The organism is Micromonospora sp. PRAS1 (genome assembly GCF_059553435.1).
Map to the genome: position 1 here is coordinate 1 of NZ_JCANNB010000006.1, position 56863 is coordinate 56863.

The 56863-nt window shown below is 71.4% G+C and carries 49 protein-coding genes, 2 tRNA genes and 1 other RNA gene (1 of these 52 cut by a window edge); 26 read left to right on the forward strand and 26 right to left on the reverse strand.

Annotation, left to right across the window (positions count from 1 at the left end; all coding sequences use genetic code 11):
* Positions 1 to 453: 453 nt before the first annotated feature.
* From AC507J_RS07675 to AC507J_RS07685, 3 genes are all read right to left on the reverse strand, one after another.
* A complete protein-coding gene (locus tag AC507J_RS07675) occupies positions 454 to 2268 on the reverse strand; it encodes a VanW family protein (protein ID WP_496288376.1) in 1815 nt (604 codons plus the stop codon).
* A 179-nt stretch (positions 2269 to 2447) separates the two neighbouring features.
* Positions 2448 to 3689, reverse strand: coding sequence for a polysaccharide biosynthesis protein (locus AC507J_RS07680; protein WP_496288377.1), 1242 nt, complete (start codon positions 3687 to 3689; stop codon positions 2448 to 2450).
* 14 nt (positions 3690 to 3703) lie between these two features.
* Complete coding sequence (locus AC507J_RS07685) at positions 3704 to 5593, reverse strand: hypothetical protein (protein ID WP_496288378.1); 1890 nt, start codon at positions 5591 to 5593, stop codon at positions 3704 to 3706.
* 148 nt (positions 5594 to 5741) lie between these two features.
* Here AC507J_RS07685 and AC507J_RS07690 point away from each other — a divergent pair, with 148 nt between their 5' ends.
* Both AC507J_RS07690 and AC507J_RS07695 read left to right on the forward strand, forming a co-directional pair.
* A complete protein-coding gene (locus AC507J_RS07690) occupies positions 5742 to 7460 on the forward strand; it encodes an MmpA family trehalose lipid delivery protein (RefSeq protein ID WP_496288379.1) in 1719 nt (572 codons plus the stop codon).
* Positions 7457 to 7618, forward strand: a complete 162-nt coding sequence (locus AC507J_RS07695) for a hypothetical protein (protein WP_341718041.1) — start codon at positions 7457 to 7459, stop codon at positions 7616 to 7618. The genes AC507J_RS07690 and AC507J_RS07695 overlap by 4 nt, the downstream gene beginning before the upstream one ends.
* 84 nt (positions 7619 to 7702) lie before the next feature.
* Here AC507J_RS07695 and AC507J_RS07700 read toward each other — a convergent pair whose 3' ends face one another.
* A complete protein-coding gene (locus AC507J_RS07700; protein ID WP_496288380.1) occupies positions 7703 to 8863 on the reverse strand; it encodes a glycosyltransferase family 4 protein in 1161 nt (386 codons plus the stop codon).
* A gap of 260 nt (positions 8864 to 9123) precedes the next feature.
* Between AC507J_RS07700 and AC507J_RS07705 the strand changes: the two genes are divergently transcribed.
* The 4 genes from AC507J_RS07705 to pgfA are packed head-to-tail and all read left to right on the forward strand — an operon-like array spanning position 9124 to position 17122.
* The gene (locus AC507J_RS07705) at positions 9124 to 10791 is read left to right on the forward strand and encodes a substrate-binding and VWA domain-containing protein (RefSeq protein WP_496288381.1); all 1668 of its coding nucleotides are present in this window, start codon (positions 9124 to 9126) and stop codon (positions 10789 to 10791) included.
* Positions 10788 to 15050 (forward strand): alpha-(1->3)-arabinofuranosyltransferase domain-containing protein, encoded by a 4263-nt coding sequence (locus AC507J_RS07710; RefSeq protein ID WP_496288382.1) that lies wholly within the window; start codon positions 10788 to 10790, stop codon positions 15048 to 15050. Before AC507J_RS07705 ends, AC507J_RS07710 begins: the two co-directional genes overlap by 4 nt.
* Entirely contained in the window at positions 15047 to 15877 is an 831-nt protein-coding gene (locus AC507J_RS07715) for a class I SAM-dependent methyltransferase (RefSeq protein ID WP_496288383.1), read from the forward strand. Before AC507J_RS07710 ends, AC507J_RS07715 begins: the two co-directional genes overlap by 4 nt.
* A 60-nt stretch (positions 15878 to 15937) precedes the next feature.
* Positions 15938 to 17122: a cell envelope lipid trafficking protein PgfA gene (pgfA, locus tag AC507J_RS07720; RefSeq protein ID WP_496288384.1), complete on the forward strand. Its 1185-nt coding sequence runs from the start codon at positions 15938 to 15940 to the stop codon at positions 17120 to 17122.
* A 77-nt stretch (positions 17123 to 17199) separates the two neighbouring features.
* Here pgfA and AC507J_RS07725 read toward each other — a convergent pair whose 3' ends face one another.
* Genes AC507J_RS07725 through AC507J_RS07735 form a run of 3 tightly spaced genes read right to left on the reverse strand, consistent with a single transcriptional unit; the run spans position 17200 to position 20302 of the window.
* Positions 17200 to 17934 carry a class I SAM-dependent methyltransferase gene (locus AC507J_RS07725; RefSeq protein WP_496288385.1) on the reverse strand — a complete coding sequence of 245 codons (735 nt, stop codon included), beginning with the start codon at positions 17932 to 17934 and terminating at the stop codon, positions 17200 to 17202.
* A 46-nt stretch (positions 17935 to 17980) separates the two neighbouring features.
* On the reverse strand, positions 17981 to 19651 hold the full coding sequence (locus tag AC507J_RS07730; protein ID WP_496288386.1) for a DUF885 domain-containing protein: 1671 nt from the start codon (positions 19649 to 19651) through the stop codon (positions 17981 to 17983).
* 51 nt (positions 19652 to 19702) lie between these two features.
* Positions 19703 to 20302, reverse strand: a complete 600-nt coding sequence (locus AC507J_RS07735) for a Uma2 family endonuclease (protein ID WP_496288387.1) — start codon at positions 20300 to 20302, stop codon at positions 19703 to 19705.
* A gap of 86 nt (positions 20303 to 20388) precedes the next feature.
* On the opposite strand from AC507J_RS07735, the gene AC507J_RS07740 reads away from it, so the two are divergent.
* Complete coding sequence (locus AC507J_RS07740; protein ID WP_496288539.1) at positions 20389 to 21390, forward strand: DMT family transporter; 1002 nt, start codon at positions 20389 to 20391, stop codon at positions 21388 to 21390.
* A 42-nt stretch (positions 21391 to 21432) separates the two neighbouring features.
* Here the strand turns inward: AC507J_RS07740 and AC507J_RS07745 are convergent, their stop codons facing one another.
* From AC507J_RS07745 to AC507J_RS07755, 3 genes are all read right to left on the reverse strand, one after another.
* Positions 21433 to 22497 (reverse strand): PHP domain-containing protein, encoded by a 1065-nt coding sequence (locus AC507J_RS07745; RefSeq protein WP_496288388.1) that lies wholly within the window; start codon positions 22495 to 22497, stop codon positions 21433 to 21435.
* Between the two features lie 100 nt (positions 22498 to 22597).
* A complete protein-coding gene (locus AC507J_RS07750) occupies positions 22598 to 25519 on the reverse strand; it encodes a glycosyl hydrolase (RefSeq protein WP_496288389.1) in 2922 nt (973 codons plus the stop codon).
* A gap of 215 nt (positions 25520 to 25734) precedes the next feature.
* Positions 25735 to 26493, reverse strand: a complete 759-nt coding sequence (locus AC507J_RS07755; protein WP_496288390.1) for a M23 family metallopeptidase — start codon at positions 26491 to 26493, stop codon at positions 25735 to 25737.
* 65 nt (positions 26494 to 26558) lie between these two features.
* Here AC507J_RS07755 and AC507J_RS07760 point away from each other — a divergent pair, with 65 nt between their 5' ends.
* From AC507J_RS07760 to AC507J_RS07775, 4 genes are all read left to right on the forward strand, one after another.
* Positions 26559 to 26900 (forward strand): hypothetical protein, encoded by a 342-nt coding sequence (locus tag AC507J_RS07760; protein ID WP_496288391.1) that lies wholly within the window; start codon positions 26559 to 26561, stop codon positions 26898 to 26900.
* Between the two features lie 86 nt (positions 26901 to 26986).
* A complete protein-coding gene (locus AC507J_RS07765) occupies positions 26987 to 27154 on the forward strand; it encodes a hypothetical protein (RefSeq protein WP_171023025.1) in 168 nt (55 codons plus the stop codon).
* 129 nt (positions 27155 to 27283) lie between these two features.
* Positions 27284 to 27817: a tRNA adenosine deaminase-associated protein gene (locus AC507J_RS07770; protein WP_496288392.1), complete on the forward strand. Its 534-nt coding sequence runs from the start codon at positions 27284 to 27286 to the stop codon at positions 27815 to 27817.
* 169 nt (positions 27818 to 27986) lie between these two features.
* Positions 27987 to 28436: a nucleoside deaminase gene (locus tag AC507J_RS07775; protein WP_496288540.1), complete on the forward strand. Its 450-nt coding sequence runs from the start codon at positions 27987 to 27989 to the stop codon at positions 28434 to 28436.
* A gap of 253 nt (positions 28437 to 28689) precedes the next feature.
* Here AC507J_RS07775 and AC507J_RS07780 read toward each other — a convergent pair whose 3' ends face one another.
* The 4 genes from AC507J_RS07780 to deoD all read right to left on the reverse strand — a co-directional run bounded on the left by AC507J_RS07780 (position 28690) and on the right by deoD (position 32248).
* Complete coding sequence (locus tag AC507J_RS07780; RefSeq protein WP_496288393.1) at positions 28690 to 30267, reverse strand: helix-turn-helix domain-containing protein; 1578 nt, start codon at positions 30265 to 30267, stop codon at positions 28690 to 28692.
* Positions 30268 to 30327: 60 nt separating this feature from the next.
* On the reverse strand, positions 30328 to 30780 hold the full coding sequence (locus AC507J_RS07785; protein WP_496288394.1) for an acyl-CoA thioesterase: 453 nt from the start codon (positions 30778 to 30780) through the stop codon (positions 30328 to 30330).
* The gene (locus AC507J_RS07790) at positions 30777 to 31415 is read right to left on the reverse strand and encodes a TetR/AcrR family transcriptional regulator (RefSeq protein WP_496288395.1); all 639 of its coding nucleotides are present in this window, start codon (positions 31413 to 31415) and stop codon (positions 30777 to 30779) included. Before AC507J_RS07790 ends, AC507J_RS07785 begins: the two co-directional genes overlap by 4 nt.
* Positions 31416 to 31540: 125 nt before the next feature.
* A complete protein-coding gene (gene deoD / locus AC507J_RS07795) occupies positions 31541 to 32248 on the reverse strand; it encodes a purine-nucleoside phosphorylase (protein WP_496288396.1) in 708 nt (235 codons plus the stop codon).
* A 75-nt stretch (positions 32249 to 32323) separates the two neighbouring features.
* On the opposite strand from deoD, the gene AC507J_RS07800 reads away from it, so the two are divergent.
* Positions 32324 to 32410: transfer RNA gene (locus AC507J_RS07800), tRNA-Ser, on the forward strand.
* A 153-nt stretch (positions 32411 to 32563) separates the two neighbouring features.
* Entirely contained in the window at positions 32564 to 33925 is a 1362-nt protein-coding gene (locus AC507J_RS07805) for an alpha/beta hydrolase family protein (protein WP_496288397.1), read from the forward strand.
* Positions 33926 to 33929: 4 nt separating this feature from the next.
* Here the strand turns inward: AC507J_RS07805 and AC507J_RS07810 are convergent, their stop codons facing one another.
* Genes AC507J_RS07810 through AC507J_RS07825 form a run of 4 tightly spaced genes read right to left on the reverse strand, consistent with a single transcriptional unit; the run spans position 33930 to position 36065 of the window.
* Positions 33930 to 34460, reverse strand: coding sequence for a thioredoxin domain-containing protein (locus tag AC507J_RS07810; protein ID WP_496288398.1), 531 nt, complete (start codon positions 34458 to 34460; stop codon positions 33930 to 33932).
* Positions 34461 to 34499: 39 nt separating this feature from the next.
* Positions 34500 to 35057 (reverse strand): hypothetical protein, encoded by a 558-nt coding sequence (locus AC507J_RS07815; protein ID WP_496288399.1) that lies wholly within the window; start codon positions 35055 to 35057, stop codon positions 34500 to 34502.
* Between the two features lie 43 nt (positions 35058 to 35100).
* Positions 35101 to 35301 carry a DUF397 domain-containing protein gene (locus AC507J_RS07820; protein WP_496288541.1) on the reverse strand — a complete coding sequence of 67 codons (201 nt, stop codon included), beginning with the start codon at positions 35299 to 35301 and terminating at the stop codon, positions 35101 to 35103.
* Positions 35298 to 36065, reverse strand: a complete 768-nt coding sequence (locus AC507J_RS07825; RefSeq protein WP_496288400.1) for a Scr1 family TA system antitoxin-like transcriptional regulator — start codon at positions 36063 to 36065, stop codon at positions 35298 to 35300. Before AC507J_RS07825 ends, AC507J_RS07820 begins: the two co-directional genes overlap by 4 nt.
* Positions 36066 to 36316: 251 nt before the next feature.
* Here AC507J_RS07825 and AC507J_RS07830 point away from each other — a divergent pair, with 251 nt between their 5' ends.
* Entirely contained in the window at positions 36317 to 36589 is a 273-nt protein-coding gene (locus AC507J_RS07830; RefSeq protein ID WP_496288401.1) for a flavin reductase, read from the forward strand.
* A 126-nt stretch (positions 36590 to 36715) separates the two neighbouring features.
* Here AC507J_RS07830 and AC507J_RS07835 read toward each other — a convergent pair whose 3' ends face one another.
* A complete protein-coding gene (locus tag AC507J_RS07835) occupies positions 36716 to 37801 on the reverse strand; it encodes a hypothetical protein (RefSeq protein ID WP_496288402.1) in 1086 nt (361 codons plus the stop codon).
* A complete protein-coding gene (locus AC507J_RS07840; RefSeq protein WP_496288403.1) occupies positions 37798 to 38205 on the reverse strand; it encodes a PadR family transcriptional regulator in 408 nt (135 codons plus the stop codon). Before AC507J_RS07840 ends, AC507J_RS07835 begins: the two co-directional genes overlap by 4 nt.
* Before the next feature lie 197 nt (positions 38206 to 38402).
* Between AC507J_RS07840 and AC507J_RS07845 the strand changes: the two genes are divergently transcribed.
* Together AC507J_RS07845 and AC507J_RS07850 are read left to right on the forward strand one after the other, a co-directional pair.
* Positions 38403 to 38648, forward strand: a complete 246-nt coding sequence (locus AC507J_RS07845; protein ID WP_341718017.1) for a FitA-like ribbon-helix-helix domain-containing protein — start codon at positions 38403 to 38405, stop codon at positions 38646 to 38648.
* Entirely contained in the window at positions 38645 to 39070 is a 426-nt protein-coding gene (locus AC507J_RS07850; RefSeq protein ID WP_341718016.1) for a type II toxin-antitoxin system VapC family toxin, read from the forward strand. Before AC507J_RS07845 ends, AC507J_RS07850 begins: the two co-directional genes overlap by 4 nt.
* Before the next feature lie 96 nt (positions 39071 to 39166).
* On the opposite strand, the gene AC507J_RS07855 is transcribed toward AC507J_RS07850, so the two are convergent.
* A tRNA-Ser gene (locus AC507J_RS07855) sits at positions 39167 to 39251 on the reverse strand.
* Positions 39252 to 39332: 81 nt separating this feature from the next.
* Here AC507J_RS07855 and ffs point away from each other — a divergent pair.
* The 9 genes from ffs (at position 39333) to AC507J_RS07900 (ending at position 50284) form a co-directional block, all read left to right on the forward strand.
* Positions 39333 to 39422: signal recognition particle sRNA small type (ffs, locus tag AC507J_RS07860), an RNA gene on the forward strand.
* Between the two features lie 355 nt (positions 39423 to 39777).
* The gene (locus AC507J_RS07865; RefSeq protein ID WP_496288404.1) at positions 39778 to 42747 is read left to right on the forward strand and encodes a DNA polymerase III subunit gamma and tau; all 2970 of its coding nucleotides are present in this window, start codon (positions 39778 to 39780) and stop codon (positions 42745 to 42747) included.
* Between the two features lie 255 nt (positions 42748 to 43002).
* On the forward strand, positions 43003 to 43311 hold the full coding sequence (locus AC507J_RS07870) for a YbaB/EbfC family nucleoid-associated protein (RefSeq protein WP_496288542.1): 309 nt from the start codon (positions 43003 to 43005) through the stop codon (positions 43309 to 43311).
* Positions 43312 to 43319: 8 nt separating this feature from the next.
* Complete coding sequence (gene recR, locus AC507J_RS07875) at positions 43320 to 43913, forward strand: recombination mediator RecR (RefSeq protein WP_496288405.1); 594 nt, start codon at positions 43320 to 43322, stop codon at positions 43911 to 43913.
* A gap of 376 nt (positions 43914 to 44289) precedes the next feature.
* Positions 44290 to 45954, forward strand: a complete 1665-nt coding sequence (locus AC507J_RS07880) for an ABC transporter substrate-binding protein (RefSeq protein WP_496288406.1) — start codon at positions 44290 to 44292, stop codon at positions 45952 to 45954.
* Positions 45955 to 46031: 77 nt separating this feature from the next.
* Positions 46032 to 47036: an ABC transporter permease gene (locus AC507J_RS07885; protein WP_496288407.1), complete on the forward strand. Its 1005-nt coding sequence runs from the start codon at positions 46032 to 46034 to the stop codon at positions 47034 to 47036.
* Positions 47033 to 48001, forward strand: a complete 969-nt coding sequence (locus tag AC507J_RS07890) for an ABC transporter permease (RefSeq protein WP_496288408.1) — start codon at positions 47033 to 47035, stop codon at positions 47999 to 48001. The genes AC507J_RS07885 and AC507J_RS07890 overlap by 4 nt, the downstream gene beginning before the upstream one ends.
* A gap of 67 nt (positions 48002 to 48068) precedes the next feature.
* Positions 48069 to 49184 (forward strand): ABC transporter ATP-binding protein, encoded by a 1116-nt coding sequence (locus AC507J_RS07895; protein ID WP_496288409.1) that lies wholly within the window; start codon positions 48069 to 48071, stop codon positions 49182 to 49184.
* Positions 49181 to 50284, forward strand: coding sequence for an ABC transporter ATP-binding protein (locus AC507J_RS07900; RefSeq protein ID WP_496288410.1), 1104 nt, complete (start codon positions 49181 to 49183; stop codon positions 50282 to 50284). The genes AC507J_RS07895 and AC507J_RS07900 overlap by 4 nt, the downstream gene beginning before the upstream one ends.
* Before the next feature lie 107 nt (positions 50285 to 50391).
* On the opposite strand, the gene AC507J_RS07905 is transcribed toward AC507J_RS07900, so the two are convergent.
* Together AC507J_RS07905 and AC507J_RS07910 are read right to left on the reverse strand one after the other, a co-directional pair.
* Positions 50392 to 50865, reverse strand: coding sequence for a hypothetical protein (locus AC507J_RS07905; protein WP_496288411.1), 474 nt, complete (start codon positions 50863 to 50865; stop codon positions 50392 to 50394).
* Entirely contained in the window at positions 50847 to 51509 is a 663-nt protein-coding gene (locus tag AC507J_RS07910) for an HNH endonuclease family protein (RefSeq protein WP_496288412.1), read from the reverse strand. The genes AC507J_RS07905 and AC507J_RS07910 overlap by 19 nt, the downstream gene beginning before the upstream one ends.
* 108 nt (positions 51510 to 51617) lie before the next feature.
* On the opposite strand from AC507J_RS07910, the gene AC507J_RS07915 reads away from it, so the two are divergent.
* Positions 51618 to 53063 carry an MFS transporter gene (locus AC507J_RS07915; protein WP_496288413.1) on the forward strand — a complete coding sequence of 482 codons (1446 nt, stop codon included), beginning with the start codon at positions 51618 to 51620 and terminating at the stop codon, positions 53061 to 53063.
* A gap of 441 nt (positions 53064 to 53504) precedes the next feature.
* Here AC507J_RS07915 and leuA read toward each other — a convergent pair whose 3' ends face one another.
* From leuA to AC507J_RS07930, 3 genes are all read right to left on the reverse strand, one after another.
* Positions 53505 to 55268: a 2-isopropylmalate synthase gene (gene leuA, locus AC507J_RS07920; protein WP_496288414.1), complete on the reverse strand. Its 1764-nt coding sequence runs from the start codon at positions 55266 to 55268 to the stop codon at positions 53505 to 53507.
* Between the two features lie 240 nt (positions 55269 to 55508).
* On the reverse strand, positions 55509 to 56057 hold the full coding sequence (locus AC507J_RS07925; RefSeq protein WP_496288415.1) for a nitroreductase family protein: 549 nt from the start codon (positions 56055 to 56057) through the stop codon (positions 55509 to 55511).
* 84 nt (positions 56058 to 56141) lie between these two features.
* A protein-coding gene (locus AC507J_RS07930) for a hypothetical protein (RefSeq protein WP_496288416.1) crosses the window boundary here: on the reverse strand, positions 56142 to 56863 show its 3' portion. Its footprint extends 247 nt past the window's final position; only the last 722 of its 969 coding nucleotides appear in the window; its start codon lies off the right edge, out of view; its stop codon occupies positions 56142 to 56144.

The window sequence follows — 56863 nt, forward strand, 5'->3', positions numbered from 1 at the left end:
CGGGGTGGCCCTGAATCGCGTTGTGGCCCCTTTCGACAAGCAGCCCCTTCCGGTCACGGCGACCGTCCCGAGCTGGCGTCACGGCGACCGTCCCCGAGCTGGCCTAGGCTCGCTCCGGTTGCCCGGTTGCCCGGTTGCCCGGTTGCCCGGTTGCCCGGTTGCCCGGTTGCCCGGTTGCCCGGTTGCCCGGTGGCCCGGTTGCCCGGTGGCCCGGTGGCCCGGTGGCCCGGCGCTCCTGGTGGTCGTGGCCCGTGGCCGCGATCCTGGGTGGACGCATGTTTCGATGCCCTCCCCCGATGATCTGCGCGAGCGGCGCCTTTGCGACGCCGGCCGGGCATAGGCGTCGAGGCTCGGCGAAAGTAGCTCGGCGAAAGTAGCTCGGCGGGAGCGGCTCGACAAGGAACGGCCCCGCCGGCAGGGCCGGCGGGGCCGTGTAGACCTCCGTAAAGCGCGTCAGGAAGGCTGCTTGGCGCAGATGAAGCGCGGCTCCGCGTCGTAGGTCCAGGTGAACTTCTCCCGCTTGACGACCTTGCCGTCCTTCTTGATGACCCGGAAGGCGTCCTGGGTGAAGCCCTGGCTGCCGTTGGCGGGAATGCAGCTGGGACCCGGGTCGAGGTAGACCGTCTTGGGCGAGGTGATGTTCCGCCGAGGGCTGTACTCGGTCTTGACGCTGTCCCAGATCTTCGTGCCCCAGATGGAGACGGTGATCGAGTTGCCGGTGTACGAGGTGTCGATCAGGACGCCGTACTCGGTGTTGTTGCGGAACTTGAAGTCGAGGTTGGGCCAGAAGATCGTCGACTCGATAACCGCCGGGTACCGGCTGAAGTAGTACGAGTGTGGCTTGTGCTCGACGTCCTCCAGGCCGGCGTAGTAGATCGCGTTGAAGAGGGTGGTGGTGAACTGGGACGTCCCGCCGCCGACCCCGGGCACCAGCTTGCCGTCCATGATGACCGGGGCGTCACGGTAGCCCTGCGCGTAGCCGCGTTCGCCGGTGTGCCCGTTGAGCGAGAACGTCTCGCCGGGCAGCACCACCGTGCCGTCCACGTCCTTGGCGATGGTCACGATGTTCTGGCTGCGCGGCGACCCGAGACCACCTGTGAAGTTCGTGGTGAACGAGGCGACCTTCTCCTTGATGCCCAGGCCGCCGATCTTCTCCGTGGTGAGCTTCGGCTGGACCGGCTTCAGCTCGGCGGAGACCGTCCGGTCCGTGCTGCGGGGCAGGACCGCCAGCAGGTCGTCACCGAGCTTGCTGGTGTCCACCTGCTGCCCCTCGCGCCCGTCGGTCACCTTCGGCTTGCCACCGGAGATGGCCATCTTGGCGTCCTTCGGCGCCACCTCGACGGCGTCGAGGCGGTCCTCCAGGGCGGCGCGCAGGCGCTTCATGTCCACGCTGGGGGTGAGCTTGCCGGCCTTGTCGGCCTTGAAGCGGAGGCCCTTGGCGATCGCCTGCGGCGGGATGTCCACCGAGCCCCGGTCGGTGGTCAGCTTGACCGGTGCCGCCACGGCCGGCTCAGCCAGCTCGGCGACCATCCGGTCGACCTCCTCGGCCGAGGTGGCCGGGTGGTTCTCCACAAGCGGCACGGTCACCGGCTGTCCGCTCAGCCAGCCCTCCTTGACCACCTGCGCCGAGTGCTCGGCGTCGACGTCGAGGCTCGGCTTGGGATAGCGCACCTTCGGCTTGGTGCCGGAGAAGGTGATGGCCGGCATCGTCATCTTCTTGCCCTGCTTGCCGACGAGCTTCTCCAACTCGGCGGCCAGCTTCGGCACGTCGACCGAGACCACCGGCTCGACCTCGCGGGAGCCGACCAGGCGGTCCACCGCGTGGGCGTCGGCCGCCACGGCGGCGGCCACGGTCGCGTCCACGTCGACGGTGAGCCCGACGTCGGCCGGATTGATCTCGGCGGTCTGCTCTCCGACGCGTACCTGGATGGGGGCGGAAAGCTCGGCCGCGCGGCGGTCGAGCTGCGCGCGCAGCTCGACCGCCGCGTCCGTCTTGCTGCGTCCACCCAGTTCGGTGCCGAGCACGGTGGTGCCGCGCGGAACATCACCGGCGTACGCCCAGACGACCACCGCGCCGACCGAGGCGAGTACGGCGGTGGCCGCCCCGGTGGCGAGCAGGATCCGGAACCGGCTGGACCGCTTGGGGCCGCCCTGTGGGGCCTCCGGTGCTGGTCGGACCGGTTCCTCGACGGGCCAGCTGACCGCCGCCACCTGCACGGTGGGCCGGTCGTCGTCAGCGGGCGGACGTTTTTCGCCGTACAGCGTCACAGCTACCTCTTTGGGAAATGCCGCGGGTTGAGCCGGGACCCCTACCCCGGAAGACAACTACGGTAGCCAACGCAGCGCCCGGCGGGGAGCCCGAGTGTGTGCAGATCGGGTCGCACCCGTCCGTTCGACGCGACCCGACGCCGGACGACCACGTTCGGTAGCGGCGATGGATCGGCCGGTCAGCGCCGGGACGGCCGGAAGACGAGCCAGGCCATCACCACCGTGGTCGCCGCAGCCGTGGCCAGCGCGCAGGACAGCACCCCCGTGACGGTGCGTGGCGCGATAAGCGCGGTGGCGCCGGCCAGCCCGGCCGCAGCCAGCCAGAGCGGGGCGGCCGGCCACCGGGCGGCGGTCGCCACCCGGTCGTTGACCAGCATGAAGAGCACCGCGTAGAGGGCGCCGGTGGCGGCGAAGAGCGGGGCCGAGCCGGCCAGGTGCAGGTAGTCGGTGCCGCCGGCGAGCCGGAACGCCAGCTCACCGCCGACGGTTGCCGCAGCCACCAGGACCGCCCCGCAGGCCAGGATCAGTGCCAGCGCCACCAACCGGGCCCGGTGGTCGTTGCGGGCCAGCCGGGGCAGCACCAGCAGCGTGACCACCTGAGGCGCCCACAGCGCACCCTTGGTGAGCACCGAGCCCACCGCGTAGGCACCCGAGCCGGCGGCCGGGAGCAGCTGACGGGCGAGGATCAGGTCGGCGTACGAGATGGTGAGCATCGCCAGCGTCGCGCCGCACGCGGTCATCACCTGCCGGGCGGTCAGCCGGGGCGTCGCCCCGCCGCCCGGCGCGGTGGCTGCGACCGGTCCGGCGGCTGCCACCGGGGTGCGGGTGCCGGCGGGCGGGGCGGCGAGGCGGGCCAGGACGGGGAGCGCGAGCAGGCCGGTGAGGGTGGCCAGCAGCAGGCAGAGCACCGGTCCCTGACCGAGCAGGAGGCCGATGACCAGGCCGCCGTAGCGGCCGGCGGCCAGCACGGTCATCGCCGCGGCGAGCCGCAGGAAGCGTTGGTCGCCCTGGACCTCCCCGAGCCAGCGGCCGGAGAGCACGGTGGCGAAGGTGGTGGCCGCGAGCAGCAGCGTCAGCGCGATCGGCAGCCGCAGCGCCACCGTCAGCACCGGTGCGGCGGCGAGCGTGACCGCTGCGGTGAGCGTCGCGGTGCGCAACCCCAGCCGGGCCGTCCCACCGCCGCCCCAGCGAGCCCGGTGCGCGGCGACCGCGATCTGGAGGCCGAAGCCGGGTACCGCGGCGATCGCGCCGAGCGCGAGCACCGTGGCCAGCGCGCCGAGGTCGGCGGCGCTGAGCCGGCGCGCGCCCAGCACCGGTACGACGTACGCGAGGGCGTTGGTGACCAGGGTGGCGACCGTGACGGCGGCACCGGCCCGGCCGAGTCGCGTCGTCGCCGTGTCCCGGCCCGTCGTCTGCGTCATGCCGCTCCGCGCTCCTATTCCCACTCGGGTGCCGGGTCGCCGATCGCGATCTCGCTGATGCACAGCGAGATGTCGTCGCCGGCAGCCGTCAACTCCACAGTCGGCCCGCCGCCGATGATGCGCAGGAAGCGTTGGTTCAAACCCTTCCGGACCGGGAACTCGGCGGTCCCCGTGCCGAACCGCAACGTCGCGGTGCCCTCCGCCGCGCTGCGGTAACCGATCCGTACCACCCAGTGCCATTCGTCGCGCGGCTGGTTGAGCGTCATCCGCACGGTCTGGCCGGCGGAAACCAGGTGACCGCAGCCTTCCGCCGGCCCCGGCAGGGTGGTGCTGCCGACGACCGTGGCCAGCCGGATCCGGCCGAGCCCGTCCAGCACCGACACGTTGTCGGCCCCGTCGACGTAGGTGGGCCGGGTGTCGAAGGCGCGGAAGAACCGGGACTGCTGGTTGTACGGCCAGGACAGGGCCGGTACGACCGCCTCGGGGACCGGGCCGTCGAAGAAGACCGTGTCCGGCGGGGCACTGGCCAGCTCGATCCGGACGGTGTCGAGGTACGACCGGCCGGCCTTCCCGGCCCAGCTGTCGCTGAACTTGACGGTGCTCCAGGCGGTGCTGAGGCAGCCGGCCACCAACACCACGGCGAGCAGCGCGGGCAGGGTCTCCCGGTACCGCGGCGGCACGGCCGGAACCGGCGGATCGGCAGGCTCCGCAGTCTTCTCCTCCGCCGGAGCTGCCCCGGGAGGAGGCGCAGCACCCGACCCGGTCGCCCCGACCACCGCGAGACCGAGGCAGATCGCGGCAACCACGACGACGTCGCTTACATACCGGGGGACGCCGCCGGCAACCTCGCTGAAGGCCGAACCGAGACGGGTAGCGGTCAACAGCCCCACCGCGATGACCAGGTATCCGCCGAGGAGCAGCCAGGCCCGAACGGCATCGCGCCGGTGGCGTACGGTCGCCGCGACCAGGACGGCGACGATCGCCGCGCTTACCCAGATGCCTACCTGCGGGGGCGCGGTGACGGGTGCACCGTCGCCGGCCCGTAGCCACTGCCACGGCCCACCCACCAGGCCCGGCAGCAGCGTGGAGCCGAGCAACTGGGCGAGGAAGGAGAAGACCTCGCCGGCCGACTGTGGCCGGCGCAGCGACGACCCGACGGTTGCCAGGTGGGCCGCGACGGTACCCACCGTCAGCAGGGCCAGCAGCAGCCACGACGGCCACCAGCGGCGAACGGTGGTGGCGATGCTGCGCAGCGGCCCCCCGTCGGCATAGCGGGCGGCGGTGAAGAGGAACACCAGAGCCGCCGCCAGGACCGCCCGGTCGACGAAGAGCACGCCGAGCAGAACGGAGAGGGCGAGACCCACCAGATGCCGCCGTCGTCCGGTCTGCACGTAATCGACCTGAGCGGTCACCGCGAGCACCATGGCGATAAGCATCGGCAGCACGGTGACGCCGACGGCCCACCACGAGGTCGCTTCCAGGGTCAACGGAGTGAACAGCAGGATGCCGAGAGGCAGCAGCAGGAGCCACGAGCCCCGCAGCAGACGCCGCAGCAGACGGAGGAACGCCATCCCGAGGATCGCCTGGCCGGCGGCCATGAGCAGGACGTACGGCCAGTGGACCGGCCCGAACTGCGCGGTGACCAGCCAGGTGAGCAGTCGCCCGGCCGGCATGAGGTGATCGTGGTACGGGGTGAGGAGGTGGGTGATGGTCAGCTTCGACTCCGCCGCCTGGCTGATCAGTACGTAGTCGTCGGCGGCCAGGGAACCGCGCAGGGCCACCTGCATACGCCACACCACACTTACGGCGATCATCGCCAGCGCGGCCAGCCGCATCTGGTCCTGGCCGAGCCGGGCGCCGATCCGACCAGGTGTCGCAGTCTCCGCCGCGCCCGTCGATGCCATGGCGGGAAGAGTGCCACACCCGGCAGGCGGCTCCCCATCAGGCCAATGGATGGTTCGGCGGCGTTGACGCGGCTCGGCGAGGGTCGCGTACAGTGGCCGCCACCAGTGCGGTCGGTGGCCGCGCGCCCGGCGGTGGTGAGGTCGACGGATGCGGGAACGGGTGGTGCCGCACGCGGTGGCCGCAGCCGTGGCGGCGATCGTCCTGGCGCCGCTCGCCGCGCCCGGGTACGTGCTCCGTTACGACATGGTCTTCGTGCCACGGCAGGCCCTGAGCTGGGAGGTAATCGCTCCGGCGACGGCGCTGCCCCGGGCCGTACCGCAGGATGCGGTGGTGGCCCTGGCCAGCCAGTTGGTGCCCGGTTGGCTGCTGCAACGGCTGGTCCTGGTGGCGATCCTCTACCTTGCCGCGCTTGGCGCCGCCCGGCTGGTGCCGACCGATCGGCTGACCGTGCGCCTGGTGGCCGCACTCGGGTACGCCTGGACCCCGTACCTGGCCGAGCGGCTGCTGATCGGGCAGTGGGGGTTGCTGCTCGGGTACGCCGTGCTGCCCTGGCTGGTGCGGGCGGCGCTCGGGGTCCGGGCGGGCGAGCGGGGTGCCCTGCGGTGGCTGCTGCTGGCGGCGGCCGGCGCGGCGATAACGCCGACCGGTGGACTGCTGGCCCTGGTGGTGGTGGCGGTGCTGCTGGTCGGCCGGTACCCGGGCGCGGTGCGCTCGGCGTCGACTGCGGTGGCGGCGACGGTACTGCTCAACGCGCCCTGGTTGGTGGCTGGCTTCAGTGGTGGCGGCGACGGCCGGTCCGATCCGGCCGGGGTGGCGGCCTTCGCCGCTCGCGCCGAGAACTGGGCCGGTCCCCTGGTGGCCCTCGCCGGCACCGGTGGCATCTGGAACGGGCAGGCCACCCCGGCGTCCCGGAGCGGCTGGCTGGTGCCGTTGGCGACGCTGCTGGTGCTGATGGTCGCGGCCGCTGGCGTGACCCTGTTGCGGCGACGCTGGCCCGGTCCGGTGTTCGGTCGGTTCGCGCTGCTGGCGGGCGGATCGTGGCTGGCGGCGGCGCTCGGCGTACTGCCCGGCGGGGCGGCCCTGCTCGGCTGGCTGGTGGCCGAGGTGCCCGGTGCCGGGCTGCTGCGCGACGGCCAGAAGCTGCTGGTGCCGTACGCCCTGGCGCTGGCGCTCACCGTGGCGCTGGGGGCGGAGCGGCTCGCCGGGTTGCTGACGGACCGCTTCGACGCGACGACCGGACGGGTGCTGCTGGTCGGTGCGGCACTGTTGCCGGTGGCGGTCCTGCCCGACCTGGCGTTCGGCGGGGCGGGACGACTGCGCCCGGTGGCCTGGCCGGCCGACTGGGCGACGGTGGCCCGGCTGGTCGAGCAGCGCCCCGGTGAGGTGGTCTCGCTGCCGTTTCAGGAGTACCAGAGCTACGCGTGGAACGGTGGTCAGGTGGTGATCGACCCGGCACCCCGCTACCTTGGCGTGCCGGTGCTGATCGACGACACGTTGCGGGTGGACGACACCGCCGTGGCCGGTGAGGACCCGCGCGCGGCCCAGCTGCGCGCGCTGCTGGCCGCCGGTGCGCCCGTGGCGGCGGCCGGTCCCAGGTGGGTGCTGGTGCAACGTGCGGCCGGTCCGGTGCCGGAGCCGGCGACGCTGGCCGGCTTGCGACTGGCCCACTCCGGCAGCGAGCTAGCCCTGTACGAGAATCCGGAGTGGATCCCGCCGCCCCGGCCGGTTCGTCCCGGGCCGGTCGGGCTGGCCCACCTGTTGGCCGGAACGGCGGTCCTGGTGATCGGGTTTTCAGGCGCTGCGCGGCGGTGCTACCGCGTGGTAGCGTCCCGGCACGCGAGTCCCGCGGAAGGAGAAGGTGGATGAGGAACCTGCCCGCGTTCGTCGCCGTCGGGGTACTCGGGGTCGTGCTCGGCATGCTCGGCAGCGTCGGTCTGGCGAACGTGCTCAGCCCGTCCGCCAAGGAGGCTGCCACTTCCAACGTGAGTGAGCAGACCGAGACCCCGTTGTACGGCACGCGCTGACCTCGATGGCGAAAGGGGCGTCCGCGATTCGCGGACGCCCTGTCGCCGTGCCTGGAAGCCCGCCGGTCTTTGGCCCGTAACGGGTCAGCCGGTGCGGGCGGTGGCGCGGGTGACCAACTGCGCGAAGCGTGCGCCGGTGGCGGCCCAGGTGAAGCGGGCCGCGTGGGCCAGCGCGGCCTCGCCCATGTTCTTGCGCCCTACGTCGTCGGCGAGCAGGTCCCGGACGGCGGTGGTGAATTCCCGCTCGTCGTCGACGAGCACACCGGTCTCGGTGTCGACCATCGCCTCGGCGACCCCGCCGGCATAGCGGAAGGCCAGGGTGGGAGTGCTGCGCGCGGCAGCCTCCACGATGGTCAGCCCCCAGCCCTCCTTCAGCGAGGGGGTGAGCGCGAGCCAGGACGAGCAGAGCAGTGCGTGCTTCTCCTCCTCGGTGACGAAGCCGGCGAACCGCACCCGGTCGGTGATCCCGAGCGTGCCGGCCAGTTCGCGTAGCGGCTCTTCCCACCAGCCCTGTCCGGCCACCACCAGTTCCAGTTCCGGCAGCTCGTCGGCGAGTTCGGCGACCGTACGAAGGGCGATCTCCACCCGCTTGTGCGGCACCAGGCGACCGAGAACCAGCAGTGACGGGTGGGGGGTGCGGGGCAGCGCCGGGCCGGTCACCGGGGGCGTGCCGTTGGGCACCACGTCGATCCGTTCCGCGGCCACGCCCAGCGTGGTCAGCTCGGCCCGGCTCGCCTCCGAGACGGTGACGTACCGGCAGCGGCGGTAGAGCCGGACCGCCAGCCACGATTCGATCCACCAGCCGATGCGGCACAGCCACGGCCCGAACACCACCGGCCACTGCTCGCGGTGCACGTGGTGCACAAGCGCGATGACCGGGCGGCCGGCGTAGAGCGGGGCGAAGAACGGCACCCCGTTGCAGACGTCCACGACCAGGTCCGGCCGGCCGAGTCCGCGTCGGCTCAGCGGGCCGAACCCGAAGCGGCCGGCGAGGCAGATAAGGGCCGCGCGCAGGTAGACCGTCATCCGCGAGCCGCGGCGCAGCACGCGTACGCCGGATTCGGTGACGCTGCTCGGGCCGGCGTTGCCGTGCGCGGCACAGAACAGAGTCACCTGATGACCGATGGTGACCAGTTCGGCGGCGATCCGTTCGATGTAGACCTCCGAGCCGCCACCTTCGGGATTGAGCGTGTCGCGCCAGTTCAGGAACAGGACATGGCGAGAGGGGGTGCCGCAGTTGTCCACGCTGCTCCTACTGGTGAGTAAGTGAGCACGATCGCGCCACCCTAGGGCCGCTCGGCCCGGGTGCGCAATGGGTAGATGCGGCAGTGGCAACCCGCCGGTAACAAGACTGTTGGGGGTTTGCCGGCAGGCGGAAACCTTGGCAGGGTGTGCAGGCGCAACCGCGTGCGTTGGCCGGTGCCCGGTGCCCCGAACCCGCCGCGAGCCGCTGTGTGACCTGCGGTGGAAGGCGTCCGCAGGGGTGACGAGGAGGTGAGGCGGCGGTGGAGGCCGACCGTCCCGCGCCGTCGCGCGCCCTGTCCCACCGTTCCCCGGTGGTGCTGCTCAGCGCCGCGTTGGTGCTGCTGCTGGCCGGCTGGGGCGCGGTCGCGTACGTCCGCGCGGATCGGGGCACCCCGACCTGCGTCGAGCAGGTCCGGCTGCGGGTGGTGGCCGCTCCGGTGATCGCCCCGGCGCTCGATCGCATCGCCCGCGGAAACGTCGGCGGTCAACCCTGCGTGTCGGTGGCCGTGGAGTCCCGGCAGTCGGCGGTCGTGGCTCGTGACCTCGCCGAGGGCGGCGAGGTCGGGGACGCCTGGGTACCGGAGTCGACGTTCTGGCTGCGGCGGGCCCGGGCCGCCGGCGCCTTCGAGGTTCCCGAACGGGGTACGTCGGTGGCGAGCACGCCGGTGGTACTGGCGGTGACCGAGCGGGTCGCCCGCCGGTCCGGCTGGCCGGCGCAGCCCCTGGCATGGAAGTCGCTTGTCGGCACCGGGACGCGCGCGGCCCAGGTCGGAATCCCCGACCCGGCGGCCGACCCGGCCGGGGTGGCCGCCCTGCTCGGGGTCCGAATGCTGGCCGACGACGACCGGGCCTCGCCCGCGACCGTGGCGGCGACGCTGCGGCGCCTCGCCGAGCGGACGTTCAGCCCGGCGGAAGGCAGCGACCTGCTGACCCCGGGCCGCGCACTGCCCGGCCGCGTCGACGTGGTCGCCGCCAGCGAACAGGCGGTGCTCGAACACAACGCACTCGCCAGCTCCGGCAAGCTGGTGGCGGCGTACCCGGAGGTGGCCGTCCCCTCGCTCGACCTGCCGTACGTGGTGCTGCCCGGCGCGCAGGGCCGGACCCGGGACGCCGCCGCGAACTTCCTCGCCACCCTGCTCACCGGCGCGGCGCGGGAGACGTTCAGCGGTTACGGCTTCCGGACCGCGGCGGGCTTCCCACCGGCCGTTCCGGCCGACCGGCGGCTACGGGCGGAGGAACGTCGACCGGTCCCGCTGCCGGCCGAGGAGACGGTCACCGATCTGCTGACCGCCTGGAGCGGTGTGCAGCGCAGCGCCCGGATCCTCACCCTGCTGGACGTCTCCGGCTCGATGGCCGCGCAGGTGCCGGGCGGCGGTACCCGGCTCGACGCCACCGTCCAGGCCGCCCAGGAGGGCGCGGCGTTGCTGCTGGACAACAGCGAACTCGGGGTCTGGATCTTCGCCACCAGGCTCGAAGGGGACCGGGACCACCGCGAGATCCTGCCGGTACGCCCGCTGGGCAGCCAGCGCAAGAAGCTCGCCGAGGAACTGGCCGGCGTACGGGTCAAGCCCGGGGGCGGGACGGGGCTGTACGACAGCACGCTTGCCGCGTACCGCGACGCGCGGCGCAACTGGACGCCGGGGCGGATCAACCTGGTGCTGGTGATGACGGACGGGCGTAACGAGGACGACGACAGCATCAGCCGCGCCGAGTTCCTCGCCGAACTCCGCCGGTTGCAGGAGCCCCGCCGGCCGCTGCCGATCATCTTCATCGGCCTCGGCGCCGACGTCGACCCCGACGAACTCGACGCGGTCACGAAGGTCACCGGCGGGCGGGTCTTCGTGACCGCGCAGCCCAGGGGCATGCGGCGCATCTTCTTCGCGGCCCTGGCCGACCTGAGCTGCCAACCGCCGGAGTGCCGTCGGTGAGCCGGGTGCTGGGGCGGCTGCGCCGCTCGCCCGGTACCGTGCTGTCGCTGCTGCTGCTCACCGCGATCGCCTTCGGTCAGCGACCCGGTGAGATTACCTTCGACACCAAGCTCGACCTGGCCGTCAACCCGGTGCGGTTCCTGGCCCGGGCGTTGCACCTGTGGAATCCGGAGGCCACCTCCGGGGAGTTGCAGAACCAGGCGTACGGCTACCTCTTCCCGATGGGGCCGTTCTTCGCCCTCGGCCAGTGGCTGGCCGTACCGCCGTGGATCACCCAGCGGCTGTGGACGGCGCTGCTGCTCGCCGCCGCGTTCTACGGGCTGCTGCGGCTGGCTCGGGCGCTGAACATCGGCACCGAACCGACCCGGTACGCGGCGGCGATCGGTTACGCGTTGGCGCCCCGGGTGGTCACCGAGGTCGGCGTGCTGTCCGCGGAGACGATCTCCGCCGCGATGCTGCCCTGGGTGCTGTTGCCGCTGGTGACCGTACGCCGGATCGGCTCTCCGCGCCGGGCCGCCGCGCTCTCCGCGCTGGCCGTGCTGGGCATGGGCGGGATCAACGCGGCGATCGTGCTGCTCGCCCTCCTGCTGCCCGGCGTCTGGCTGCTCACCCGGCGCTGGGACGCGCAGCACCGGCGGCTGGTCGCCTGGTGGTGTGTCTGCGTGCTCGGGGTCTGCCTGTGGTGGATCGTGCCGCTGCTGCTGCTCGGCCAGTACAGCCTCCCCTTCCTCGACTTCATCGAGTCGTCCACCACCACGACGGCGGTGGCCTCGCTGTTCCAGGCGGTACGCGGCACCAACCAGTGGGTGGCGTACATCGTGCAGGGCGACCCCTGGTGGCCGGCCGGCTGGCTGCTGATCGACCACCCCGTGCTGATGGTGCTCACCGCGCTGGTGGCGCTGATCGGCCTAGCCGGGCTGGCCGGCAACCTGCTGCCCGAGCGACGGTTCCTGGTGACCGGCTTCCTCACCGGGCTGACCCTGCTGACCATCGGCTACGTCGGTGCGGTGGACAGCCCGTTGTCCGAGGTGGTCCGCGACCTGCTGGACGGCCCGCTGGCGCCGTTCCGCAACGTGCACAAGCTCGACCCGGTGCTGCGGCTGCCGCTGATGCTCGGCTTCGCGCACGGCGTCGACGCGGTCGCCACCCGGATGCACCACGCGCTGGCCCGGCGTCGGCCGGCGATCCGGCTGCGTCCGCTGGTCTTCGTGCCGGTGCTGCTGCTCGTTCTGGGTGCCGCCGCGCCGGCCTGGCTCGGGCAGCTGCGCGCCGGGCCGGGCTGGTCCGACCTGCCACCGCACTGGCGGGCCGCGGCGACCTGGCTCGCCGACCGCGACGCGTCGGCCCGTACGCTTATGGTGCCCGGCTCCGGTTTCGGTCAGTACGTCTGGGGGCGCACGCTCGACGAACCGTTGCAGCCGCTGGCCGGCGCACCGTGGGCGGTCCGCAACCAGATTCCGCTCGGTTCGAACGGCAACACCCGGATGATGGACACCGTCGAGCAGGTGCTGGCCGGGGGTCAGGGCTCTGCCGGCCTGGCCGATCTGCTCGCCCGATCCGGCTTCCGGCACCTGCTGCTCCGCAACGACCTCGACCGCAACCAGATCGACGCACCGCCGGTGGCGGTGCTGCGGCGGGCGTTGGCCGATTCGCCGGGCATCGTCCGGGTGGCCACCTTCGGCACCACCGACGCGTTGTCCCGGACGCTCGGCAGCCCGGTCGACGGCGGTTCCGGCGTCCTGCCGGCCATCGAGATCTACGAGGTGCAACGCCCGGTGCCGGTGGCGTCCGCGGTGCTCAGCGCCGACGTGCCCACCGTCAGCGGCGGGCCGGAGTCGCTGCTGCCGCTGCTGGAGCAGGGAATTGTGGAGCGGGATCGACCGGTGGTGCTCGCCGGTGACCGGGCCGGCTCCCCGGAGCTGGCCGGCGACTCGTGGATCGTCACCGACGGCCTGCGCCGCCAGGAGCGGGACATCGGCCGGGCCCGGGACAACCTCTCCCAGACGTTGACCGCCAACGAGGCGGGGCGGCAGGGCCGGGTCGCCCTCGACCTGCTGCCGTTCGCCGGTGACCAGCACCAGACCACCGCGGTCTACCAGGGCGTACGCGATGTGACCGCGTCTTCGGCGGCGAGCTTCGTGGACCATCTCGGCCCGGCGGACCCGTCGCACCTGCCGTTCGCGGCCGTCGACGGGGACCAGGCCACCGCCTGGCACTCGGCTCCGCTGAGCGGGCCGGTCGGGCAGTGGCTCCAGGTCGACCTGGACACTCCGCGCCGGGTGGAGAGCGTGGACATTGCCTTCGTCAGCGATCTGGCGGTGGGCTGGCCGGTGACCCGGTTCCGGATCACCACCGATCGGGGCTCGGTCGAGCACGAGGTCGCCCAGACGCTCGGCGGTCACTCGTACTACACCCTGCCCGGGCCGACCAGCCGGATCCGGGTGACCGTGCTGGCGGTGGCCGACGGCCAGCTCAACGGGGGTGTCGGCATCCGGGAGCTGACCATCCCGGAGACCGAGCCGCGGCGTGCGCTGCGCGCCCCGACCGACCTGCCGCGAGAGCTGTCCGAAGCGGTCAGTTGGGTGTTCAGCCGGGGGCCGACCGACCGACCGGCGTGCTATCCGGCCTCGGTCTCCGGCGCCGACCCGGACAGAGGCGCCGGTGCCGACCCCGACACCGGCGTTGACGACCTGACGATTCGCTGCGACCGGTTCCTGGCCCAGGTCGGTGAGGAGCCGCTGGGCCTGGACCGGCTGTTCCACAATCCGGCCGCCGGCACGTACCGGATGGAGCTTCGCGCGGTCGCCCGGCCCGGCGGCGAGCCGAAGCTCTCCGGCCCGGCCGTGACGGCGACCGCCTCGTCACACCTGGCCGGGGATCCGGCGGTGGCCGGGTACGCGGCGGTCGACGGCGACCCGGACACGGCGTGGCTGGCCGGTACCGGCGACCTGCGGCCCACCCTGGGGCTGAGCTGGTCGGGCCGGCAACGCATCGACCGGGTACGCCTGCGGGGGGCGGAGTTGCCGGTGGGCTCCCTGCCGGAGCGGGTCGAGATCCGTACGCCGGGTCGCGCGGTGACCGTGCCGGTGGGCACCGATGGAACTGTCACGTTTCCGCCGGTGCGTACCGACCGGATCGAGATCGTCGTGTTGGCGACCCAGCACCGGCTGGCCGACCTGCGGGTCAACGGCTGGCCCGCCACCGCAGGCATCGCCGAGGTGGAGATTCCCGGGCTGGCGGAGCAGCCGAACCCGATCGACGCCGAGACCCGGGTGGTCGAACGGTGCGGTGACGGGCCGGTGGTCGAACTGGCCGGGTTCCGCTACGACACCTCGGTCGACGCCACGCTGGGCGACGTGCTGGCGGGGCGGCCGGTGCCGCTGCGCGTCTGCGGCGAGGACGGCTCGGTGCTGGAACTGCCGGCCGGCGGCCACCGGTTGGCGACCACCCCTTCGGCGGGTTTCCTGGTGCGGGACGCGGTCCTGCGGCCGGCCGACGACGACGCTTCCGCCGCGCCCCGGCACCGGGAGGTCACGGTGTTGGACTGGGCGCCGACCGAGCGGACGGTCCGGGTCGCCGGTGGTGAGCAGGCGTTGCTTGTGGTGCCGGAGAACGCGAACGCTGGCTGGGCGGCCACCCTGGACGGCGTACCGCTTACCGCCTCCCGGGTGGACGGCTGGCAGCAGGCGTGGGTGCTGCCGGCCGGTGCTGGCGGCGAGGTCCGGCTGGTTTTCGAGCCGGACGGGCCGTACCGGGCCGGGCTGGCGGCTGGCGCGTTGACGGCGGTGGGGGTGCTGGTGCTGGCCGCCTGGCCGGCCCGTCGCCGGGTGCCGGTGGACGCGGGCGGGGCGGGCGCGATCCCGGCCGAGGCGTCGGCGTGGGGCATCGGCGCCCTGTTGGTGGTCTTGCTCGCCGCGTTGGGTGGCGTCCTGCCGGTGGCGATCGTGCTGGCCGCGATGCTGCTGCGGCAGTTGGCCGTGCGGGCGCTTCCGGTGGTGGTGCTGGGTGGGCTGACGGTGGCCACGGCGGTCGCGGTGACCGGACGCCTGCGGGGCCACGGGCAGGAGTGGGCGTACGTCTCCTGGACACAGGCGGCCATGTTGATCGCGATCGGTGCGGTCGTCGCCGCGGTGGTGCCCGTCCCCGGTGTGCCGCCCGACCCGGCCATCCCGGATGATGTGACGCCGGGCACACCCGGCGAGACGGCGGAGGTGGCCGAAGAGCGGGCTGAGGGCGACGACGGGACGGTGGCGCGGTGACAGCAGTGGAGGACCGTACGCGGCGGGCGGCACGACGTCGTTTCGCCACGCTGCGCCGCTCGGTCGACCTGTTCCGGGCCTTCCTGGTCGAACAGACCGACCCGGATCACTTCTACGGACTGCTGGCGACCGACTCGGTCCGCCAGGTCTCCGGCTACACCGACCTGGCCGGCCGTACGGTGCTCGACGTCGGTGGCGGGCCGGGCTACTTCGCGACGGCCTTCCGGGCGGCCGGTGCCCGCTACGTCGGGCTCGACCCGGACGTCGGTGACTTCTCCGCCGCCGGTGAGTCGGTGGCGGGCATGCTGCGCGGCAGCGGCACGGCACTGCCGGTGCGGACGGCCAGTGTGGACGTGACGTTCTCGTCAAACGTGGTGGAGCATGTCGCCGAGCCGCCCCGGATGCTCGACGAGATGGTCCGGGTGACCCAGCCGGGCGGGCTGCTCTTCGTGTCGTACACCCCGTGGTTGTCGCCGTGGGGTGGGCACGAGACCGCGCCCTGGCACTACCTCGGCGGCAACCGGGCCCGCCGCCGCTTCGAGCGGCGGAACGGACGACCGCCCAAGAACCGTTTCGGCGAGACGCTCTTCCCGGTCTCGATCGCCGCCACGTTGCGCTGGGCGCGGGGCAACGGCGACGTCGAGCTGGTGGACATGCTGCCGCGCTACCACCCCTGGTGGGCGCGGTGGGTGATCCGGGTGCCCGGGGTCCGGGAGGTGGCGTCCTGGAACTTCGTGCTGGTACTGCGTCGCATCGGTGAGGGACAGCCCGGCGCGGCGGAGAAATCAGAGCTGACCGGGGGGTCGCGTGGCTATGTGACTAAGTAGTAACCTCGCGGCCATCTCACTGATTGATACCGACGAAAATTAGCTCCTCAGGGAGGAAACATGAAGCACCGCGCCGTGGGTGCCGTGCTGTTCGGCGGTGGCGTCCTGCTCCTGGCGTTGGCCGCCGGGCTGGTGTTCGTCGTCAAACCGGCCATGACCAAGCTGCCCTACGACCTCAAGCCGTCGACCTCGATCGCTGAGGCCAGGGGGGCGACGTTCCTCCAGATCGCCGATACCGGCGTCGGGATCCACCAGGCCGACCTGAGGTCGACCATCCAGGTCACGCCGGAACGCACCAAGACCGCGGCGCTCAGCGGTGACCTCGCCGGCGAGGCGGTGGTCTGGCAGGTCGGCCAGACCGTCGAGCGTACGGACACCAAGGCGCTGGTCAACGCGTACAGCGCGGAGTTGGCGCTGAACCGGGTCTCCGGGGCGGCGGTCGACTGGAACGAGCAGTACCTGGACGAGACCGGCGGCAACCGGGAGAAGGTTCCCTTCGCGGGCCAGGTCTACAAGTTCCCGTTCAGCTCCGCACAGGGCAACTACGAGGTCTTCGACCGGGATCTGCGGCAGACCCGGCCGGCCGAGTTCAAGGGTGCCGAGGACGTCAACGGCCTTGAGACGTACCGGTACGAGCAGGTCATCACCGACGAGAAGCTGCCGCTGCCGGCCGACTCGGTCAGCCTGCTGCTCGGTGTGTTCGCCCCGGGTGCGACCTCGGGCGACGTCGTCTACAGCAACACCCGTACGGTCTGGGTCGACCCGGTCACCGGTGCCTACATCAACGTGCGGGAGCAGCAGAAGAAGGTGCTGGTGCCGAACGCGGGCGCCCCGGTGACGCTGCTCGACGCGGACTTCGCCTACACCGAGGAGACGGTGGCGTCCTCGGCGGACCGGGCCAAGGAGAGCCGGTCCCAGCTCACCCTCCTCGGTGTGTACGCGCCGATCGGGATCGCCGTGCTCGGCCTGGTGCTGATCGTCGTGGCGTTGCTGGTCTCCCGCAGCCGCACCGCAACGCCGGCCGCAGCTACGCCGGCCGCAGCTACGCCGGCCGCAGCTACGCCGGCCGCAGCGAAGCCGGCCGCCGATCCGGCGGTGACCCGGGTCGACCAGCCGGCGGTGCGCAACGACGAGCGGCAGGGCGGGCCGTTGTCCGACGAGATTCCGCCCGCCTCGACCAACTGGAAGTCGGAGTCGACGGCGCCGAGCCCACGGCACGCGCGGGACGAGGCGGAGAAGCAGTGACCGGCTGAGCGGTGACGACGAAGGCCGGGGGGCGCGCCCCCGGCCTTCGTCGTTCGTCTGTCAGGTGCAAGCAGCAGCTAGCGGCGGCGCAGGGCGTACCGGCTGCATCGCCAGTCCGGCGTGTACGGCAGGTCCGCCTGCCGGTCGACGATCTCCCCGCCGTGCGTGGCGACCAGTCGCGCCATGTCGGCGTGCGGTACCGGGGTCATCCGCATCGCCGCCGGGTAGCCGAGGATCCGGCGTTGGGCCCAGCTGATCAGCCGGAACGGCGCGAACCGCCAGATCAGGCCCTTGACGGTGGGGGCCACCTCGGTGGGCAGGCCCACCACGGCCACCCCACCCGGACGGAGGACGCGCAGGAACTCGGCCAGGTAGCGGTCGACTGCCGGTCGGGGCAGATGCTGGAGCACCAGGGCGCTGTAGACCAGGTCGAAGTGGCCGTCGGGGAACCGGCTCAGGTCGGGTGCGTCGTTCAGGACGAACTCGATCCGACCCTCGGTGCGGTCCAGCCGGCGGGCGGTGTCGAGCATGGACGGGGCGATGTCGACCCCGACCACCTGCTCGGCGTGGGCGGCCAGCGCCTGGGAGAGCCGCCCGGCGCCGCAGCCGAAGTCGAGCACCCGCTCCCACCGGGTGGGCAGGCCGAGCCCGGCCAGCCAACCGGTGGTCTCCTCGACATCGGCTCGGCCGGTGGCCAGGAACTCGTCCACGTCCCACCGGCCGCCGCGCTTACCGGGCCGGATCAGGACGGCCCAGAGCGGGTCCTCGGCGCCCAGGGTGGTCCAGTCGCGGCGTACGTCGTTCAAGCTCACCGGCAAACAGTAGGGCAGCCCAGCGGTCGCCGACACCCCCGAGCGTTCAGAGGCGGGCCAGTGCCCGGCGGAGCGGGTCGAGGCCGAGGGCGCCCAGGTCGAGCGCCTGCCGATGGAACTCCCGCAGATCGAAGTCGGCGCCCTTGCGGGCCTTGGCGTCCTCCCGGGCCTGCAACCAGATCCGCTCGCCCACCTTGTACGACGGCGCCTGCCCCGGCCAGCCCAGATAGCGGTTCAGCTCGAAGCGCAGGATCTCGTCCGGCACCCGGCAGTGCGCCCGCATGAACTCCCAGCCCAGCTCCGGTGTCCAACGCTCGCCGGGGTGGAAGTCGAACTGGTTGTCCTTGGGGATCTCCAACTCCAGGTGCATGCCGATGTCGACGATCACCCGGGCCGCCCGGAGCGCCTGGCCGTCGAGCATGCCGAGCTTGTCGCCCGGGTCATCGAGGTAGCCCAACTCGTCCATCAGCCGCTCGGCGTAGAGCGCCCAGCCCTCGCCGTGCCCGGAAACCCAGCAGAGCAGCCGCTGCCAACGATTGAGCAGATTGGCTCGGACGGCGGTCTGCCCGATCTGGAGGTGATGCCCGGGCACCCCCTCGTGGTAGACGGTGGTCACCTCCCGCCAGGTGGAAAAGTCGGTGATGCCGTGCGGCACCGCCCACCACATCCGGCCCGGCCGGGTGAAATCCTCGCTGGGACCGGTGTAGTAGATGCCGCCGTCGCTGGTCGGCGCCAGCATGCACTCGATCCGCCGGACCTGCTCCGGGATGTCGAAGTGGGTGCCGTGCAGCTCGCTTATCGCCTGGTCGGCCAGCGCCTGCATCCAGTCGCGGAAGGCCTCCTTGCCCTGGATGGTGCGGGCCGGATCGGCGTCCAGCGCCGCGACCGCCTCGTCGATGGTGGCGCCGGGGCCGGCGATCTCCGCCGACACCGTCCGCATGTCGGCCTCGAGCCGGGCCAGCTCGGCGAAGGCCCAGGCGTACGTCTCGTCGAGGTCGATCCGGGCACCGAGGAAGTACTGCGAGGCCAGCTCGTAGCGGTCCCGCCCGGCGGCCTGCTTCTCCCGGCCATGCGGGGCCAAATCGGTGCGCAGGAACTGCCCGAACTCGGCGGTCGCCGCGGTCGCCGCCGCCGCGCCCCGGCGCAGCTCGGCACCGAGGACACCCTCGGCGCCCAACCGCTCGACCAGCCCGTGGAACACGTCGTCGCCGTCCGGGTCGACCCAGGCGTCGCACTGCTTGGCGACCTCGATCAACTGTGCCCGCGCGCTGACCGCCCCGGCCGCCGCCGCCTCGCGCAGCGTCGTCTTGTAACCCTCAAGCGCGGCGGGGAGGAGGCCCAGCCGGGCGGCGATGTTGGCCTGCGCCTGCTCGCCCTCGGTCGGCATCAGGTCGAAGACCATCCGGATCGAGTGCAACCCGCTGGTGATGACGCTTACCTCGCTGGTCGTCTCGCCGGTGTCGTAGCGGGCGAGTTCGAGGCCGAGCCGCTCCTGCATCGCGTCCCGGGCGGTGCGCTCGGCCTCCGTCTCCGGCTCCGTGGCGTCGAGATCGGCCAGCGCGCGGCGGGTCAGCTCGGCCTGCGCCGCGTACCCGTCGGGCGACAGGTCGTCCAGCTGGTCGTCGTAGCCGGAAATGCCGACGTACGTGGCACCGGTGGGGCTCAGCGCCGCCCAGTCGGCCACGTAGCGGTTCGCGATGTCGTCGATTCGTCCCACGCCGCGAACCCTACGCGAGGCGGCCGGGCCGACGCTGTCGCCATACCCAGCTCAGGGCAACAGGTCGGCCGGGTCGAAGTCGATCGGGAACGGCTCGTCGGCGCGCAGCCGATGCCCGCTCACCGCCTGCGCGAGCGTGTCGTAGCCGCCGAACTTGCCGAGGGTGAACAGCTCCACCGCGGCGTGCCGCAGGCGACGGGAGATCTCCACCCGCATGAAGTACGGCACCCGTCCCTCGGCGCAGCGCATCGGCTTGTCGACGAAGTCCTGCCGCCGGCTGCCGGGCGAGACGAACTCGATCGCCATGGTGCAGAGGTGGGCCGGGATCCAGCGGTCCTCCTCGTCGGTCTTGGGCAGGGTGTGCAGGACGGTGACGTCCGGCTGGATCCAGCGCTGCGGGGAGAAGGTCAGATTCACCTGACCGAAGACGTAGAAGCCGTGTGCCCTGGCGGCGGGCTTCAGAAGATGGGCGAGCTCGATCTCGCCGTAGCTGTTCGTGCCGACCTCGGCGGGCGTCATGACCAACCTCCCGTCGATGCACTCGTAGCGCGCATCGGGTGCCTCGGGTAACGGGAGGTAGCGGTCGGCGAGCTGGGTCGTCCACATGCCGTCGAGATCGACGAGTGGGTCGAAGCGCATCGGCATCGCCATGGTTTACACCTCCTCGGTCGGTCAACGCCCTACCAATGTAGGTGGTTTCTGTGGTGCGGGACACGGTGGCCGATAACCGCACGACAATGTCGTACCCGAGGAGCAGAGTGTCAGGGGTGAAAGCCGATTTGACTCCTGACCAGCCGGCGCTGCGCAGCTGGCTGCCCGGCTTTGTCGCGCTGGCCGCGATCTGGGGCTCCAGCTTTCTGTTCATCAAGGTCGGGTTGGCCGAGCTGCACCCGCTGCACCTCACCCTCTACCGGGTCGGCGCCGGCGCGCTGACCCTGCTGGTGGTGCTCGTCGTGCTGCGGGACCGGCTGCCCCGGGAGCCCCGGGTGTGGGGCCATCTCACCGTGATCGCCGCCTTCGGGGTGGCGCTGCCGTTCACCCTGTTCGGCTACGGCGAGCAGCGGGTCGAATCGATGCTCGCCGGCATCTGGAACGCCACCACCCCGCTTGTCGTGCTGCCGCTTGCGGTGCTGGTCTTCCGCACCGAGCGACTTACCGTACGCAGCGCCGTCGGGCTGCTGCTCGGCTTCACCGGTGTGCTTGTGGTGCTCGGCGTCTGGCAGGGCGTCGGCGGCAGCCATTTCGTCGGCCAGCTGATGTGCTTCGGCGCGGCGGCCTGCTACGGCCTCGCGATCCCGTACCAGAAGAAGTTCATCGCCGGCAGTGAGCTGTCCGGGCTGTCGCTGTCGGCCGCGCAGCTGGTGGTCGCGGCGGTCCAACTCGCCATCGTGGCGCCGCTGGCGGCCGGTGCGCCGCCGGTGCCGACCGACCTGTCGCCCCGGGTGCTGACCGCCGTGCTGGCGCTGGGCGCGCTCGGCACCGGGCTGGCCTTCGTCATCCACCTGCGGAACATCCGGATCGTGGGCGCGAGCACCGCCGCCACGGTGACCTACCTGATCCCGGTATTCGCGATGCTGATCGGCGCACTCGTGCTCGGCGAGCGGCTCACCTGGCACCAGCCGGTGGGTGCGCTGATCGTGCTGCTCGGGGTGGCCGTCTCGCAGGGTCTGATCGGCCGCCGCCGACAGCCCGCCCCGGCACCGGCTGAGCTGCTCGCCGTTCCGGCGGAATCGCGATAGCCGCCCGGGGCGGACACCGCCACTTCGACGGGACGGAGTGGATCAGCGGCGGTGGGTCCAGGCGAGCAGGTCGTCGGCGGTCCAGGTGTTGACCACCCGGTCGGCGGGCACGCCGCAGCGGGCCGCGCGTTCGCAGCCGAAGCGCTGCCAGTCGAGCTGCCCGGGTGCGTGCGCGTCGGTGTTTATGGCGAAGCGGCAGCCGGCCTCCAACGCCCGCCGGATCAGCCGCTTCGGCGGATCCTGCCGCTCCGGACGTGAGTTGATCTCCACGGCGGTGTCGTGCTCGACGCAGGCGGCGAAGACCGCGTCGGCGTCGAAGTCGCTCTCCGCCCGGGTCCGCACGCGGTGCCCACGGTCCCCCGGACCGGTCACCCCGGCCGGCCGGGACGACACCATCCGGCCGGTGCAGTGGCCGAGGATGTCCAGGTGCGGGTTGGCGATCGCGGCAAGCATCCGGCGGGTCATCTTCGCCCGGTCGTCGTTCAGGCCGCTGTGCACCGACCCGACCACCACGTCCAGCCGGGCCAGCAGCTCCTCCTCCTGGTCGAGCGAACCGTCGGCGAGGATGTCCACCTCGATGCCGGTGAGGATCCGGAACCCCTCCGGCAGCGCCTCGTTCAGCCGGGCCACGTGGTCGAGCTGCCGGCGCAGCCGGTCGGCGGTGAGCCCCCGGGCCACCTTGAGCCGGGGCGAGTGGTCGGTGAGCACCAGGTACTCGTGGCCCAGCTCGACGGCGGCCAGCGCCATCTCCTCGATCGGCGAGCCGCCGTCGGACCAGTCCGAGTGGGTGTGGCAGTCGCCCCGCAGGGCGGTACGCAGCTCGGTGGCCTCGGCGTCCAGGTCGGTGCCCTCGGTGGCGAGCAGCCGGCGCAGGTAGACCGGTTCCTCACCGGCCAGCGACTCGGCCACGCAGCGGGCGGTGACGTCACCGACCCCGGCCAGTTCGGTGAGGCTGCCGGCGCGAACCCGGTCGGCCACCTCCTTGACCGGCAGCGCGGCCAGCGCGTTCGCCGCCGACCGGAAGGCCCGGACCCGGTAGGTGGCCTCGTTCGCCCGTTCCAGCAGGAAGGCGATCCGGCGCAGGTCGGCGATGGGGTCGCGGCTCATGTCCTGCAACCTACGCGCCCGCGCCGCCGGTCGGCAGACGACCGGCGGCGCGGGGTGGTGGGGACAGGCGGGAGGTGGGCCGCCGAATGGTGGGTACGGATCAGCTGTACGGCAGCCGGACGACCGAGCGGTTGCCGACGCCGAGGGTGCTGGGGTTGTTGCCGATGGCGGACCAGACCTCCACCCGGACGGTGCCGCCGCGCAGGTTGCCGAGGGTTCCGCTGCTGGAGTGCAGCCCGGCCGCCTGGGTGTAGTTCTCCCAGCCGGTCACCGGATCGGTGGCGAAGTAGCGGTACGTCTCCACCCGCTCCCAGGAGCCGTCGCCGGTCAGGTCGTACGAGATGCGGGCCTGCACCCCGTTGCCGACCGCCGTGCCGGCGTCCAGGAACAGGTCGAACGCGGTCTGTCCGCCGGTGTGATTCAGGTTCAGCCCGGTCGCGGTGAAGACCACCGGGTTACGCGGCGTGCCGTCGTAGTTGGCGCCCCCGGCGCTGCTCACGGTGGTGCTGCCGGTGGTGCCGGCGGCACCCAGACCGCCACCAGCCAACAGGTAGCGCACCGGTGAGCTGGAGGGTGGGTTGGTGGGCGTCGGAGTGGGCGTGGGCGTGGCGGTCGGAGTCGGAGTCGGCGTGGCGGTCGGGGTGGGCGTCGGGCTCGGCGGCGTACCACCACCGGCGCTGCCGCCGCTCCAGCTGTGTGCGCCACTGGTCGTGGTACGCCCCGGCGCCACCGAGAGCTGCGTTCCGTCGGAGAAGCGTACGGTCAGCGGGGTGGCGGAGATGTTGCTGGCCACGTACGTCCGGGCACCGTTGCGGTTGAACACGGCGGCCAGCGGGTGATCGGCGGTGACCCCGGTGTCCACCCGGCCCAGCGCGGCCAGGTTGCGGATCCAGTGGAAGGTGTGTGCCCGGCTCTCGCCCTCCTCCGGTGTGTAGCCGGGGTTGGCGCGCAGCTTGGCCAGTGCGGCGTCGGCGTCGCCGAGGGCCAGGAACTGCCAGTGCATGTCCTGCCACACCGTCGGCTCACCGCCGTTGTTACGTACCAGCTCGGCGTACTTCTGCGCGTTGTAGTTCGGGTGGTAGCCCAGGTAGAGGTGACCACCGGTGATCGGCAGCAGGTTGATGCCCTGGATCATCTCCGGTTCGGCGCTGAACCAGGTGGCGTACGCTCCGCCGTCGCCCCAGACCATGCCCACGTTGTTGTGCCCGAACGCGGCCGGGAAGTTCTCGTCGTTGACGTCGAACCAGTACTCGTGGATCGCCGCCGCCTGGGTGGTGTAGATGAAGATGCCGGCGTCCCGGACTGCCGTGTTCCCGGTGGCCTGGCCCCACTGGATCAGGGCGTTTGCGAAGTTCATCCCCTCGGACGAGGACTCCTGGTTGTTGCCGCTGGCGAAGGCGCCGTGCCCGGAGGCCCAGTCGTGCCCGGCGTAGATGTCGAAGTCACGCAGGTACGGGAAGCGGCTGTCGGCCCGGTCGTAGTTGTTCGCGTCCCGGATGAGCAGGTCGATCATGCCGCCGTACTGGTCCTGGCGGGCCCAGGCCGGGTCGAACTTGGCAAGCGTCGCGGCGGCGGCGATGTAGTAGCCGTAGTGGAAGTGGTGGTCGTTCAGCTCCTGGTCGGAGCCGTACGAGGCGGGGTAGCCGATAAGCGTGCCCCACCGCTGGTCGTAGTAGAAGAGCCGCTCGGTCTCGCCGGGCGAGGCGGTGAGCCAGTCGGTGAGCGTGGTGCGGATGGCGTTCAGCGCCGCGGTCCGGGTCTCGGTGTCGCCGACCTGGTCGGCGATCTCGGCGATCCGGGCCGCCCGGCCGAGCCCCTTACCGGTCCAGTAGGTGTCGTTGCCGCGCTGGTCCATCGGGTTGCTGCGTACCGCCGCGAGGTGTTGCCGCAGCGTGGTCAGGTCGGCACCGGCACCGGTGGCGACCGCGGGCACCTCGGGCAGTACGCCGTGGAACTGCATCGAGGTCCGGAACTCGGCGACCCCGGTGAGCACCTTCATCCGGCCCCGGGGCGACGGGTAGGTCTGGCTGATCGGGGTGGTCCCGGTCAGCGACTTCCACTGGTGCGGGTAGAGGCTGACCACGGTCCGCGTCTCGGTGCCCTCACGTGGTGTGGTGGTGAAGGTGTAGCGGGTCTCCACCCGGCTGGTCGCCTGGTTGTAGCTGTACGCGACGCGGGTGCCTGTGACGTGGGCGTGCGCGTAGGTGCGGTAGGTGTTGGCGAGTTGGCTGCGGGCGCTGGCGTCGGCGGTGGCCGGCAGCAGGGCGACCGAGAAGTAGCCCCGTCCGGCGAGGTTGGAGCTGATCCGGCCGCCGCTGACGGTCCAGGTCGCGCCCGTCGGCGCGTACGCGACGTAGTCGTGGCCACGGACGGTGAAGCCGATTGTGGTGCCGCTGTTGGACCAGATCGTGGGGCTGCCGCCGGTCACGTTGATCAGCGCGTCACCGCCGGTGGCGCGGAAGTAGGTGAACGGCAGGCCGTGGCCGATCGTCGCGCGCAGGGTCCGCGACCCGTCGCTCCAGTACGGCGTGACGGTCCAGTCCGTCCAGTCGTCCACCAGGACGTTCGGTGCGCCGAGCCCGGCCACCCCGACCCGGATGTCCTCCACGTAGGGGTACTTGAACTCGCCGACGCCGGTCGCGGTGCCGGTGATGGTGGCGGTGGAGGTGGCGGAGAAGCCGAGCCCGTCGGTGACCGGCTGGTAGGCGACCGGGTGCGCGTGCAGCGGTTCGCTGAATGCGCAGTTGAGGCGCTTCCAGAGCAGCGAGGACCACCAGTCGTTTGTGGGTACCGGGCCCGGCGGGGCGGCGGCGGTGGCGAACTGCCGGGGGTTGGTGGCGATGGTTCCGCAGCCGCCGGGGAGCGGGCCGACCGGGGTGGTGGTGTAGCTGCCGGCACCGACCGGCGCGGCCTGGGCCGCCGAGGTGAGGGTGACGGCGAGTCCGCCGCCGAGGACGAGGGCCGCGGTGGCGGTGGCGGCCAGGAGTCGGTGGTGGGTGCGGTGTGGGACGGGAGGTCTCATCTTTCCTCCATCGCGCGCCGGTCCGGCCGGGGTGGGCGGGGCGCGTTTCGTCATGATTGTGAGGTTAGTCGTCAAGAGAGCGCTCTCTTGGTTGTTACGCGGACGGTAGTTCACCGGCCAGACCGCCGTCAATGTGTCGCAGCGATGAAATGCGGATGACGCGGGACGCCGGCTAGCCGGGAGCGAGGCGCGCGCCGCTCAGGTGGTGGCGCGGGTCAGCGCGCCGACGGCTGCTCCGGGCAGCCGTGCTTGCGGTGCCAGGCGGCGACCTCGGTGGCCGGCTCGCGGTTGCCACCCTTGCGCCAGGAGTCGAGGTACGGCGCCGGCCAGACCACGCCTCGGCGGATCCACCAGCCGTCCTCACCAAGGCAGGGTGGGGAGATGCCGAAGTGCAGGTGGCAGACGTTGTTTGCGTTGCCGGTCCGGCCCACGGTGCCGAGCTGTTGACCGGCCCGCACCCGCGCCCCCGGTTCGATGCCGTCGGCGACCTCGGTCAGGTGCGAGCCGTAGTAGCGCACGCCGTCGTCGCCGAGGACCGACACCGACAGGCCGCCGTTGTACGGACCCTGCGGACCCCGCTTGTCGTACCGGTCGCGGCGGCTGACCTCGCCGATCGTGCCGTCGGTTACCGCGACGAACGGCTCACCGCAGTCGGCGAAGATGTCCGTCCCCGGGTACGCGGAGTGGGTCGGGTGGTACGCCACCTTCTGCGCGCGTACCGGAAAGACGTGCGGCAGTCCGGCGCGGGGTGCGGTGGCGGTCGGCGCCGGCTGGTCGGCGGCGTCCGGCCCGGGGCTGGTCGTGGCCGGGGCGGCACCGGTCGCGGTGGGCGCGGTCGCGGCCGTCGGGCTGGTCGCGGGCGTCGGTTCGGCCCAGTTCGGTTCGCTGCCGGCGGCACAGCCGGCGGCGGCGAGCAGCGGCACGAGCAGCAGCACCGCGTACGCGGTGCGGCGTCCGATCGTCAGCGGGACCACCCGGCCATCCTGGCAGAGTCGGTACGGTCAGCAGTACCGTCCAGGGCAGTGAGGAGCGGACCAGGATGAAGCCGTACAGCCCGTCGGGTCTCTTTCCCTCCGGGCGACCCCCGCGCCCCACCTACCGCGAACCGCACCAGGTCAGTGGTGCCGGTGTCGCCGCCGGGGCGGCCGCCGCGGTCGCCTGGCTGGTGCTTTTCGGCCTGCTCGGCCGCAGTCTCGCCGGTTACGCCTGGTGGACCCTGCTCGCCGGGGGCCTGGCCTGGCTGGCGGCCCTGCTGCTGGTCCGCTTCGGCGACCGGGGGGTGGCCGCCGGCATCGCGATCGTCACCGCCGGAGGCTGGAGCATCGCCGCCGCCGCGGTGGCGACCCGCTGGGCGACAAGTGGTGACTGGCCCCTCTGGTGAGCCGACCGGCGGTGACTCCGCTGCGTCGTCGGGTGGGCACCGAAACCCGTCTTGACTCGGTCGCCGCGACTGGGCACGCTCCCGGTATGGCCTGGACCACTCCGCGGCTCGATCCCGATCGCAGCCGACGCCGCCTTCAGCTCCTGGCGCAGTTGGCGGACGCCCGCGCGGTACGCGAACGGGAGCGGCCGCAGCGTGCCCGGACCGAGCGGCTGCGCCAGCTGATCGCCACCCGCCGCCGCCTCGCCGGCTGACGGCGTCGCTACTTTCCCCACCAATGACCGGCCCTTCGGGGCGTTGACCGGTCGACTGCCGACCCGACCGGCTAACGTGCACGCGTAACGGGCCGGTGTGAGCTGGTCTCGAGGCCACTTGGGGGGACCGTGTCGTACTTCGCTGCGGCCGTCGTACGCGAGAAGGGCGGCTGGACGGCTGCCGAACTGAACCTGCGGGGTGCCGCCGACGTCGACGAGGTCGCCGAGCGACTGCGCGACGTGGCACCCGACGCCGACATCTCCCTGCTCTTCGTCGAGGCGGACGACACCTACCTGGTCATCCTGCGCCTGGACGAGGGGGAGGACCTGCGGGTCTTCGGATCGGACTCGGCCTTCGCCGAGGAATCCCGGCTGGGCACCCTGTTGATCGGCGACCTCAAGACGTCGGTCACCGGGCTCGACGACACCGAGGAGGCGCGCCCGGTAGTCGCCGCCGCTGGTGATGACGATGCCGAACAGCCGGCCGTCGACCCGGAGGCGGACCCGGTCGGGGAGGCGGACCTCCTGGCCGACCTGGGCATCCCCGCGCAGCGGCTGCTGGCCCTCTGCACCCACGAGGGAATGATGCCGGCCGACGTCACCGCCGAGGTGTGCCAGGTGCTGGGCTGCGTCGACGACGTCGAGGAACTGCGTGAGGTCTGAGCCGGCTCCGTTCTCGGGCGGTGAGCCGGCCGACGTGACCGATCCGGCGCTGGAGACGGTACGGGCCGGGCAGCCCACCCCCGGCGCGGTCGGCCGGGTCGGGCCGGGTGCCGACGAGGGCCTGGCCGACCCGGGCGGCACCGGCCGGCGGCAGCGGCACGAACTCTGGATGCGCCGCGCCCTGGCGGTCGCCGTCACCGGACCGGACCTGCCGGATGCGGTGCCCGGCGGCGACGGAGACGACGTGCCGGTCGGCGCGGTGCTCTACGGCCCGGACGGCACGGAACTGGCGATCGGCCGCAACGAACGCGAGCTGACCGGCGACCCGACCGCGCACGCCGAGGTGCTGGCGCTGCGGCGGGCGGCGCAACGGACGGGCCGCTGGCGGCTGGACGGCTGCACCCTGGTGGTGACCCTGGAACCCTGCACCATGTGCGCCGGAGCGCTGGTGCTGGCCCGGGTCTCGACCGTGGTCTTCGGTGCCTGGGAGCCGAAGACCGGCGCGGCCGGCTCACTCTGGGACGTGCTGCGCGACCGCCGGCTCAACCATCGCCCGGAGGTGTACGGCGGCGTCCTGGAAACCGAGGCCGCCGCCGTCCTGCGCGCCTTCTTCCGCTGACCGGAAGCGGCCTTGCCGCCGGCTGCCCGGAGAGCACACCGCTGCCCCCGTTTCTTCCCCCGACCCTGCCGTAGCTCGGGGGCGGTCAGCGGTGTGCGCCCGTCCGCCGTGGAACCCCCTCGACCCCACGGCCAGCCGGGTGTCCCGGCACTGCCGATGGTCAGCCCCCCGGCAGCGCCCCCGACCGCCACCACGGTAGGTGGCGGCGCGCCGGGCCGCGAGGAACAGACCGCACAGTCCGCGTCCATCCGGTTCAGCTGTGCACAGTGGTCCGCCTCGACCGCTCGACGGCCCGCAGCGCCAGCCACAGATCGTGCCGGGCGCTGGGTGCACGCAGCAACGACCGGCCGAGCAGTGCCTCGGCGCGAATCAGCCGTTTCCGGGTGGCAGGGATCGAGATGCCGAGGGTGGCAGCGGTGGACGAGAGCCGGGCGTCGGCGGCCAACCAGGATCGGACCGTGGTCAGAAGCGCGGGCTGGTCGGCGTTCTCCAGCGGGTGCAGTTGGGCGGTCGCCCAGGCCAGCGCGCCCGGGGTCGCCAGCAGCGTGTCGAGCGTACGGGCAGCGGTCGACTCGGGCGGGAGGGCCGGACCCACCGGCGCCCTGCCGTGCAGGCGCAGGGCCAGTCGGAGCGTCGCCTGATCGCCGACGCGGTGCAGATCCATCCCGAGCAACTCGTTGAGCAGGCTTATCCGGGCCGTGAGGGTGTTCCGGTGCAGCTTGAGGTGACGGTTTGCGGCACTGTCGAAGGTGAGCCAGGAGGCGAGAGTGTCGAGCAGTTCGCGGGGGCCGGGCGCGCCACGGCGGGTCGGCCGGTAGGCCAGGCAGGGGGCCAGCACCGCCCGGGCCCAGGCCAGGCCGGCGTCGCCGGTGAGCGCGGCCAGCTCACCGTGCTGGCCGAAACCGGCGTAGCCCTGCGGCGCGGTCCGGGCCACTGCCAGGGCGTGGAATGCCTGCTCGTAGCCGGTCGCCGTGTCACCCAGCGAGACCTCCTCGCTCACCCCCACCCGGCAGGGCGGTCGCAGCTCGGCGATCCGCCGAAGCAGTTCATCGCCGTCCGCACTCCCGTCGTCGCCCGCACCCCCGTCGCCGCCCGATCTCCCGTCGCCGGCTGTCCCGTGGTCGTCCGGGTTTCCGTCCGGCGGGGTGGTGGGCACGAGCGCGATCAGGTGGTTGGGCCGCACGGGGCACGGTACGAGCCAGGCACGGCCGAGCGACAGCCGCTGCACCTGGGCGGCGATCTCCTGCCGACGCGACGAGGCACACTCCACGACGTACACCCGGATGGTGTCGGCGAGCGGCGGGTGCAGTGCCCCGGCGATCCGCCGGGCCGGCCCCAGATCGCCGACGATGAGCAGATGCAGCACCGCCTCGCGGGTGTGCGCCTCGGCGGACTCGAACCGCCGACGCGCGCCCTCGGCCTCCGCCAGGCGCCAGCAGAGACCGAGGGTGCGCGCCGCGTCGACGAGCAGGAGTTCGTGGTCCGCGCGGGTCTGTGCCACGACGATCAGATACGGCGTCCCGGGGCTGCCGAGGGCGACGAGCTGGACGACCCGGCCGTCGGCGTCGCTGAGCACGGCCGACGGGGTGCCGCTCCGGGACATGCCCGGCACCGCGCCCGCAGCAGCCGCCAGTGCCGGCCGGTGCGCGACCGGCCAGCCCTGCCCTGTCGCGGCGGACAGGAGTGAGACCGGTTCGCCCTCGGCATCGATGAGCGTCACCGATCCGCCGGTACGCGTGGCGAGCCAGTCCAGGATGGCGCGGACCGCGGCCGGCTTGGCGGCGAGTGCCGCCAGGGTCAGCACGTCGTCGAGGCGGCGACCGCCGCTCACGTCCGGAAGCGTTCCAGTGCGGGTGGCATGGCCGATCAGGTTACCCGCCGGCCCGGCGCGTCAGGCCGGTAGCAACGTGCTGGCCACGGTCCGCGCCGTGTCGGTCCACGGGGCCGGCCGCATGGTGGCCGGATCGAGCCGGACCACGGCCCGCCGACCCTCGGCGTAGACGGTGGCGCCGTCGAGCGAGTGGAACCGGAAGGCGTACGCGGCGCTGCTGGTGCCGAGGTGCTCCAGCCAGAAGTGCACGGCGACCGGCCCGGTGCCGGTGATCGGTGCCCGGTAGGTGATGGTGAACTCGCGGACCGCGTGGAAGACGTCGGGCGTGGTGGCGGCCCCGTTCCGGTAGGCCACCCCCCGCTCCGACCAGTACGCGGTGAGCGCCCGCTCCAGCAGGAGCGCGTACCGGGCGTTGTGCAGCAGGCCCATGGCGTCGAGGTCGTCGAAGTGGACCATGGCGTGCTCGACGTGGCCGTACTCGACGGCGGCGGGTTCGGCGAGGGCGTGACTCATGACGGGCCTTCCGGTAGCAGGTTCGGATCCGGGCAGAGCGCCCGCAGTCGGTGCAGTACGCCGCCCCGGGCGAGCCGGTAGGTGGTGTCCGGGTCCAACATCCGGGAGCGCATCGCGGCGGCGATCCCGAACGAGTCGATCTCGTACGCCAGCAGCGCCGGATCCGTCCCGGCGGGCAGTTCACCGAGCTCGACCGCCTGCGCCACGAGCCGTTCCAGGAAGCCGGCCCAGTCGGTGAAGACCTCGATGAGGCGGTCCCGGACCGCGCCGGGCCGGGCGTTGAACTCGAACTCGGTGGTGGCGAAGAAGCAGCCACCGGGGAGGACCTGGGTGGCGTAGAAGTCGATCCGGGCCTCGTGCAGTGCCCGGATCCGGCGTACGCCCCGGGGTGCGCGCAGCGCCGGGTCGATGATCAGCTCCTGCCACTGCGTCACGGCCCGGTCGATGGTGGCGAGCTGGAGCGCCTCCTTGGAACGCCAGTGGGCGAAGAGGCCGGACTTGCTGACGCCGAGGGAGTCGGCGAGGTGCCCGAGGGAGAGCCCGTCGAGTCCTTCGGTGGAGGCCAGGCTAACGGCGGCGTCCAGCACGGCGGTGCGGGTGCGTTCACCCCGGGCGAGCCGGCCGTCGACGGTCATGCCGCGACACTACTAAAAAAGACCGACCGGTCGTGCTTATTCTTGTCGTGATGGTGGTCACGGGCCCGGACGCGAAGCGTCCCGCCACCGATGGCCGGTGGCGGGACGCCTGGAAAGGTGTTACCTCAGGCGACGATGGTGTCCAGGGCGATCTCGACCATCTGGCTGAAGGTCTGCTCCCGCTCCTGCGAGGTCGTCTTCTCGCCGGTCTTGATGTGGTCGCTCACCGTCAACAGGGTCAACGCGCGGGCCTTGAACCGGGCGGCGATTGTGTAGAGCGCCGCCGACTCCATCTCCACCGCCAGCACCCCGTAGTCGGCCAGCCGGTCGTAGAGGTCCGGCCGGTCGGTGTAGAAGGCGTCCGCGGCCAGGATCGGCCCGACCCGCATCGCGATGCCGCGCCGCTCGGCCACCTCCACCGAGGTACGCAGCAGCCCGAAATCGGCGACCGGGGCATAGTCGATCAGGCCGTCGAAGCGGACCCGGTTCATGTTCGAGTCGGTGGACGACCCACTCGCCGCGATCACGTCCCGCAGTTGCAGGTCCTCGGTCAGCGCGCCGCACGAGCCGACCCGGATCAGCGACTTCACGCCGTACTCGTTCACCAACTCGTGCGCGTAGATCGAGGCGGAGGGCATGCCCATCCCGGAGCCCTGCACGGAGACCTCGACCCCGTTCCAACGGCCGGTGAAGCCCAGCATCCCCCGGACCGTCGAGTAGCAGTTCGCGCCCTCGAGGTAGGTCTCCGCGATCCACTTGGCCCGCAGGGGGTCACCCGGCATCAGGACCCGCTCGGCGATCTCGCCCGGCTTCGCGCCGATGTGCGTACTCATGGCAGAGATCCTGCCAGGCCGGCCCGGCCGGGACCGGTTCGGCGTCCGAACGGGGGGTCCTGTACCCTCGTCGGCGGTGGCGTGTCCGAGCGGCCTAAGGAGCACGCCTCGAAAGCGTGTGAGGGTTTACGCCCTCCGAGGGTTCAAATCCCTCCGCCACCGCTCGTGAATGCCCGATCGATCCGCAGAGATCGATCGGGCATTCTGCTTTGATCTTCAGGTCCCCGAACCGGTGACCCGCCAGTCAATCCCGCTCTCGGAGGCGTTGGTCCGAATGATGCTGTGAACGCACCTTCTGACCGAATGGAGCGAATCATGGCGGAGCCCGTCGTCTCGGAATCCAGCCACGCGCGGCTGTTGTTACGGCGCCGCCGAGTCGGACGGCTGATCCTCTGTCTCGGGCTCAGCGTCGTCACCGTACTCACACCGTCGGGTGTGGCGAGTGCGGACGCGACGGGCGGCGACGCGGGAGTGATCGGGTCTCAGCACGACCCGAGCGGCTTCTATCGGAACCCCAGCGCGGCGGAACTGGCCGGAACCCCGGTCGGCGGGGTGTTCAAGTTCGAGCGGATGAAGGTCGCACTACCCGTGCACCTGGCCAGCTCCCAGGCGTGGCGGATCATGTACCGCTCGGAGGGCATCCACGGGCGACCGATCGCGGTGACCGGCTACGTGCTGGTTCCGAGAGGTACGGCACCCAGGGGCGGGTGGCCGATGGTGGCGTGGGGGCACGGGACCTCCGGCCTCGGACCGGAATGCGCGCCATCGAAGGACCCCGACTTGCAGGGGTACGTCGGCCTGCACACGCGCCTGCTGCGCGACGGGTACGCGGTCGTCGCGACCGACTATCCGGGGCTGGGCCTTCCCGGGCAGCTGCACAACTGGTTCCAGCTCTACACCCTGGGTCGGTCCGTGGTCGACAGCGTTCGGGCCGCCCGGAACGTGTCGCCCGCGCTGGGGCGGCGGTGGTTCGTGGCGGGCCACTCGGAAGGCGGCCTGTCCGCTCTCGGCGCGGGTGAGTTGGCTGCTGGTCGGGCACCCGAGCTGGATCTTCTCGGCACCGTCCCGATTGCGACAGGCAGCACCCTCATCCCGATCGTGGAAAACCTGGCCGCCAGCCCGCACATGCCCTCGGCACCGGAGATGGCCGCGTACGTCAGCTACGCGGCGGTGGCCGCGAAGATGTTCGCACCACAGCACATCCGGTACACAGATCTGCTCTCGCCCGAGTTCGCGGCGCACCTGCCGGCGATAAAAGAGCTGTGCCTCGGCAAGCTCATCAAGTACCTGAAGAAGCGGAAGTCGGTGATCAAGTCCTGGGTGAACCCCGACTGGGCACGCAACCAGACGCTACTGCGCTGGTTCCGCAGCATCTATCCCGCGCAGCGGCCCTCGGCTGCACCGATGCTGGTCCAACAGGGCAGCGCCGACACCACCGTCCCTCAGTCGAGGACCAACCAACTCGTTGCAGATCTCTGCACACTCGGAGATGTCGTGGATTACCGCACCTACCGCGGCCTCGATCACCTGAGCATCATTCCCGCTACTCCGTGGCAGTCTCATCGGCCCTACGAGGACATGAGTGACTGGCTGGGTACGCGACTGGCGGGCCAGGCTGCCCGCCAGACCTGCCAACCGGTGGTCGACCTCGACGACTTCAACGTCGGGGAGGGCTAGCCGGTCAGCAGGGGGAGTGGCCGTCGAGGAAGAGGCGGCGGGCCCAGCTGGCGTAGCCGGCAATGATCTTGCGGACCGTCTGGCCGTCGTGCAGGAACAGGTAGGCGCGGTCGCCGTCGCGGGCGAGCAGGCCGTCGAACCGGTACGTCCCGTGTGGAGCGCGAAGGGCACGCACCTTCGGATATCTGCCCCGGACCTCGGCGATCGGCGTGCCGGCGGTGACGCCCTCCGGGGTCTGGACCGGGTCACCGGCCCAGAGCAGCACCAGCCGGCCCTCGATGAAGATCGGGCTGATCATGTCGTGCCCGGCCAGCGTGGGACCGCAGGCGTCGACGTCCGTACGCAGGATGCCGCGCCGGGTCAGCTCGCTCTCGGTGTCGCCGAAGTCCACATCGGCGACACCGTCCAGGCCGACCACGGTGGTCGACGCGACGGGCTCGTGGACGGCGATGCGGTCCGGTGTCATGGGTCCGCTGCCCGATGCCGAGGCAGCCAGTAGCAGTACGGCGATGAAGCCGAATTGTCGCAATTTCATAAGAATCCCCCAGTCCCCAACGTGACGGGGGCGGAGAGGTTATTGCCGAGCCTCCCATTCGTCGGCCAACTCGTCCCAGTAGTCGGCGCTGAGCCCGCGCCGCCCATGCGCGAGCCACCCCTCGGTGCTCCGCTCGACGTGCAGGCCCAGCTCAGCGAAGGGGTCGATCCACCGGCCCGGCTCCGCGCCCAGCTCGACCAGGGCGGCGTTGATCGGCCAGTCGGCACGCGGCCCGTCAAGCGCCGCGTCGAAGCGCGGACCCCAGGCCAACGCCCCGCCCAGCCAGACCACCGCCGCCTGATGCCCGGCGCCACCGGCGAACTCCGCCTCGACGTACGCCACCGGCCCGCGCTGCGACCAGCGCGCCAGCACGTCGGTGAGCGCGGGGGAGAGGGTGAGCGTGAAGGGCTGCTCCGGGCCGGGGTCGTCGAGCGCGTAGTCGGGCGGGGTGCCGGTCAGCTCCTCCACCAGCTGCGCCGTCACCGGCAGCAGGGCGAAATCCTGCCGCAGCTCACCGAGCACGGCATGGTCCAGCTCGCGGGTCTCCTCGCGCAGCAACTCGGCGTCCGCGACGATCGCGCTGAGCTGGTAACTCACTCCGCGTCCACAGCCTGTGGATAGAACATGTGTACGACGGTGGTCAGCTCTTGTCGATCCCGGCGACGAACGCCCGCCAGGCCGCCGGGGTGAACGCCAGCACCGGACCGGTCCGGTCCTTCGAATCGCGTACGCCGACCACGTCGGGCAGGTTGCCGGCGACCTCGACGCAGTTGCCGCCGTTGCCGCTGCTGCGGCTGCTCTTGCGCCACCGGGCGCCGGAAAACTCCCTGGCTCCGCTCAGCTCCACGACTTCGCCACCTCCCTGATCAGGTCGATTGACTGCCAGTGCGACAGCGTCTCGCCGCGCACGTTTTCCCATGCGGCCAGTATCGCCGCGATGTCGGCCGGTTCGCTAACCACCTGTCCTTGGAGTTGGTTGTCCAGGTAGCCGGCGATCCGGTGATCCGCCGCCGTGGCCAGCACGAACGGGCCGTTCAGTCCGGCGTATTCCCCCACTGTGGACGGCACCACGTAGACCCGGATGTGTGGCTGGCCTGCGGCGTCGGCGAGGGCGAGCAACTGCTCGCGCATGACGGCCGGGCCGCCGACCGGGCGGCGGAGCACCGCCTCGTCCAGCACAGCGGTCAGTCGCGGCGGCTCCTCGTGTTGCAGAATCACCTGGCGGGACATTCGGTGGGCAACCAGTCGCTCCACCTCGTTGCGAGGAATCAGGCCGCCGCCGGTGAGCACCGCGCGGGCGTACGCCTCGGTCTGGAGCAGGCCCGGAACCACCGTGGACTCGAAGGAACGCAGGGTCGTCGCCTCGCGTTCGATCTCCTGCCAGGGGCGGAACCAGACAAGCGCGCGACGCCGCGAAATGTCCGGCCAGATGTCCGAGACGTTCTTGCGCAGCGCTTCTGCCGCTGTCAGGCGGTGCCGGGCATGCGGGATCCGGTCCTCCAACAGCCACCGGCTGACCGTTTTCGGGTCGACGCCTACGTGTTCCGCAAGCGACTCGATGGTGTGCCCGGTGTCGCGCAGGGCCACCCGCAGCGCGTCGTTCATGGTGCCTCCCAGTGGACGTCTCAAATATCTGCGCACCATACGGCTACGCCATGTAGTTGTCTCGTCACCTGCGGGAAGTTGGGGTATCGACGGCGTGGCCGGTGGAGGTTTATCCCCCTTTGACCCGGCGGTCATGACGTCGGGGGGCCGCCGTCGGGCGAGCAGTCACGGCGGCCCCCATCCACCACCGAGGACTGTCGAGCTGGACACGCGCAGCCGACTCACCGCGTGCACGGATCGGGGTGAACCTGATGTCGAACCAGCGCTCGTATTCCGGGCACACGAGTCGCCGTCGCCAGGAGCATCCACCGTCCCGCCCGACGTGGCGCTGCCGCGACTGCGGGATCGCGTGGCCGTGCAGCCCCGCCAAGCTGCGACTGCTCGGGCAGTACCGGGAGAACCGGACCGCCCTGCTGGTCCACCTCGCGGCGTTGTACGCGGAGGCCGCCGCGCAACTCGGTGACGGCCCGTCGCCGGTGGGGCTGTACGACCGCTTCGTGTCCTGGGCGCGTGTCCGGGGATGAGGAGGCTGTCCGCGTACTGCCGAGGGTGCCGGACCGGCTCGCGGAGAGTGCCCTGGGTGGTGGCACGACCGGGGGCCGCTCGGCGTAGCCGGCGGCCCCCGTCCCCGTTGTCGTTCGATAAAGCTCTCAGCCAGCGACGGCCGCTGGTTGCGGTGGTTGCTCGCCCGGGCGAGCGACGAGCACCGTGGCGACGGCGACCGCGAGCCCGGCGATGCTCAGCCCGAGGACCAGCCACGATGGGCCGAAGGGGTAGTACTCGCCCGGGTTGAAGGCGCTGTGCACGGTCAGCGCCGGAGAGTCGTGAGCGCTGCCGTCGCGGAACACCCGCATGACGTTGCCGTAGAGCGCGACCGCCGGCAGCGCCAGCGCCAACAGGGCGAGCCCCCAGAGTCCGGCGGCGGTCACCCGCCGTCCCGGCGGTGCCGCCACCAGCCGGTACGCGACGGCCGCCGCGATCAGCCAGCCGACCACCAGCCCGACCGCCGTGCCGACGACGACCAGGGGCAGGAACGCGGCGGTACGCGTCGCCCCGCCGAAGATCGAGACGAAGCCATCGGAGTATCCCCGGACGTTGACGAGCAGGCCCTCCGACTGGACTGTGAACTGCGCTCCACTCAACGTCGTCTCGGTGGTGGTCCCGTCCTCGTGGCCGGTGACGCTCTTGCCGGAGACCGGTGTGAATCCGGAAACCGACCAGCCATCGGCGGCGAACCGCTGCCGAGTCTGCTCTGCGTCCCAACTGCCGACGCCATAAGCGGTCGAAGAGATGCTGTCGGCATGCCACGAAGAGGCACTGCGATGAGGTGGCGTTCCGCCGCGCTCATCGCCGGCCTGCTGCATGATCCGGGCCATGGCGGCGTCGTCGGGCAGGTCGGCGAAGGTCTGGGCGCCCAGCCAGGAGCCGGCGGCGGCCCCGAAGCCGCCCATGGTCAGCGCGGTGAGCAGCGCGGCGAGAGCCAGCATCGGCCGACCGGCGGGTAGCCGGAACCGCAGCCGCAGGCCGCTGGCGACCAGGTGCAGGGCGTCGCCGATGCGGGGGCGGCGCTGCCCCGGTGCCGCCATCTCCAGCAGCGTGGTCACCAACTCGGTGCCGTGCCGATGCCGGTGCCGGCGCGGATAGGCGAGCAGCAGCCGCCGGTACCCGCGCTCCAGCCGGTCATCAACGGTCGGCCAGCCGGCGCTGCCGTCGCCGGCCGACCAGGCGGTGGTCATTTGGTCACCAGGCCGGGGCTCAGGGCGTTCGCCCGGCTCAGGTTCAGGGTATTCGCCCGGCTCAGGGGGTTGGCCGAGCCGAAGCTGAGGGCGTCGCCGAGGCGCTTACCCAGTTGAACCTCGGCGGCGGTGGCGTGCCGGCGGAGCCGCTCGATCTGCGCCTTCAGCGCGGCGGCGCCGGGGTCGCTGAGCCGGTAGTAGCGGCGCAGTCGGCCCTCGACGGCCTCCTCCCGGTCGACGGTGACCAGGCCCTGCTCGGCCAGCCGGTCGAGGGCCCCGTAGAGGGTGCCCGGCCGCAGCTTGACCTCGCCTCCGGAGAGTTCGTCGACCGCTCGGATGACCCCGTAGCCGTGCAGAGGCTGCGCGGCCAGCGCGGTGAGGATCAGAAAGGTGGGTTCCTGCATGGGAACCGATAGTACGGCGACCGTTATATACCGTCAACCGATCATGCTTGATCGTGCCCTGCCGGATGCTGCTGACGGGAGTGACAATGGGTGCGAAAACCAGATCTTGAGCGCTCGAACCGGCGCGGCGGCCCGTTGGTCACCGCTTGCGCTAGCATTGCTATCAGATTGACCCTTGAGCTGAAGGAGGCGAGGCGATGGCTGCCCTCAGCATCCGGGATCTGGACGACTCGGTGAAAGACAAGCTTCGCCTCCGCGCGGCTCGGCACGGTCGCTCGATGGAGGCTGAGATCAGGGCCATCCTGACCACCGCCGTGGCCGAGGATGCGCCGCGAGCCGATCTCTTCAGTGCGCTCACCGAGCGGTTCCAGCAACTCGGCGGTGTAGATCTGGATGTACCAGAGCGGAACACGCCGCCGCGAGCGGCGGATCTGGCCGAATGATCGTCCTCGACACGAACGTCGTCTCCGAGCTCATGCGCGCTGAGCCGGCTCACGCGGTGCTCAAATGGCTGCGGGCGAACTCGGATAACGGCCTCTACACCACGGCCGTCACTGTCGCGGAGATCCGCTATGGCATCGCCCGCCTGCCCGAAGGACGACGCCGGGAGTCGTTGCACCAAGCGGCCAACGAGATCTTCGCTGCCTTCCCGCGTCAGGTGCTCCCCTTCGACATCGCCGCGGCCAACGCCTATGCCGACATCGTCGCCGCGCGCGATGACGCCGGTCATCCGATCGACGGCTTCGACGCGCAGATCGCCGCTATCTGTCGGTCCCAGGCGGCCACCCTTGCGACCCGCAATCTGAAGGATTTCACCAACACCGGCATCCCGGTCGTGGATCCCTGGGACGAGTTGCCTGGCTAAGCACAAACGGGTGTCTGCGTACGTTCAGCCGCAGAGGACGAGTCAGCGCCGGCCCCCATGGGGGCCGGCGCTGTCGTGTTACAGCTCTCAAGCGAGCGGAGGATACGAGATTCGAACTCGTGAGGGTGTGAACCCAACACGCTTTCCAAGCGTGCGCCCTAGGCCTCTAGGCGAATCCTCCGCGAGCCAGGATACAGGTCTCCGTCGCCACGCCCACCCCACCACCCCCTGAAGATCCATGACGGGTCGGGTAGGCTGGGGGCACCTCCCGTGCGGCGGTATCTCGTGAACCTCCCCAGGGCCGGAAGGCAGCAAGGATAAGCGAGCTCTGCCGGGTGCACGGGGGGCCTTTCTGTCTCCGGCCTGGCTCCGGTGCTCTCCGGCCTGGCTCCGGTGCTCTCCGGCCTGGCTCCGGTGCTCTCCGGCCTGGCTCCGGCCTGGCTCCGGTGCTCCAGTTGCGGCATGTTGGGGCTTCCGGGGGCGCGGATGGCGCGACATGCCGCAACCCGAGTGGATCAAGCAACCGAGGCCTGCCGCTCCCGGCTCGCGCCTCCCGGCTCGTGCGCTCGGCGGAGGTGTTAACAAGGGGCCCTTCCTCTACCGGAGGCGTTAATAAGGTGCCCTTCCTTACATCTCGCCAGCGGGGTGGGTGGTCAGGTCCAGCCTGACCGGGCGAGAATGGCGCGGTCGAGAGGAGGCGGGACGCCGTGGCACTGGCGCTCTACCGCAAGTACCGGCCGCGTACCTTCGCCGAGGTCATCGGGCAGGAGCACGTCACCGAGCCGTTGTCGCAGGCGCTGCGTAGCGGGCGGCTCAACCACGCGTACCTCTTCTCCGGGCCGCGTGGCTGCGGCAAGACCTCAAGCGCCCGCATCCTGGCCCGCTCGCTCAACTGCGAGCACGGGCCCACCCCGGAGCCCTGCGGCACCTGTGACTCGTGCCGCTCGCTGAGCGGCGACGGGGCCGGCTCGATCGACGTCATCGAGATCGACGCGGCCAGCCACGGTGGTGTGGACGACGCCCGTGAGCTGCGCGAGAAGGCGTTCTTCGCGCCGGCCAACAGCCGTTTCAAGATCTACGTCATCGACGAGGCGCACATGGTCTCGTCGGCCGGCTTCAACGCCCTGCTCAAGCTGGTCGAGGAGCCGCCGGAGTACGTCAAGTTCATCTTCGCCACCACCGAGCCGGAGAAGGTCCTCGGCACCATCAAGTCGCGGACCCACCACTACCCGTTCCGGCTGATCCCGCCGAAGGTGCTCCGGCCCTATCTCGAGCAGCTCACCCAGGCCGAAGGCGTGCAGGTCGAGCCGGCGGTGTTCCCGCTCGTCGTACGTGCCGGTGGCGGCAGCGCCCGGGACAGCCTCTCCGTACTCGACCAGCTTATCGCCGGTGCCGGCCCGGACGGCGTCACCTACGCCCGGGCCGCCGCGCTGCTCGGCGTCACCGACGCGGCGCTTATCGACGAGATGTGCGACGCGCTGGCCGCCGGGGACGGTGCTGCCGCGTACGCCACCGTCGACCGGGTGGCCGAGGCCGGGCACGACCCCCGCCGGTTCGCCTCCGACCTGCTGGAGCGCCTGCGCGACCTGATCGTGCTCCAGCAGGTCCCGGACGCCGTGACCAAGGGTCTGATCGACGGGCCGGCCGATCAGATCGAGCGGATGACCGGCCAGGCCGAACGGCTCGGCCCGGGCACGCTCTCCCGCTGTGCCGACATCGTGCACGACGGCCTGGTGGAGATGCGCGGCACCACCGCGCCCCGGCTGCTGCTTGAGCTGATCTGCGCCCGGATGCTGCTGCCCGGCGTCGGCGACTCCACCGGCGGCCTGCTCCAGCGCCTCGAACGGATGGAACGCCGGCTCACCCTCGCCGGCACCGACGCGCCGCCGGCCGCCGCCGACTCCGCACCGCACACCACCGCCCCGGCCGTACGCACCCAGCCTCCCGCCCCGGCCGCGGCTGCCGCCGCGAGTCCGGCTACGACCGCCGGCGGGCCGGCGGCTCCCGGTGCCCAGTCCGGGGCGGCTGCCGCGCGTGCCGCCGCCGCGAGCGCCGCAGCCCGAGGCACGGCTGCGGCCAGCCCTGCCGCCCGAGGCACGGCTGCGGCCAGCCCTGCCGCCCAAGGCGCGGCTACGGTCAGCCCTGCCGCCCAGTCCGGGGTGACTGCCAACGGTGCTGGTCAGGGCGCGGTCGGCGCGCCGGCGGATGCCCCGAGCGGCGTGCCGGCAGCTGGCCTGGCCGGGACGCCGGCAGGTGGCCCGAGTGGAGCGCCGGCCGCGCGCCGCCCGGTGCCGCCGTCGGCGGTCATGCCCGATCCGGCCACTCCGGAGCCGCCCCGGCCGGGCGCGGCGAAACCCGGTGCGCTCGACGCCGTCGCGGTACGCCGGATCTGGCCCGAGGTGGTCGGCAAGGTCGGCCGCAAGAGCAAGAAGGTCGCCGCCTGGGCCCGCGAGGCCACGGTGCGCGAGGTCGACGGCCAGACGTTGGTGTTGACCTTCCGCTACCCGTTCCACGCACAGGCCCTCTCGAACGAACCCGACCTGCTGATCGACTCGCTCTACGAGGAGTTGGGCGAGCGCTGGCAGATCCGGTGCGAGGTGGCCGGCGAGCGTGGCGGTACGCCGTCCGGCGTTTCCCGCGCCGGGGGAGGACCCGGCCCGGCGTCGTCCCGCCCGGCGTCGACCGCGACGAATGGTGCCCGGTCCGGCGCGACCCGACAGCCAGACGGCCCCTCCGGAGCGGACCGGCAGGCGGGCGGAGCCGCTGCCGCGGCGGCGTCCGGTGGTTCGGCGTCGGCCGAGGACGACGAGGGCTGGCCGGAACCGGCCCGGCCCGGTGGTTCGGCGTCGGCCGAGGATGGCGAGGCCTGGCCGGAACCGGCCCGGCCCGGCGGTGCGGGGTCGGCCGAGGATGGCGAGGCCTGGCCGGAACCGGCTCGACCCGGTGGCCCCGACGCGTCCGGTGACGTCGGTGGTGGTTCGTCGGCGGCGCCGCACCCGGGCAGCTCCCCGGCAGCGTCCGGCCCCCACGCCTCGCCCGGAACCTCGGCGGGTTCCGGCACTGCGGCATCTTCCGGCACCTCGCCGGCGTCGGCCGCCACACCCGCCGGGGCGGGCGGCCAGCGGACCGGAACTGCGCCGGATTCCGGGGCCACGGCCGGCGGTCCGCCGTTCGGCGCGTCGGCGACATCCGCCACGCCACGACCGGGCGTGACGACAAACGGCAACGGCGGCAGCGCAGGCGGCCACCGCGGCGGCATGAGCGGTAACGGCGGCAGCGCGGGCGGGCCGAGTGGTGCCGCTGGCGGTAACGGAAGTGTCGCGGGTGGCAACGGTCGCAGCGCTGGCGCGCCGGTGAGCAGTGCAATCGCGGCTGCCCGGGCGGCGGCGGCCGGTCGGGGTGCGCGTACCGGTCAGGCAGCCCGCCGGACGGCCGACTCCGAATTCGCCGGCGAGCCGCCGTACGATCCGGACTTCGACGGCCCGGTGCGCGGCGGTGCGGGACGCTCCGGCGGTGCGGCACCGGTGGCCACGCCGGCCTACGAGGGCTTCGACCCGGGCGACGAGCCGCTGGACGACGTCATCGACGAGAAGACCGCCCGCGAGTCGAGCGAGGAGCAGGCGGTACGCCTCCTCCGCGAAGCCTTCGCCACCACCGAAAAAATCAACGAACCCTGACCCCCCACCCCCCACCCCCCACCCCCCACCCCCCACCCTCCGTCGCGCCGATCTTGCACTTTTCGTCGGGGTAAATGCCGCATCTTGGGCGGATCGGCGACCGGAAGTGCAAGATCGGCGGGGTGGAGCGGCGCGGGGGCGGGATGGAGCGGCGCGGGGGCGGGGTGGTGGGGTGGGAGGGGTGGGGGAGTTAGGGTGGCGGGGTTGTGTAGCTGAGCAAAGGAGCCCTCCGTGCGGCCTGGTGGACAGCCGAACATGCAGCAGATGCTGAAGCAGGCGCAGAAGATGCAGCAGCAGATCGCCAAGGCGCAGGCCGAGTTGGCCGAGGCCGAGGTGACCGGCACCGCCGGTGGCGGACTGGTCACCGTGACCGTCTCCGGTGCCGGCGACGTCAAGGGCATCAAGATCGATCCGAAGGCTGTCGACCCGGACGACGTGGAGACCCTGGAGGACCTGGTCATCGCGGCCCTGCACAACGCCACCGAGGCGGCTCGCGAGCTGACCGAGCAGAAGATGGGCCCGGTCGCGGGTGGGATGGGCGGCCTCGGCCTGCCCGGGTTCTGAGTCCACAGATGTACGAGGGTGCCATCCAGGACCTGATCGACGAGCTGGGTCGGCTGCCGGGGGTGGGTCCGAAGAGCGCCCAGCGGATCGCCTTCCACGTGCTCTCCGCCGACCCGGCCGACGTGAACCGGTTGGCCGGTGCGCTGCGCAAGGTCAAGGAGCTGGTGCGGTTCTGCACCAGCTGTTACAACGTCGCCGAGTCCGACCAGTGCCGGATCTGCCGCGACCCGCGCCGTACCGAAGAGGTGCTCTGCGTGGTCGAGGAGCCGAAGGACGTTATCGCTATCGAGCGGACGGGTGAGTTCCGCGGGCGATACCACGTGCTCGGCGGGGCGATCAACCCGCTGGAGGGCATCGGGCCGGACAATCTCCGCATCCGGGAGCTGCTGGTGCGCCTCGGCGGTGGCGCGGTCCGCGAGCTGATCCTGGCCACCGATCCGAACACCGAGGGCGAGGCGACCGCCACCTACCTCGCGTTGATGGTGAAGCCGATGGGCATCGCCGTGACCCGGTTGGCCAGCGGGTTGCCGGTCGGGGGCGACCTGGAGTACGCCGACGAGATCACCCTGGGACGGGCCTTCGAGGGCCGCCGCGCCGTGTAGCGGACGGGTACCGGCGCTGAGCGTTGGTGTGCCCGCCGCACGCGGGCGTTGGTGTGCCCGCAGCCCGCTGCTGTGCCGGGTCCGCGACGGCGGCGCCGGCATCAAGGCCCGGCTCACCGAGGGTCGGTGGGTATGACGCGTGCGTCGCGATCGGGTCGATGGATGTAACAGAATGATATCGATTGGTAGGGGCTGTTGGTCCCTTTTGTCCTACGACCCGGCTGCTCGTGTTACGTGGCCCGGTCGGTTAGGACACGATCCGGTACCAAGAGGTTTGTGTACCGTTTCCGGCTGGTCCTAACGGGAGCTAAGGTCACCGCCATCGGTGACCCTGTCACCACGTTGTCCGTACCCCCTAGGACGAGGTGAAGCACCCATGCGTGCATCCAGGCCGAAGGTCGCTATCGCGGCCGTGGCGGCCGCGGCCCTCGCGGTAGCAGGCTGTGCCGAGAGCGACCGCGAAGAAGGTTCCGGCGGTAACAAGAAGGAGACTCTCGTCTTCGGTGTCGCTTCTGACCCGAAGGTGCTCGACCCGAGCTTCGCCAGTGACGGTGAGTCGCTGCGGGTGGCTCGTCAGGTGTTCGAGACGCTGGTCCGCCCCGAGGAGGGTGGCACCACGGTCAGCCCCGGCCTCGCCGAGTCCTGGGAGCCGGACGCCGCCGGTACGACCTGGACGTTCAAGCTGCGTTCCGGCGTGAAGTTCCACGACGGCACCGACTTCAACGCCGAGGCCGTCTGCGCCAACTTCGACCGCTGGTACAACGCCAAGGGCCTCATGCAGAGCCCGGACGTGACCGCGTACTGGCAGGACGTCATGGGCGGCTTCGCCGCCAACGAGAGCGACACCCTGCCGGAGAGCCTCTTCAAGTCCTGCGCCGCCACCGACCCCACCACGGTCGCGCTGACCTTCACCCGGGTCTCCAGCAAGATCCCGGCCGCGCTGATGCTGCCGTCGTTCTCCATCCACAGCCCCAAGGCGCTCCAGGAGTACGACGCCAGCAACGTCAGCGGTAGCGCGGACGACATCAAGTACCCCGTGTACGCGACCGAGCACCCGACCGGTACCGGTCCGTTCAAGTTCAAGTCCTGGGACGTCGCCAACAAGTCGCTGACCCTGGAGCGGAACGAGGACTACTGGGGCGACAAGGCCAAGCTGAAGACTCTGATCTTCAAGACCATCTCGGACGAGAACGCCCGCAAGCAGGAGCTGAGCTCCGGCGGCATCCAGGGCTACGACCTGGTCGGTCCGGCCGACGTCGAGCCGCTCAAGAGCGAGGGCTTCAACGTCCTGACCCGCCCGGCCTTCAACATCCTCTACCTGGCGATCAACCAGAAGGGGAACCCGAAGCTGGCGGACCTGAAGGTCCGGCAGGCGCTGGCCCACGCGATCAACCGCCAGGCCCTTGTCGACTCGAAGCTGCCCCCGGGCGCCCAGGTCGCGGTGAACTTCTTCCCGGACACCGTCGAGGGCTGGAACGGCGACGTCACCAAGTACGAGTACGACGTCGAGAAGGCCAAGGCGCTGCTGGCCGAGGCGGGTGCTTCGAACCTGACCCTGCGGTTCCACTACCCGACCGAGGTCACCCGGCCGTACATGCCGAACCCGAAGGACCTCTTCGAGCTGGTCTCGGCGGACCTCCAGGCGGCCGGCATCAAGATCGAGGCGATCCCGCTGAAGTGGAGCCCGGACTACCTGAACGCCACCACCTCCGGCAACAAGCACGACCTGCACTTCCTCGGGTGGACCGGCGACTACGGCGACGGCTACAACTTCATCGGTACGTTCTTCGACCGGCAGAAGGACGAGTGGGGCTTCAACAACCCCGCCCTGTTCGAGAAGTTCAAGAAGGCGGACTCCACCCCGGACCAGGCGGCCCGGGCGGCGCTCTACAAGGAGCTGAACGCCGACATCATGAACTTCCTGCCCGGTGTGCCGATCTCGCACTCGCCGCCGGCCATCGTGTTCGGCAAGGACGTGACCGGGGTCAAGGCGAGCCCGCTCACCGACGAGCGGTTCTCGACCGCCGAGTTCAAGTCCTGATCTGACGCACCGACCGCGGGCGGGCGCTGTTACCCACAGCGCCCGCCCGCGATCCCCTGCACACCCTCGAGGCCGCCGTGATCCGGTTCATCGTCAGACGCCTGCTCCAGTTGATACCCACGCTGTTCGGGCTCTCCATCCTGTTGTTCATCTGGCTGCGCCGGCTGCCCGGCGGCCCCGAGACCGCGATCCTCGGCGAGCGGGGTACGCCCGAGATGCGGGCCGCGATCCGCCAGAATCTCGGCCTCGACGAGCCGATCCTGGTCCAGTACGGCCGGTTCGTCCGGCGGATGATCCGGCTCGACCTGGGCACCTCGATCTCGACCAAGCGCGAGGTGACCACCGAGTTCCTCCAGCGTTTCCCCGGCACCGTCGAGCTGACGGTCACCGCGATGGTGATCGCGATCGGCATCGGCATCCCGCTGGGCTACCTCGCCGCCCGCCGTCGGGGCCGGCTACTCGATCACCTCTCGGTAGGTGGTTCGCTGATTGGCATCTGCATCCCGGTCTTCTTCCTGGCGTACATCCTCAAGGCGATCTTCTCGGAGAACCTGGGCTGGTTCCCGTCCAGTGGCCGGCAGGACCCGACCATCGGCGCCACCCGGATCACCAACTTCTTCGTCCTCGACGGACTGATGACCCGGGAGTGGGACGCCGCCGCCGACGCCCTCTGGCATCTCGTACTGCCCGGTCTGGCGCTGGCCAGCATCCCGTTGGCGATCATCGTCCGGATCACCCGGGCCAGCGTGCTGGAGGTGCTCAACGAGGACTTCGTCCGGACCGCCGAGGCCAAGGGCCTGACCGAGAACGTGGTTCGCCGCCGGCACGTGCTGCGTAACGCGATGCTCCCGGTGGCGACCTCGATCGGCCTGCTCACCGGCGGCCTGCTCTCCGGCGCGGTGCTCACCGAGACCGTCTTCGCGTTCAGCGGCATCGGCGCCTTCCTCGCCGACTCCATCAGCCAGCGCGACTACCCGGTCCTGATGGGCTTCATCATGATCATTGCGGTGGTCTACGTGCTGGTGAACCTGATAGTGGACCTCTCCTACAGCCTGATCGACCCGAGGGTGAGGGTCCGATGACGATCATCAGCGGGAAGAAGCGCGAGAAGATCGACCGTCTCGCCGAACTCGCCGCCCGCGAGGATGAGCGCGGCGTCAGCCTCTGGCAGGACGCCTTCCGCCGGCTCCGGCGCAACCCCGCCGCCATCGTCGGCGCGGTCATCCTCGCCATCTTCGTACTTGTCGCCATCGTCGGACCGTTCCTCGTGCCGTACGGGCCGACGGACACCATGGGCATCCGCGAGGGTGTGGTCCGGGTGGGGCAGGGCCTGATCCCCGGGCACTCCGCCGAGCACTGGCTCGGCTACGACCACCAGGGCCGGGACGTCTTCAGCCGGATGATCGTCGGAGCCCGGCAGACCCTGCTGGTCGGCGTGGTGGCCACCCTGATCGGGCTGGCCGTCGGCGCGTTGATCGGTGGCGTCGCGGGTGCCGCCGCCGGCCTCGGTGGCCGGTGGGGCCGCTGGGTGGACACCACCCTGATGCGGTTCATCGACATGCTGCTGGCGATGCCGAGCCTGCTGCTCGCGGTCAGCATCGCCGCGCTGCTCGGGCCGAGCCTGATCACCGTGATGATCGCGGTCGGGATGGTCTCGGTGCCGGTCTTCGCCCGGCTGCTGCGCGGCTCGATGATCGCCCAGTCCAACAGCGACTACGTGCTGGCGGCCACCTCGCTCGGGGTACGCAAGTCGAAGATCGCGCTGGCCCACGTGCTGCCGAACTCGCTCGCCCCGGTCATCGTGCAGGCCACGCTGACGCTGGCCACCGCGATCATCGAGGCCGCCGCGCTGTCGTACCTCGGTCTCGGCAACCCCGACTCGGCCGTACCCGAGTGGGGGGTGATGTTGGCCGACGCGCAGCCGTGGCTCGGTATCCGGCCCGCGCTGGCCATCTACCCGGCGGTCGCGATCATCATCACCGCGCTCGGCTTCACGCTGCTCGGCGAGGCGATGCGCGAGGCCCTCGACCCGAAGCTGCGGAAGTAGGCACTCACATGTGTGAAGCGCGAGGAGTGAGCTTGCGAGCCCAGCAGTCGCGAACGGAGGGTCGATAATGGCGCTGCTCGAAGTGGAAGACCTCTCCGTCACCTTCGCCCGGCGTGGCCAGCGCACCGTGCGCGCGGTCGACGGGGTCTCGTTCTCGGTGGATGCCGGTGAGGTGGTCGGCCTGGTCGGCGAGTCCGGCTGCGGCAAGTCGGTGACCTCGCTTGCCATCATGGGCCTGCTGCCGAAGCAGCCCGGCCTGCGGGTCGCCGGCAAGGCGGTCTTCGACGGCACTGACCTGCTCCAACTCGACGACCGGTCGCGGCGGGACATCCGGGGCCGGGACGTCGCGATGATCTTCCAGGACCCGCTGTCGTCGCTCAACCCGGTCGTCCCGATCGGCCTCCAGGTGACCGAGGTGCTGACCCGGCACCGGGGCATGAAGGGCGACGCGGCGGCGAAGGAGGCGGCCCGACTGCTCGACCGGGTCGGCATACCCGACCCGAAGCGCCGGCTCAAGGAGTACCCGCACCAGCTCTCCGGCGGGATGCGCCAGCGCGCCCTGATCGCCATGGCGGTGGCCTGCCAGCCCCGGCTCCTGATCGCCGACGAACCGACCACGGCGCTTGACGTCACCATCCAGGCGCAGATCCTGGAACTGTTGAAGGACCTGGTCCGGGACTCCGGCACCGCGCTCGTGATGATCACGCACGACCTGGGCGTGGTGGCCGGGATGTGTGACTCGATCAACGTGCTGTACGGCGGCCGGGTGGTGGAGACCGCGCGGCGGCGTCCGCTGTTCCGCGAGCCGAGGCACCCGTACACCGTCGGGTTGCTGGGCTCGGTGCCCCGCCTGGACACCGGGCGGGGTGAGCCGCTCACCCCCATTCCCGGTTCGGTGCGGGACCTGCTGCCCTGGCCGGACGGCTGTGCCTTCGCGCCGCGCTGCACCCGCCGGGTGGACGCCTGCGTGGGTGAGCCGCCGCCCCTGGTGCTCGCCCACGACGGCCGCAGCTACCGCTGCGTCAACCCGGCCCCCGTGCCCGGGATGCGGTCCGGCGAGGAGGTCCGTGGGGCGGTGACGGGACGGGCCGAGCCGGGCACGGTGCCCGCGCAGGCGGTCCCCGACGATCCGCCAGCCGTGCCGGGCCTGGCCCCCGCTCCCAGCGAGGAGGAGACGCCGTGACCGAGAACGACGTCCTCGTCGAGGTACGCGACCTGAAGGTGCACTTCCCGATCAAGCGGGGCGTGCTGTTCGACCGTACGGTCGGCCACGTCAAGGCGGTCGACGGCGTGGACCTGAAGATCCCGCGCGGCCAGACGTACGGCCTGGTGGGCGAGTCGGGCTGCGGTAAGTCCACGTTCGGGCGGGCGCTGCTCCAACTCACCCCGCCCACCACCGGTGAGGTGAGCTTCGACGGCGTCGAGCTGACCACGCTGCCGGCCGGCAGGCTGCGCGAGATGCGCAGGCGGATGCAGATGATCTTCCAGGATCCGATGTCCAGCCTCGATCCGCGGCAGAACGTCGAGTCGATCCTGACCGAGGGTCTGCACACGCACGGCATCGGCGGCAACCGGGACGAACGCCGGAAGATCATCGCCGAGACGCTGGACAAGGTCGGCCTGCCCCGCTGGGCACTCTCCCGCTATCCGCACGAGTTCTCCGGCGGCCAGCGGCAGCGCATCGGCATCGCCCGCGCGCTGGTGCTCGGGCCGGATCTGATCGTCGCCGACGAGCCGGTCTCCGCCCTGGACGTGTCGATCCAGGCCCAGGTGATCAATCTGCTCGACGAACTCCAGGAGAACCTCGGCCTGACCTACCTGGTGATCGCGCACGATCTGGCGGTGGTCCGGCACATCTCCGACACCGTCGGCGTGATGTACCTGGGTGGTCTGGTCGAGGAGGCACCGAGCGACCGGCTCTACACCGAACCGCTGCACCCGTACACCCGGGCGCTGATGTCGGCGGTGCCGGTGCCGGACCCGGACGTGGAGGACCGGCGGGAGCGCATCCTGCTCGCCGGGGACCTGCCCTCGCCGGCCAACCCGCCGTCCGGCTGCCGCTTCCACACCCGGTGCCCGTGGACGCAGCCGACGCGCTGCGCCGACGAGCGTCCGGCGCTGCGCGAGGTCGGCGAGAGCCGGGTCGCCTGCCACTTCGCCGAGCAGATCGCCAGTGGCGAACTGCGCCCGCACAAGGTGCAGGTGGAGATCGTCCGCCCGCAGGGCGAGGGCGAGGAGCCCGGCGTTGTCTCCGCCCCCAGCGAACCCGGCTCCTTCGTGTAAGGAAGGGCACCCTATTAACGCCTGCGGTAGAGGAAGGGCCCCCTTTTAACACGTGCAGGCCGGTACAGGGCTGAGCGCCCCCGCGCACCTTCGGCGCAGGGACGCGCTCAGCCCTCGGGACGGTTCAGCAGGCCGACGGCGATGCTGTGCACCGCGTCCAACCCGGCGGCGTCGTTCAGCGGCGCGGTGCCGCCGGTGACCGCGTACCACTCGTCGGCGTCCTTGTACTGCACGCGGAGGGTGACCTGGCCATCGGCGAACTCGGTGCGCAGCGTCAGTTCGCCGGTGACCACCCCGACCTCGTCGGTCATCACGCCGCCCGGCCCCGGCACGATGTCGGTGGTCCGGCTCTGCGGCCCGGTGGCGCCCCCGGCGTCGGCCGTCATCCCGGCGCCCGGGACCTCCACCTCGCCAGCGGCGGCGCCGTCCGCGGTCATTCCGGCCGTGGCCGGGCCGGCTGGTGGGCTGCCGGCCGACGCTGCGCCGTCCGCTGCGCCGTCCGCTGTGGCATCCGCTGCGCCGGCATCCGGCGTCTCGGGCGCCGGGGCGTCGCCGGAGCCGGTTACGGCTTGCTCTCCCATGTGCAGCCCTCCAACATTTCGGTCAGCGTGGCCTTCTCGGCACTGGTCACCGTCAGCTGCCAGTGATGCTTCACCGCCACCCAGTCGCCGGCATACTGGCACCAGTATGACCGGTTTGGTGGTTTCCACTGGGACGGATCCTGGTCACCCTTTGCCCGATTGGAGGAGGCGGAAACCGCGAAGAGCTGCGGCCGATCCAGGTCGTTGGCGAAGTCGCCGCGCTTCGAGTCGTCCCACTCGTCAGCACCGGAGCGCCAAGCGTTGGCGAGCGGAACCATGTGATCGATATCCACACTGGACGGATCGGTGAAGCTGCGTCCGTCGTAGACGCTTTCCCACCGGCCGCCCACCACGTTGCAGCCGGAGTGCTTGATGTCCTTGCCGTCGCGCTCCAGGACGGTGTCCCGCACATCACAGTTCTGGCCGGTCTTGCGCCAGTGCGGGAACCGGCTGCGACTGTAGCCGCGCATCGCGCCGGCCTCGGCCACGGTGAGCTGGGAGAGCATCTGGGTGATGGAGCCACCGTCGCTGCTCGGCAGCTCCTGCGGCTCCTCCTCCAAGGGGACACATCCGGCCGCGCCGAGGGTGAGCGCCGCGACGAGCGCGAGCGCCCCCAGGGCGCGAGGTCCTAATCTGGTACGCACAGACGACACCTCTCCAGCTTGCGGGCTTGCGGCGATCCCGCACAGTACCCGGACGCGGTTTCGGCGTTTCGCGGTGTCTGGCACATGCTGCACGGCAGATTGGAAGCCATGTCCGAAACAGCCTCCGCAGTCCGGCTGGGAACCGCCGCCGGTCGGGGCACCCTGGCCGCCGCCGTACTCGCCTCCGGCATGGTGTTCCTGGACAGCACCGTGGTCAACGTGGCGCTGCCCCGGCTCGGTGCCGACCTCGGTGCCTCCGTTGCAGGGCTACAGTGGACGGTCAACGGGTACCTGCTCACGCTCGCGGCGTTCGTGCTGCTCGGCGGGGCGCTCGGCGACCGCTTCGGGCGGCGGCGGATCTTCCTGATCGGAGTGGTCTGGTTCACGATCGCCTCGGTGCTCTGCGGGCTGGCCCTGCGTACCGACTGGTTGGTGGCGGCGCGCTTCCTCCAGGGCGCCGGCGGGGCCCTGCTCACCCCGGGCTCGCTGTCCCTGCTGCAATCCACCTTCCATCCCGATGACCGGGCCAAGGCGATCGGGGCCTGGTCGGGCCTCTCCGGCGTCTCCACCGCGCTCGGCCCGTTCGTCGGAGGCTGGCTGATCGACGCGCTCTCCTGGCGCTGGATCTTCTTCCTGAACGTGCCGCTGGCTGGGCTGGTGCTGCTGGCCACCGTCCGCTGGGTGCCGGAGAGCCGGGACGAGAGCGCCAGCCGTACCCGGGCGGCCGGCCGAGGGCCGCGCCGCTTCGACGTGGCCGGTGCGTTGCTCGGCGCGCTCGCCCTGGCCGGTGTCACGTACGCCCTGGTCGACGCGCCCGGTCGGGGCCTGTACTCGCTGCCGGTGGTGTTGTCGGCCGTGGTGGCGGTGCTCGCCGCGGTGGTGTTCGTGCTGGTGGAGCGGCGCCGTGGCGAGACCGCGATGCTGCCCACCGAACTCTTCGGCAGCCGGTTGTTCTCGGTGCTGAACATCTTCACCGTGCTGGTCTACGCCGCGCTCGGCGGGTTCACCTTCTTCTTCGCCGTCTATCTCCAGAACGTGGTCGGCTGGTCGGCCTTCCGCACCGGGCTGGCCCTGCTGCCGATGACCGTGCTGCTGCTGGTCGGCTCGCCCGGTGCCGGGGCACTCTCGGCGAAGATCGGGCCACGGCTGCTGCTGACCGTGGGGCCGGTGCTGGCCGCCGCCGGTCTGCTGATGCTGCGCACGGTCGGGCCGGGTGCGTCGTACTGGAGCCAGGTGTTGCCCGGCGTGGCACTCTTCGGCGCCGGACTGACCATGGTGGTGGCGCCGCTGACCGCCTCCGTCCTGGCCGCCGTCGCCGACCGTTTCGCCGGGGTGGCGAGCGGCTTCAACAACGCCGCCTCCCGGGTCGGTGGTCTGCTGGCGGTGGCCGCCCTACCGCTGCTGGTCGGGCTCTCCGGCACCGGGTACGAGCAACGCGCCGAGCTGACCAGCGCGTACCGGGGTGCCCTGCTCTGGTGCGCCGGGCTGCTGCTCGTGGGTGCGGTGACCGCCGCCCTGCTCGTGCACCGTCCCGCCCGTCCGCCGGCGGACTGACCCGGTTGATCGGTTGACTGCACCAAACTCGGTGATCAGCTCGTCCACGCCATTGCGCTTGACCTGCACATCGACATCAATGGACGGGCGGTTGAGCGCCGGCCCCGGCGTCGTCTTCCTGTTGCCCCCGGCGGACGAACGGGAGTTGGGCGCGATCCGCACGATGGTGAGGAACGCCGGGATGGCGAGCCGTACGCCCGCTGGCAGGCCTGGATCTCTCCGCTGTGTTCGACGGCCCAGCCGTAGGGCTGGCCGAACGGTTCGCGCGAACACGACCTTGAGGGACTGATGGGCAGCGTCGCGCGCTGACTGCCGGCTGGGCACCTGAGGCATCGCTGAGCGTGCGGCGAAGGAGGGGCCCCTTATTAACAGGCGTCTGTTAATAAGGGGCCCCTGCTATGCACGAGGCGTTAAAAGGGGGCCCTTCCTTACCCGCAAGACCTACGCTGTTGCTGCGGTGCGGTTGACGGCGCTGGTGACCGCCTTGATGGAGGCGGTGACGATGTTGGCGTCCACGCCGACACCCCAGACCGTACGGTCGCCGACCTGGCACTCGACGTACGCGGCGGCCTGGGCGTCGCCGCCGGAGGAGAGCGCGTGCTCGTGGTAGTCGAGCACGCGTACCGTCACCCCGGCCGAGGCGAGCGCGTTGACGTAGGCATCGATGGGACCGTTGCCGATGGCGGTGACGGTGTGCTGTTCGCCGGCCACACCGACCTGTGCGGTGATCTCCACCTTCCCGTCGGCGGTGCCGATGGTGTAGTCGGCCAGGGTGGTCGTCGGGTCGGTCTGGTGGTCGAGCAGGTAGTGGCGGGCGAAGATGTGCCACATGGTGGCCGGGTCGACCTCGCCACCGTCGTGGTCGGTGACCTGCTGCACCACGCCGGAGAACTCGATCTGGAGCCGGCGCGGCAGGTCGAGCTGGTGCTCGGTCTTCATGATGTACGCGACGCCGCCCTTGCCGGACTGCGAGTTGACCCGGATCACCGCCTCGTAGCTGCGGCCCAGGTCCTTCGGGTCGATCGGCAGGTAGGGCACCGCCCAGGCGAACTCCTCGACCGGTACGCCGGCCGCTGCCGCGTCGGCGGCGAGCGCGGTGAAGCCCTTGTTGATGGCGTCCTGGTGGGAGCCGGAGAAGGCGGTGTAGACCAGGTCGCCGGCGTACGGGTGCCGCTCGTGCACGGGCAGCTGGTTGCAGTACTCCACGGCCCGCTTGATCTCGTCGATGTCGGAGAAGTCGATCATCGGGTCGATGCCCTGGGAGAAGAGGTTCAGGCCCAGGGTGACCAGGTCGACGTTGCCGGTGCGCTCGCCGTTGCCGAAGAGGCAGCCTTCGATCCGGTCCGCGCCGGCCAGCAGCCCCAGTTCGGCGGCGGCCACCCCGGTGCCCCGGTCGTTGTGCGGGTGCAGGCTGAGCACCAGGCTGTCCCGGCGGGGCAGCTGCCGGTGCATCCACTCGATCGAGTCGGCGTACACGTTCGGCATGGCCATCTCGACGGTGGCCGGCAGGTTGATGATCAGCTTGCGGCCCGGCGTCGGGTCGATCACCTCGATGACCTTCGAGCAGACCTCCAGCGCGTACTCCAGCTCGGTGCCGGTGTAGGACTCGGGCGAGTACTCGTAGAGGATCTCGGTGTCCGGGGTGTGGATCTCGGCGTACTTCTGGCAGAGCCGGGCCCCGCTGGTGGCGATGTCGGTGATGCCGTCGCGGTCCAGCCCGAACACCACCCGGCGCTGGAGCGTCGAGGTGGAGTTGTAGAAGTGCACGATTGCCCGGCGTGCCCCGCGCAGCGACTCGAAGGTCCGGTCGATCAGGTGTTCCCGGCACTGGGTCAGCACCTGGATCGTGACGTCCTCGGGGATCAGATCCTGCTCGATCAGCTGCCGGACGAAGTCGAAGTCGGTCTGGCTGGCCGACGGGAAGCCGACCTCGATCTCCTTGTAGCCCATCTGGACCAGGAGCTGGAACATCCGGCGCTTACGCTCCGGCGACATCGGGTCGATAAGCGCCTGGTTGCCGTCGCGCAGGTCGACCGCGCACCAGCGCGGCGCAGCCGTCACGTGGCGGGTGGGCCAGGTGCGGTCCGGCAGGTCGATCCGGAACTGCTGCTGGTACGGCTGGTACCGGCGGAACGGCATCTGGCTGGGACGCTGCCGGGCGATGGGATCGGACTCGACGTCGGTGGTGCCGGCTGGGTGAGCCATGGCGGAGTTCTCCTGTGGTCATGTGGCGTCAGCAGTGGATGTCGGCAGCGGATGCCGAGCGGAAAGATCCGGGACAGTGCTGGCGGCGCGGTTCAACTCCGCGACGAGGTGCCGGCCGTCAGGCCTCGTCGCGGCGACCAAGGAGAAGGTGCGCCTGCCACATGACAGGGTGACCCTACGTGATGGGGCGGGATCTGGGAAGCCGGGTCCGGACTCTGAGACGGAATTCGCACCCTTCGGTCACTGCGTCGCGTCCGCGCAGCTCAACACGAGTTCGGCCAGGGGGCGCCGGTGGCGTAACGCCGTCTCGTCGGCCACCAGTTCGGCCGGCAGGCTCAGTGGATCGCCCAGTTGCCCGACCGCGACCACCACGTACGGTCGCAGCTCGTCGGGCAGGTCGAGATCGGCGGCCAGGCCGGCGTGGTCGAGGTCGGTCAGTTGGCGTACGTGCAGCCCGAGCGCGGTGGCCTGCACGGTCAGGTGGGCCACTGCCTGGCCCAGGTCGTACGCCGCGAACGGGTGACCGGTCCGGGAGTACGCGGCGAGCAGCAGCGCGCTGGCCCGGCCGGCCCAGCGTTGGTCGGCGGTGGGCAGGTTGACCAGGAGCCGTTTGAAGGTGTCGTCGTCGCGATGCCCGAGGGCGAACCGCCAGGGCTGCCGGTTGTCGATCGAGGGCGCCCACCGGGCGGCCTCCAACAGCGTCGCCGCTTCGGTCCGGCTCAACTCGGCACCCGGGTCGAAGGACCGCGGGCTCCAGCGGAAGGCGAGCAACGGGGTGAGGTCCGTCATGCGTAAACAGTCCCGTATGGGCGATTTGCCGAGCTGGCTGGGGTGGCCGGATGTGGGCAACGACACCCGTAACGCAACAAGTGGTCAGGGCGTTGGGGTGCCCGGCTCCGGGCCACCGGGCTGGCCGTCAGTCGGTGCCCGTGGGTCGCCGGGTGCTCCCGGGTCCGCCGGGGCTCCCGGTTCCGGTGAAGCCCACGGGTCGACCGGCGGTGCCGCCATGCCGAGCGGCTCGCCGTCGATCACCGGCCCGGCCAGTTGCACCGTGGCCGGGGCGGCTTCGGGCGGTGCGGCAAGCGTCAGCGTGCCGAAGGCCGCGCGTACCGCGGTCGGGGTCCCGTCGGTGTCGAAGCAGTAGATCCCCACGTCCAACGGGGGGTTGATGGAGGCCGCGGTGGTCTCCACCGAGTAGCAGGAGCCGGTCGCTCCGGGCGGTGCCGCGGCCGGCGAGACGGAGAGCGGGGCGCGCCGGTCGGTCAGCACGTCCAACCAGTCGGTGAACGGGTGCTGCACCCGGGGGTCGAGCCGGCGCGGCAGGGTGTCGTCCCGGTCACCGAGGCGTACGCAACCGGCCGGCTCCGGGCGGGTCGGCGAGGGCAGCGCGCACTGGAACAACCCGTCGGCCGTCGCGGCGAGCGAGATGTCCGCGGCGCCGCCGAGCGCGCCGCCCGGGATGTCCACCCGCCAACTGCCGTCGTTGGCGCTGGTCACGGTGATGAGGCGAGCGTCGGCCCCGTCGACCCGCAACGTGTAGCGCGCGACCAGGTGCCGATCCTGGGCCGCAGCGGCGAGCGCGGCCAGCTCGTCGC

Excerpts from the sequence above, each read along its gene's own strand:
- AC507J_RS07680 (WP_496288377.1), bottom strand. The coding sequence starts at position 3,689 with ATGACGCAGACGACGGGCCGGGACACGGCGACGACGCGACTCGGCCGG.
- AC507J_RS07685 (WP_496288378.1), bottom strand. The coding sequence starts at position 5,593 with ATGGCATCGACGGGCGCGGCGGAGACTGCGACACCTGGTCGGATCGGC.
- AC507J_RS07690 (WP_496288379.1), top strand. The coding sequence starts at position 5,742 with ATGCGGGAACGGGTGGTGCCGCACGCGGTGGCCGCAGCCGTGGCGGCG.
- AC507J_RS07695 (WP_341718041.1), top strand. The coding sequence starts at position 7,457 with ATGAGGAACCTGCCCGCGTTCGTCGCCGTCGGGGTACTCGGGGTCGTG.
- pgfA (WP_496288384.1), top strand. The coding sequence starts at position 15,938 with ATGAAGCACCGCGCCGTGGGTGCCGTGCTGTTCGGCGGTGGCGTCCTG.
- AC507J_RS07735 (WP_496288387.1), bottom strand. The coding sequence starts at position 20,302 with ATGGCGATGCCGATGCGCTTCGACCCACTCGTCGATCTCGACGGCATG.
- AC507J_RS07740 (WP_496288539.1), top strand. The coding sequence starts at position 20,389 with ATGTCGTACCCGAGGAGCAGAGTGTCAGGGGTGAAAGCCGATTTGACT.
- AC507J_RS07745 (WP_496288388.1), bottom strand. The coding sequence starts at position 22,497 with ATGAGCCGCGACCCCATCGCCGACCTGCGCCGGATCGCCTTCCTGCTG.
- AC507J_RS07750 (WP_496288389.1), bottom strand. The coding sequence starts at position 25,519 with ATGAGACCTCCCGTCCCACACCGCACCCACCACCGACTCCTGGCCGCC.
- AC507J_RS07760 (WP_496288391.1), top strand. The coding sequence starts at position 26,559 with ATGAAGCCGTACAGCCCGTCGGGTCTCTTTCCCTCCGGGCGACCCCCG.
- AC507J_RS07765 (WP_171023025.1), top strand. The coding sequence starts at position 26,987 with ATGGCCTGGACCACTCCGCGGCTCGATCCCGATCGCAGCCGACGCCGC.
- AC507J_RS07775 (WP_496288540.1), top strand. The coding sequence starts at position 27,987 with ATGCGCCGCGCCCTGGCGGTCGCCGTCACCGGACCGGACCTGCCGGAT.
- AC507J_RS07785 (WP_496288394.1), bottom strand. The coding sequence starts at position 30,780 with ATGAGTCACGCCCTCGCCGAACCCGCCGCCGTCGAGTACGGCCACGTC.
- AC507J_RS07790 (WP_496288395.1), bottom strand. The coding sequence starts at position 31,415 with ATGACCGTCGACGGCCGGCTCGCCCGGGGTGAACGCACCCGCACCGCC.
- deoD (WP_496288396.1), bottom strand. The coding sequence starts at position 32,248 with ATGAGTACGCACATCGGCGCGAAGCCGGGCGAGATCGCCGAGCGGGTC.
- AC507J_RS07805 (WP_496288397.1), top strand. The coding sequence starts at position 32,564 with ATGGCGGAGCCCGTCGTCTCGGAATCCAGCCACGCGCGGCTGTTGTTA.
- AC507J_RS07810 (WP_496288398.1), bottom strand. The coding sequence starts at position 34,460 with ATGAAATTGCGACAATTCGGCTTCATCGCCGTACTGCTACTGGCTGCC.
- AC507J_RS07825 (WP_496288400.1), bottom strand. The coding sequence starts at position 36,065 with ATGAACGACGCGCTGCGGGTGGCCCTGCGCGACACCGGGCACACCATC.
- AC507J_RS07830 (WP_496288401.1), top strand. The coding sequence starts at position 36,317 with ATGTCGAACCAGCGCTCGTATTCCGGGCACACGAGTCGCCGTCGCCAG.
- AC507J_RS07835 (WP_496288402.1), bottom strand. The coding sequence starts at position 37,801 with ATGACCACCGCCTGGTCGGCCGGCGACGGCAGCGCCGGCTGGCCGACC.
- AC507J_RS07840 (WP_496288403.1), bottom strand. The coding sequence starts at position 38,205 with ATGCAGGAACCCACCTTTCTGATCCTCACCGCGCTGGCCGCGCAGCCT.
- AC507J_RS07845 (WP_341718017.1), top strand. The coding sequence starts at position 38,403 with ATGGCTGCCCTCAGCATCCGGGATCTGGACGACTCGGTGAAAGACAAG.
- AC507J_RS07850 (WP_341718016.1), top strand. The coding sequence starts at position 38,645 with ATGATCGTCCTCGACACGAACGTCGTCTCCGAGCTCATGCGCGCTGAG.
- AC507J_RS07870 (WP_496288542.1), top strand. The coding sequence starts at position 43,003 with ATGCAGCAGATGCTGAAGCAGGCGCAGAAGATGCAGCAGCAGATCGCC.
- recR (WP_496288405.1), top strand. The coding sequence starts at position 43,320 with ATGTACGAGGGTGCCATCCAGGACCTGATCGACGAGCTGGGTCGGCTG.
- AC507J_RS07880 (WP_496288406.1), top strand. The coding sequence starts at position 44,290 with ATGCGTGCATCCAGGCCGAAGGTCGCTATCGCGGCCGTGGCGGCCGCG.
- AC507J_RS07890 (WP_496288408.1), top strand. The coding sequence starts at position 47,033 with ATGACGATCATCAGCGGGAAGAAGCGCGAGAAGATCGACCGTCTCGCC.
- AC507J_RS07895 (WP_496288409.1), top strand. The coding sequence starts at position 48,069 with ATGGCGCTGCTCGAAGTGGAAGACCTCTCCGTCACCTTCGCCCGGCGT.
- AC507J_RS07905 (WP_496288411.1), bottom strand. The coding sequence starts at position 50,865 with ATGGGAGAGCAAGCCGTAACCGGCTCCGGCGACGCCCCGGCGCCCGAG.
- AC507J_RS07915 (WP_496288413.1), top strand. The coding sequence starts at position 51,618 with ATGTCCGAAACAGCCTCCGCAGTCCGGCTGGGAACCGCCGCCGGTCGG.
- leuA (WP_496288414.1), bottom strand. The coding sequence starts at position 55,268 with ATGGCTCACCCAGCCGGCACCACCGACGTCGAGTCCGATCCCATCGCC.
- AC507J_RS07925 (WP_496288415.1), bottom strand. The coding sequence starts at position 56,057 with ATGACGGACCTCACCCCGTTGCTCGCCTTCCGCTGGAGCCCGCGGTCC.